Annotated in this window: 50 protein-coding genes and 2 pseudogenes (2 of these 52 running past the window's edge); 36 read left to right on the top strand and 16 right to left on the bottom strand. The window is 71.4% G+C overall.

All coding sequences use genetic code 11. The annotated features are described in order from the left end of the window. Positions 1-66 carry the start of a pyridoxal phosphate-dependent aminotransferase gene (locus ABZ567_RS00785; RefSeq protein WP_360782836.1) on the bottom strand. The gene continues 1,146 nt to the left of window position 1, outside the view, so only the first 66 of its 1,212 coding nucleotides appear in the window; the start codon lies at positions 64-66; its stop codon lies off the left edge, out of view. Between the two features lie 91 nt (positions 67-157). On the opposite strand from ABZ567_RS00785, the gene ABZ567_RS00780 reads away from it, so the two are divergent. Together ABZ567_RS00780 and ABZ567_RS00775 are read left to right on the top strand one after the other, a co-directional pair. Next, positions 158-802, top strand: a complete 645-nt coding sequence (locus ABZ567_RS00780) for a helix-turn-helix domain-containing protein (protein WP_360782833.1) — start codon at positions 158-160, stop codon at positions 800-802. Between the two features lie 338 nt (positions 803-1,140). Then, a complete protein-coding gene (locus ABZ567_RS00775) occupies positions 1,141-1,785 on the top strand; it encodes a uridine kinase (protein ID WP_360782830.1) in 645 nt (214 codons plus the stop codon). 88 nt (positions 1,786-1,873) lie between these two features. On the opposite strand, the gene ABZ567_RS00770 is transcribed toward ABZ567_RS00775, so the two are convergent. Both ABZ567_RS00770 and ABZ567_RS00765 read right to left on the bottom strand, forming a co-directional pair. After that, positions 1,874-2,788 carry a PfkB family carbohydrate kinase gene (locus ABZ567_RS00770; protein WP_360782827.1) on the bottom strand — a complete coding sequence of 305 codons (915 nt, stop codon included), beginning with the start codon at positions 2,786-2,788 and terminating at the stop codon, positions 1,874-1,876. Positions 2,789-3,138: 350 nt separating this feature from the next. Then, positions 3,139-4,035 (bottom strand): annotated as a pseudogene (locus tag ABZ567_RS00765) (pseudouridine-5'-phosphate glycosidase); the annotation flags it as partial. 274 nt (positions 4,036-4,309) lie between these two features. Here ABZ567_RS00765 and ABZ567_RS00760 point away from each other — a divergent pair. Continuing rightward, entirely contained in the window at positions 4,310-4,666 is a 357-nt protein-coding gene (locus ABZ567_RS00760) for a cupin domain-containing protein (protein ID WP_360782824.1), read from the top strand. A 293-nt stretch (positions 4,667-4,959) separates the two neighbouring features. On the opposite strand, the gene ABZ567_RS00755 is transcribed toward ABZ567_RS00760, so the two are convergent. After that, on the bottom strand, positions 4,960-6,180 hold the full coding sequence (locus ABZ567_RS00755) for an MFS transporter (RefSeq protein WP_360784973.1): 1,221 nt from the start codon (positions 6,178-6,180) through the stop codon (positions 4,960-4,962). Between the two features lie 167 nt (positions 6,181-6,347). Beyond that, positions 6,348-6,914: a methylated-DNA--[protein]-cysteine S-methyltransferase gene (locus ABZ567_RS00750; RefSeq protein ID WP_360782821.1), complete on the bottom strand. Its 567-nt coding sequence runs from the start codon at positions 6,912-6,914 to the stop codon at positions 6,348-6,350. 268 nt (positions 6,915-7,182) lie between these two features. Between ABZ567_RS00750 and ABZ567_RS00745 the strand changes: the two genes are divergently transcribed. From ABZ567_RS00745 to ABZ567_RS00725, 5 genes are all read left to right on the top strand, one after another. Next, a complete protein-coding gene (locus ABZ567_RS00745; protein WP_360782818.1) occupies positions 7,183-8,082 on the top strand; it encodes an MHYT domain-containing protein in 900 nt (299 codons plus the stop codon). A gap of 40 nt (positions 8,083-8,122) precedes the next feature. Continuing rightward, positions 8,123-10,264 (top strand): excinuclease ABC subunit UvrB, encoded by a 2,142-nt coding sequence (gene uvrB, locus ABZ567_RS00740; protein ID WP_360782816.1) that lies wholly within the window; start codon positions 8,123-8,125, stop codon positions 10,262-10,264. A gap of 141 nt (positions 10,265-10,405) precedes the next feature. Continuing rightward, positions 10,406-10,984, top strand: coding sequence for a TerD family protein (locus ABZ567_RS00735; RefSeq protein ID WP_360782813.1), 579 nt, complete (start codon positions 10,406-10,408; stop codon positions 10,982-10,984). Positions 10,985-11,100: 116 nt separating this feature from the next. Beyond that, entirely contained in the window at positions 11,101-13,167 is a 2,067-nt protein-coding gene (locus ABZ567_RS00730) for a TerD family protein (protein ID WP_360782810.1), read from the top strand. Between the two features lie 250 nt (positions 13,168-13,417). Beyond that, positions 13,418-14,407: a TerC family protein gene (locus ABZ567_RS00725; protein WP_360784971.1), complete on the top strand. Its 990-nt coding sequence runs from the start codon at positions 13,418-13,420 to the stop codon at positions 14,405-14,407. 85 nt (positions 14,408-14,492) lie between these two features. Here ABZ567_RS00725 and ABZ567_RS00720 read toward each other — a convergent pair whose 3' ends face one another. From ABZ567_RS00720 to ABZ567_RS00710, 3 genes are all read right to left on the bottom strand, one after another. Next, on the bottom strand, positions 14,493-15,782 hold the full coding sequence (locus ABZ567_RS00720) for an MFS transporter (RefSeq protein WP_360784969.1): 1,290 nt from the start codon (positions 15,780-15,782) through the stop codon (positions 14,493-14,495). 150 nt (positions 15,783-15,932) lie between these two features. Then, positions 15,933-16,589 (bottom strand): MBL fold metallo-hydrolase, encoded by a 657-nt coding sequence (locus ABZ567_RS00715; RefSeq protein ID WP_360782808.1) that lies wholly within the window; start codon positions 16,587-16,589, stop codon positions 15,933-15,935. 19 nt (positions 16,590-16,608) lie between these two features. Then, positions 16,609-17,292, bottom strand: coding sequence for a maleylpyruvate isomerase family mycothiol-dependent enzyme (locus ABZ567_RS00710; RefSeq protein ID WP_360782805.1), 684 nt, complete (start codon positions 17,290-17,292; stop codon positions 16,609-16,611). A gap of 168 nt (positions 17,293-17,460) precedes the next feature. Here ABZ567_RS00710 and uvrA point away from each other — a divergent pair, with 168 nt between their 5' ends. From uvrA to ABZ567_RS00635, 15 genes are all read left to right on the top strand, one after another. Continuing rightward, positions 17,461-20,490: an excinuclease ABC subunit UvrA gene (uvrA, locus tag ABZ567_RS00705; RefSeq protein ID WP_360782803.1), complete on the top strand. Its 3,030-nt coding sequence runs from the start codon at positions 17,461-17,463 to the stop codon at positions 20,488-20,490. Between the two features lie 189 nt (positions 20,491-20,679). Beyond that, positions 20,680-21,117 (top strand): Rieske (2Fe-2S) protein, encoded by a 438-nt coding sequence (locus tag ABZ567_RS00700; RefSeq protein WP_360782800.1) that lies wholly within the window; start codon positions 20,680-20,682, stop codon positions 21,115-21,117. Positions 21,118-21,293: 176 nt separating this feature from the next. Then, a complete protein-coding gene (gene uvrC / locus ABZ567_RS00695) occupies positions 21,294-23,297 on the top strand; it encodes an excinuclease ABC subunit UvrC (protein ID WP_360782797.1) in 2,004 nt (667 codons plus the stop codon). Next, positions 23,294-24,271, top strand: a complete 978-nt coding sequence (rapZ, locus tag ABZ567_RS00690; protein WP_360782794.1) for an RNase adapter RapZ — start codon at positions 23,294-23,296, stop codon at positions 24,269-24,271. The genes uvrC and rapZ overlap by 4 nt, the downstream gene beginning before the upstream one ends. Next, entirely contained in the window at positions 24,268-25,293 is a 1,026-nt protein-coding gene (gene yvcK, locus ABZ567_RS00685) for a uridine diphosphate-N-acetylglucosamine-binding protein YvcK (protein ID WP_360782791.1), read from the top strand. Before rapZ ends, yvcK begins: the two co-directional genes overlap by 4 nt. Continuing rightward, positions 25,284-26,273 carry a DNA-binding protein WhiA gene (gene whiA / locus ABZ567_RS00680; protein ID WP_148004599.1) on the top strand — a complete coding sequence of 330 codons (990 nt, stop codon included), beginning with the start codon at positions 25,284-25,286 and terminating at the stop codon, positions 26,271-26,273. The genes yvcK and whiA overlap by 10 nt, the downstream gene beginning before the upstream one ends. 152 nt (positions 26,274-26,425) lie before the next feature. Continuing rightward, positions 26,426-29,377 carry a M14 family zinc carboxypeptidase gene (locus tag ABZ567_RS00675; protein WP_360782787.1) on the top strand — a complete coding sequence of 984 codons (2,952 nt, stop codon included), beginning with the start codon at positions 26,426-26,428 and terminating at the stop codon, positions 29,375-29,377. A gap of 218 nt (positions 29,378-29,595) precedes the next feature. Beyond that, the gene (gene gap / locus ABZ567_RS00670) at positions 29,596-30,606 is read left to right on the top strand and encodes a type I glyceraldehyde-3-phosphate dehydrogenase (protein ID WP_360782784.1); all 1,011 of its coding nucleotides are present in this window, start codon (positions 29,596-29,598) and stop codon (positions 30,604-30,606) included. 105 nt (positions 30,607-30,711) lie between these two features. Beyond that, positions 30,712-31,923 (top strand): phosphoglycerate kinase, encoded by a 1,212-nt coding sequence (locus ABZ567_RS00665; RefSeq protein WP_360782781.1) that lies wholly within the window; start codon positions 30,712-30,714, stop codon positions 31,921-31,923. A 7-nt stretch (positions 31,924-31,930) separates the two neighbouring features. Continuing rightward, positions 31,931-32,707: a triose-phosphate isomerase gene (gene tpiA / locus ABZ567_RS00660; RefSeq protein ID WP_360782778.1), complete on the top strand. Its 777-nt coding sequence runs from the start codon at positions 31,931-31,933 to the stop codon at positions 32,705-32,707. A 97-nt stretch (positions 32,708-32,804) separates the two neighbouring features. Continuing rightward, positions 32,805-33,035, top strand: a complete 231-nt coding sequence (secG, locus tag ABZ567_RS00655; RefSeq protein ID WP_024758014.1) for a preprotein translocase subunit SecG — start codon at positions 32,805-32,807, stop codon at positions 33,033-33,035. Positions 33,036-33,112: 77 nt separating this feature from the next. Beyond that, positions 33,113-33,448 carry an RNA polymerase-binding protein RbpA gene (locus ABZ567_RS00650; RefSeq protein WP_360782776.1) on the top strand — a complete coding sequence of 112 codons (336 nt, stop codon included), beginning with the start codon at positions 33,113-33,115 and terminating at the stop codon, positions 33,446-33,448. Between the two features lie 175 nt (positions 33,449-33,623). Next, positions 33,624-35,276: a glucose-6-phosphate isomerase gene (pgi, locus tag ABZ567_RS00645; RefSeq protein ID WP_360784967.1), complete on the top strand. Its 1,653-nt coding sequence runs from the start codon at positions 33,624-33,626 to the stop codon at positions 35,274-35,276. Positions 35,277-35,280: 4 nt separating this feature from the next. Beyond that, the gene (locus tag ABZ567_RS00640; RefSeq protein ID WP_360782773.1) at positions 35,281-35,781 is read left to right on the top strand and encodes a PH domain-containing protein; all 501 of its coding nucleotides are present in this window, start codon (positions 35,281-35,283) and stop codon (positions 35,779-35,781) included. After that, positions 35,778-37,400: a PH domain-containing protein gene (locus ABZ567_RS00635; protein WP_360782770.1), complete on the top strand. Its 1,623-nt coding sequence runs from the start codon at positions 35,778-35,780 to the stop codon at positions 37,398-37,400. Before ABZ567_RS00640 ends, ABZ567_RS00635 begins: the two co-directional genes overlap by 4 nt. A gap of 39 nt (positions 37,401-37,439) precedes the next feature. On the opposite strand, the gene pgl is transcribed toward ABZ567_RS00635, so the two are convergent. The 5 genes from pgl to tkt are packed head-to-tail and all read right to left on the bottom strand — an operon-like array spanning position 37,440 to position 44,043. After that, entirely contained in the window at positions 37,440-38,222 is a 783-nt protein-coding gene (pgl, locus tag ABZ567_RS00630; protein ID WP_360782767.1) for a 6-phosphogluconolactonase, read from the bottom strand. After that, a complete protein-coding gene (opcA, locus tag ABZ567_RS00625) occupies positions 38,219-39,265 on the bottom strand; it encodes a glucose-6-phosphate dehydrogenase assembly protein OpcA (RefSeq protein WP_360782764.1) in 1,047 nt (348 codons plus the stop codon). Before opcA ends, pgl begins: the two co-directional genes overlap by 4 nt. Beyond that, positions 39,262-40,794 carry a glucose-6-phosphate dehydrogenase gene (gene zwf / locus ABZ567_RS00620; protein ID WP_360782761.1) on the bottom strand — a complete coding sequence of 511 codons (1,533 nt, stop codon included), beginning with the start codon at positions 40,792-40,794 and terminating at the stop codon, positions 39,262-39,264. The genes opcA and zwf overlap by 4 nt, the downstream gene beginning before the upstream one ends. 6 nt (positions 40,795-40,800) lie before the next feature. After that, a complete protein-coding gene (tal, locus tag ABZ567_RS00615; RefSeq protein WP_360782758.1) occupies positions 40,801-41,919 on the bottom strand; it encodes a transaldolase in 1,119 nt (372 codons plus the stop codon). Between the two features lie 36 nt (positions 41,920-41,955). Then, on the bottom strand, positions 41,956-44,043 hold the full coding sequence (gene tkt / locus ABZ567_RS00610) for a transketolase (protein WP_360782755.1): 2,088 nt from the start codon (positions 44,041-44,043) through the stop codon (positions 41,956-41,958). Positions 44,044-44,355: 312 nt separating this feature from the next. On the opposite strand from tkt, the gene ABZ567_RS00605 reads away from it, so the two are divergent. The 3 genes from ABZ567_RS00605 to ABZ567_RS00595 all read left to right on the top strand — a co-directional run bounded on the left by ABZ567_RS00605 (position 44,356) and on the right by ABZ567_RS00595 (position 46,925). Beyond that, positions 44,356-45,303, top strand: coding sequence for a heme o synthase (locus ABZ567_RS00605; RefSeq protein WP_360782752.1), 948 nt, complete (start codon positions 44,356-44,358; stop codon positions 45,301-45,303). A 125-nt stretch (positions 45,304-45,428) separates the two neighbouring features. Next, complete coding sequence (locus tag ABZ567_RS00600) at positions 45,429-45,749, top strand: hypothetical protein (RefSeq protein ID WP_360782750.1); 321 nt, start codon at positions 45,429-45,431, stop codon at positions 45,747-45,749. Between the two features lie 75 nt (positions 45,750-45,824). Beyond that, positions 45,825-46,925: an amidohydrolase family protein gene (locus ABZ567_RS00595; protein ID WP_360782747.1), complete on the top strand. Its 1,101-nt coding sequence runs from the start codon at positions 45,825-45,827 to the stop codon at positions 46,923-46,925. 258 nt (positions 46,926-47,183) lie between these two features. Here the strand turns inward: ABZ567_RS00595 and ABZ567_RS00590 are convergent, their stop codons facing one another. The 3 genes from ABZ567_RS00590 to ABZ567_RS00580 all read right to left on the bottom strand — a co-directional run bounded on the left by ABZ567_RS00590 (position 47,184) and on the right by ABZ567_RS00580 (position 49,918). Further along, entirely contained in the window at positions 47,184-48,152 is a 969-nt protein-coding gene (locus tag ABZ567_RS00590) for a COX15/CtaA family protein (protein WP_360782744.1), read from the bottom strand. Positions 48,153-48,215: 63 nt separating this feature from the next. Next, positions 48,216-48,980 (bottom strand): ABC transporter permease, encoded by a 765-nt coding sequence (locus tag ABZ567_RS00585; protein WP_360782742.1) that lies wholly within the window; start codon positions 48,978-48,980, stop codon positions 48,216-48,218. Next, a complete protein-coding gene (locus ABZ567_RS00580) occupies positions 48,977-49,918 on the bottom strand; it encodes an ABC transporter ATP-binding protein (RefSeq protein WP_360782739.1) in 942 nt (313 codons plus the stop codon). Before ABZ567_RS00580 ends, ABZ567_RS00585 begins: the two co-directional genes overlap by 4 nt. A 180-nt stretch (positions 49,919-50,098) precedes the next feature. Between ABZ567_RS00580 and ABZ567_RS00575 the strand changes: the two genes are divergently transcribed. The 10 genes and pseudogenes from ABZ567_RS00575 to dapD form a co-directional block, all read left to right on the top strand. Next, positions 50,099-50,824 carry a metalloregulator ArsR/SmtB family transcription factor gene (locus ABZ567_RS00575; protein ID WP_360782737.1) on the top strand — a complete coding sequence of 242 codons (726 nt, stop codon included), beginning with the start codon at positions 50,099-50,101 and terminating at the stop codon, positions 50,822-50,824. Further along, positions 50,821-52,236: a Fe-S cluster assembly protein SufB gene (sufB, locus tag ABZ567_RS00570; protein ID WP_360782734.1), complete on the top strand. Its 1,416-nt coding sequence runs from the start codon at positions 50,821-50,823 to the stop codon at positions 52,234-52,236. The genes ABZ567_RS00575 and sufB overlap by 4 nt, the downstream gene beginning before the upstream one ends. A gap of 64 nt (positions 52,237-52,300) precedes the next feature. After that, positions 52,301-53,482, top strand: coding sequence for a Fe-S cluster assembly protein SufD (sufD, locus tag ABZ567_RS00565; RefSeq protein WP_360782731.1), 1,182 nt, complete (start codon positions 52,301-52,303; stop codon positions 53,480-53,482). Next, positions 53,482-53,799, top strand: a complete 318-nt coding sequence (locus ABZ567_RS00560) for a bifunctional 3-phenylpropionate/cinnamic acid dioxygenase ferredoxin subunit (RefSeq protein WP_360782728.1) — start codon at positions 53,482-53,484, stop codon at positions 53,797-53,799. The genes sufD and ABZ567_RS00560 overlap by 1 nt, the downstream gene beginning before the upstream one ends. A gap of 7 nt (positions 53,800-53,806) precedes the next feature. Then, complete coding sequence (gene sufC, locus ABZ567_RS00555; protein WP_030205925.1) at positions 53,807-54,574, top strand: Fe-S cluster assembly ATPase SufC; 768 nt, start codon at positions 53,807-53,809, stop codon at positions 54,572-54,574. Continuing rightward, positions 54,571-55,839, top strand: a complete 1,269-nt coding sequence (locus ABZ567_RS00550) for a cysteine desulfurase (RefSeq protein ID WP_360782725.1) — start codon at positions 54,571-54,573, stop codon at positions 55,837-55,839. The genes sufC and ABZ567_RS00550 overlap by 4 nt, the downstream gene beginning before the upstream one ends. Before the next feature lie 9 nt (positions 55,840-55,848). Beyond that, positions 55,849-56,319, top strand: coding sequence for a Fe-S cluster assembly sulfur transfer protein SufU (gene sufU / locus ABZ567_RS00545; protein WP_360782722.1), 471 nt, complete (start codon positions 55,849-55,851; stop codon positions 56,317-56,319). Then, complete coding sequence (locus tag ABZ567_RS00540; protein WP_360782720.1) at positions 56,316-56,654, top strand: metal-sulfur cluster assembly factor; 339 nt, start codon at positions 56,316-56,318, stop codon at positions 56,652-56,654. Before sufU ends, ABZ567_RS00540 begins: the two co-directional genes overlap by 4 nt. A gap of 140 nt (positions 56,655-56,794) precedes the next feature. After that, positions 56,795-57,287, top strand: a pseudogene (locus ABZ567_RS00535) (TetR family transcriptional regulator); the annotation flags it as partial. Positions 57,288-57,342: 55 nt separating this feature from the next. Continuing rightward, a protein-coding gene (gene dapD, locus ABZ567_RS00530; RefSeq protein WP_360782717.1) for a 2,3,4,5-tetrahydropyridine-2,6-dicarboxylate N-succinyltransferase crosses the window boundary here: on the top strand, positions 57,343-57,671 show its start. 655 nt of this gene lie beyond the right edge of the window; only the first 329 of its 984 coding nucleotides appear in the window; its start codon is at positions 57,343-57,345; its stop codon lies off the right edge, out of view.

Below are 57,671 nucleotides of genomic sequence, written 5' to 3'. Positions count from 1 at the left end.
CTCGATGACCGGGCCCCTGATCTCGTAACAGACCTCGCTCAGCTTGCTCGACTGCCGGAACTCCATGTCCGACCTCCCCAAGTCCCCGGAAACAGTGTTGCTTGGTTTTACCAAGTTCAAGCTTGGAAAGTCCAACAACATGTCTAGACTGCGTCGCATGCCACGTCAGCCACGCCGCCGCAGCTACGACCAGCACTGCGCCGCCGCGCGCGCCCTCGACCTCGTCGGCGACCGCTGGACCCTGCTGGTCGTCCGCGAACTCCTCGCCGGGCCGCGCCGCTACACCGACCTCCACGCCGATCTGCCGGGCGTCAGCACGGACATGCTCGCCGGCCGCCTCAAGGACATGGAGGCCGCCGACCTCGTCACCCGACGCCGACTGCCGCCGCCCGCCTCGGCGTCCGTGTACGAACTCACCCCGCGCGGACGCGAGCTGCAGCCGGTGCTGCGCGCCCTCGCCGCCTGGGGGGCGCCGGACCTGGGCGAGCCGCGGGCCACCGACGCCGTCCGCGCGCACTGGTACGCGATCCCGCTCCTCGGGGTACTCGCCGGGCTGGGTGAGGGCGTCGTGCAGGTGACCCTGGACGAGGGCGAGTTCCACGTACGGGTCGGGGACGACGGGAGCGTCGCGTACGGGGACGGGGTGTACGGGGCCGGTACGGCGACGGAGCCGGACGCGCGGCTCCGGACCGACGCGGCGACCTGCCGGGCCCTCGCGGGCGGAGAGCTGACGCTCACCGAGGCGATCGAGGCGGGCCGCGCGACCTTCGTACGGAGGGCCTCGGCTGCCGGGGTCCGCTGACGGCTGACCGCCGCTGCCGACCGTCGGCTGCCGGGGCTGGTCGCTGACCGCCGGCTGCCGGGCCCGCACGGGTCAGGGGGCCAGGGCGCCTCGCCGCCGGCTGGAAGGAGTCGGACGGCCGGCCGCGCCGGCCGATCGTCGCCGGCACGTGACGACCAGCCCTGGGCACCAGCCCTGGGCCGCCGGGGGCGCCCTTCGACGACCTCCAGTGACGGCGCCTCCCCGCGGCCGACGGTGACATGGGGCCGAGGGTCGAACCGTGACGCCGGTTTCAAGGTCGGGGGCCGTGGCGTATGCCCCAGCGCCCGCACCGTGGCCGCTGCGGGCAGGATGAGGGGGTGAGCGGGACACGATACGAGGCGATCACCTGGGAACGGCTGGCGGAGGCGCTCGCCGGGCACCTCGACACGTCCACCCCCGGCGACGGTGGTGAGTGGCTCAAGGTCGGCGTCGACGGACCGCCCGCCGCCCCCGGGGGCGAACTCGCCGCCCTGCTCGCCGAGGCGCTGCGGGCGCGCGGGCGCGCCGTCCACGTCGTGGGGACGGGCGGCTTCCTGCGGCCCGCGTCCCTCCGGTTCGAGTACGGGAAGCGGGACCCCGACGCGTACTACGACGGGTGGACCGACATCGGGGCCTTGTGGCGGGAGGTGTTCAGCCCGCTGGAGCCGGGCGGCACCGGGCGCGTGTTGCCCGACCTGTGGGACCCGGTACGGGACCGCGCGACCCGCAGCCCGTACGTCACGCTGCCTCCGGGCGGGATCCTGGTCGTGCACGGGCCCTTCCTGCTCGGCCACTGGTTCCCCTTCGACCTCACCGTGCACTTGCGTCTCTCGGCCGCCGCCCTCGCCCGGCGCACCGAGGACACCTGGACCCTGCCCGCCTTCGCCCGGTACGAGTCGGAGGTCGACCCCGGCGCGACCGCCGACGCCGTCGTACGGGCCGACGACCCCCGCCACCCGGCCTGGACGGGCCTCGGGCAGTAGGTCCTCCGGCGGTACGCCCTCCGGCTTTCCGGCCCCGGCGACGGGCGCGCGGCGGTACGTCCGCGGGTGGTACGGCTGCCCGGAGGCGTCAGTCGCCGGGCGGCCGGTCCGGTGGACGGCCGCCGACGACGGTGACCGCCTCCGCGCCCGCGCGGCAGCCTGCCTCGGCGGCCTTGGCCGGATCCGCGCCCGCGAGTCGCGCGGCCAGGAACGCTCCGGTGAACGCGTCACCCGCGCCCGTCGAGTCCACCGGCCGCACCGGGGGCGCCGCCACCCGCGTGGAGACCGCCCCGTCCTCGGCGACCAGCGCGCCCGCCGCCCCGAGGGTGACGACGACCAGCGGGAAGAGACGGCTCAACTCGGCCGCCGCCGCCTCCGGTTCCTCGTGGCCGGTGAGCGTCCGGGCCTCGTCGGCGTTGGGCAGCAGGATCTCGGCGCCCTCCACCGACGCCAGGAACCGGTCCGCCCCCAGCTCCGTGAGGAACCCCGCCGAGGCCGGGTCCACGCTCACCGGCACGCCCGCGTCCCGCGCGTCCCGCAGCGCACGCACGGCTGTCTCCCGGCTCGGCTCGGCGAAGAACAGATAGCCCGACAGATGCAGCCGGGTCACGCCGTCGAGCAGGGCGACGGACCAGTCGCCGGGGGAGAGGCGCAGGGCGGCGCCGCTGTCGGTGAGGAAGGTGCGCTCCGCCGAGGCGTCCACGAGCGCGATCACGGTGGCTGTCGCCGCCTCCGCGTCCGGCACCAGCAGGGGGCGCACGCCCGCGCGGAGCAGCGCCCGCTCGTGCCAGGCCGCCGCGTCCGTCCCCACCCGGCCGAGGAGCCGCACCTCCCCGCGCCCGGAACGCGCGGCCCAGCAGGCCGCGTTGGCTCCCGCACCGCCCGGGAGGGTTCGGATCGTCGCCGCCGTGTCCGTGGCGGGGGCGAGCGGGGTCCGGTGCCGCGCGACGACGTCCGTGACCACGTCCCCGACGACGAGCAGGGCGCCGGGCGCCCTGCTCACCGGCCGACCGAACCGCGCGCGCCTCCGCCGCCGGGCGCGGTCCCCGGGCCGGGCCTCGTCCCGGCGTCACCGGGCTTCGCGCCCACGGCGCCGCACCCGGCTCCCGCGTCGAAGGGAGTCACAGCGCCCGGCCGCGCGCCCGCGTCGCAGGACCCCGCCCCCGCCTCGGCCGCCTTCCCCCCGCCCGGCGTCGCCACAACGTCCCCGGGCCCTGAGCCCACGGCGCCGGGCCTCATCCCGGCATCGGTCGGCGTCCCCGCGCCAGGCCTCGTCCCCACGGACCCCGCCCCCGCCTCGGCCGCCTTCCCCGCGCTGGCTGTCGTCCCCGCGCCCGCCGCCTCCCCCGCTCCGTACGCCCTCGCGATGCTCGCCGCCAGCCGGACATTGCCCCGTACCGCCGCCAGATTGGCCTCCAGGGACGCCCCCTGCGTGTGCACCGTCAGGTACTCCAGCAGGAACGGCGTCACCCCCTGCCCCACGATCCCCTTCTCCTTCGCCGCCGCCAGGCCGCCCGCGAGCACCCGGTCGTGGAGCGCGGGATCCAACTGCCGCGACTCCGGCACGGGATTGGCGACGACGAGTGCCGCCCGGGGCTCGCCCAGCCGGTCCTGCGCCCGTATCACCTCGGCCACCTCCTCCGGGGTCCGCAGCGTCCAGTCGACCGGCTCACCCGAGGAGGAGAGGTAGAAGCCGGGGAAGTGCTCCGTGCCGTACCCGACGACGGTCACCCCCAGGGTCTCCAGGCGCTGGAGCGTCGCGGGCACGTCGAGGATGGACTTGACCCCGGCGCACACGACCGTGATCCCGACCCGGGCGAGCAGCCGCAGGTCGGCGGACTCGTCCTGGGTCTCGGCCCACTCGCGGTGCACGCCGCCGAGGCCGCCGGTCGCGAAGACCCGTATGCCGGCCGCGTCCGCGAGCCGGGCCGTCGCCGAGACCGTCGTCGCCCCGGTCGCGCCGGTCGCCAGGGCCGGGGCCAGATCGCGGTGGCCGAGCTTGCGTACCGCCGGGTCCTCGGCGATCCGGGTCAGGGCCGCCCGGTCCAGGCCGACCCTGGCCGTGCCGTCGACCACGGCGACGGTGGCGGGGACGGCACCCCCGGCCCGTACCAGGGCCTCCAGTTCCAGGGCGACGGCGAGGTTGCGCGGGCGCGGCAGGCCGTGGGCGATGATCGTCGATTCCAGCGCGACGACGGGACGCCCCTCGTGAAGGGCTTCCCTTACCTCTTCGGACACCTGTGTGGACATGTCCCATTCCTGGCGCGGCCGCGGGCCCCGCAAACCTCGTCGGCGAGCACCCGCCACCCACAGGCCGACGCCTTCGGAATCCGTCACGGGGGGCCCGGCGGCGTCGTCCGAGTCGGCCTCCGCACCCGCCGGGCACCGTGCCGAAGGGCCGGTACGGATTTCGTCGTCGTCGCGCGATCCGGGCATCGCGCCTGGTGGGAGGCGAAGCGGAGGGTGTACGTCCACCCGGTCCCGGTCTCGGAGCCGCCTCGGAACCCCGCTACAGTCACCGCCCATGACGACACACGACCAGCCCTCCTTCGCCGTGCACATCCCCGACGAGGAGCTCGAAGCGGAGCCGCTCGACCCCGGCCAGATCGTCTCCGGCACGCCCGAGGTGACGGGCAAGCTGCTGTGGGAGTCCGCCGACGGCAAGCAGCGGCGCGGCATCTGGCAGATCACGCCCGGCGTCGTCACCGACACCGAGGCCGACGAGCTCTTCGTGGTGGTCTCCGGCCGGGCGACCGTGGCCGTCGAGGGCGGGGACACCCTGGAGATCGGTCCGGGTGACGCCTGTGTGCTGCGCGAGGGCGACCGTACGACGTGGACCGTCCACGAGACCCTCCGCAAGGCGTACCACATCAGCCTCTGAGGCCTGACGAAACCTCCCGCAAGGCCGCCCCCGGGTCGTCGAGACCGCCTCTGCAGGCCCCTCGGGAGGCGGCGCTCGACGTCCCGGGGAACCGGGGCGGTTCGGGGTCCGGGAGAAAACCTTCCTATCGGCTGCCCTCCCCCCGGGCAGCGGCTTGGCGCGGCGCCCGCCCCCACGGGCGTGACGCGCTCAGTGACAGCTGCGGTCTGGACGGCCGCCGCCGACGGCACGGCACCCCGCGCCGCCTCGCCCGCGCGGCCTCCTCCCGCGCGGTTCCGCGCTGACCAGGCGGGTCAGGCCTTCCGCGAGCGGCCGCGGACCGCCAGCGCCGCCATCGGCAGCAGCAGGCACGCGGCGATCGCGTTCAGCGGCCCGTACCCCGCCTTCGCGACGATCAGGCCCGCCGCCAGGCCGCCGATGCCGGCGCAGGTGTTCATGATGAAGTCGGAGAGCCCCTGGACCGCCGCCCGCGCGGCCTGCGGCACCGAGTCCGTGAGGAGCGCCGAGCCCGACACCAGACCGGCCGACCACCCCAGGCCGAGGACGAAGAGCCCCAGGGCGGTCCGGCCGTGGTCGGCTCCCGCCGTGCCCGCGACGAGCGCCGCCACGGCGATCAGCCCGACCGCGAGCCCGATCACGGACAGCCGTCCCAGCCGGTCGGACAACCAGCCCATCACGGGCGAGAAGGCGTACATGCCGGCGATGTGCCCACTGATCACCAGTCCCACCAGCTGGATGTCCGCCCCGTGGTGGGTGAGCGCCACCGGAGTCATCGACATGATCGACACCATCGCGGTGTGCGAGGCGGCGACGGTGACCAGGGCGAGACGGGCCCGAGGGGACTCCCGGACGACCCGCATCCCGGCGCGGAGCGAGCGCCCCTCCGCCTCTTCGCCCACGTCGGCGTCGGTCAGCGCGCGGGCGGTGAGGAGCGGATCGGGGCGCAGCAGCGTCGCCACCACGGCCGCCGCGATGACGAAGACACCGGCGGCCCAGACGAACGGCCCGGCGGTGGCCGGTATCCCCAGGCCGGAGACGCTCTCCCCGGCCGGTGCGGCGATGTTCGGTCCGAGCACCGCCCCGATCGTGGTCGCCCACACCACCGTGGAGATGGCCCGAGCCCTGCGGTCCGGTTCGGCCAGGTCGGCGGCGGCGAAGCGGGCCGCCAGGTTCGCCGAGGACCCGGCGCCGAAGCCCACGAGCCCGACGAGGAGCAGGGGGAAGCTGTCGACGGCGGCCCCGAGCACCGCCACCCCGGCCCCGAGCGCTCCGATGAGGTACGCGAGGACGAGCCCGGCTCTCCGGCCCCGCGAGGCCATCAGGGCGGCCAGCGGCATCGCGAGGAGTGCGGGACCGGCCACCGTCGCCGTCGACGCCAGACCGGAGAGGGCCTCGGAACCGCTGACGTCCCTGGCCAGGACGGCGGACAGGGCGACACCGGTGGCGATACCGAGACCCCCGAGGATCTGGGTGGCGATGAGCACGGCCTGGATCCGGCGGCGGACCGAGGGCAGTCCGGCGCCGACGACGGCGAGGCGCTCGGGCGAGGCGGCGGCAACGGCGTCATCGGCGTCAGGGACGTCGGGGGTCTTGGTCACTGACCTGAGTGTGCCAGCGACCTCACCCGAGGGAAACGTCCCAGCCCTCCGCTCGCTCCGCTTCTCGAAACGCCCGACCCCGCTCAGAACAGCGGCGCGGGCAGCACCCCCTCCAGAGCCAGCAGCTGTCGCTTGGTCTCCAGGCCGCCGCCGAAGCCGCCGAGGCCGCCGTCGCTCTCCACCACGCGGTGGCACGGCACCACCAGGGGCAGCGGATTGGAGCCCATCGCCGCCCCGACCGCCTGCCCGGCCCCCGGCTGCCCCACGCGCCGCGCCAGCTCCCCGTACCCGACGACCGTCCCGTACGGCACGGTCGTCGCCAGCGCGCGCAGCACCTGCCGACCGAAGCCGGCCGTCAGACTCCAGTCCAGCGGCAGTCCGACATCGCCGGGCTCGCCCGCGAAGTACCGCTCCAGCCGGCGTATCGCGCTCGCGAGCAGCCCCGAGGCACGCTCCACCGGCTCCGCCCCGAGCTGACCCGACAAGCGGGAGAGCATCCGGTCTCGGCGCACCGCGTCGGCGTGGAACTCCACCCGCACGAGCCCCCGCGCGGTCGCGGCGAGGAAGAGCGGCCCGATGGCGCTCTCGATGACCGTCCACTCCGCCGGGACGGCCCGCCCGCCGCCCGTCGACCCCGCTTCGATGTCCATGCCGCCCACGGTACGACCCACCACTGACAGCCCGGAGGGGAACGGCTCGCCGGACCGGAGGAGAACGTTTTCCCGCCGTTGCCGGACGCGCGCGGCTTCGGCCCGCCGCGGAGGTCACGGCCGGGCGTCGCTCCGATCTCACGACCGGTAATTCCCCGGTCACGTGGTCGGGAGGCCCGCGGCGCGCCATAATCTCGCCCGGTAGTACTACCCAGCGGTACCGACTGTTTTCGGACGACGTGGCACCAGGGGTGGAGGACACACGCTCATGCACGGCACGGTCGACGGATTCAGTTACGGCCTGGTCACGCCGGTGGCCGCTTTTCTCATGGCGTGCCTGGGCGGCGCTCTCGGCCTCCGGTGCACCACGAGATCGCTCCGCCACCGTGACAGCTTCAAGGTGGGCTGGCTCGTTCTCGGCGCCACGTCGATCGGCTCCGGCATCTGGACCATGCACTTCATCGCCATGATGGGCTTCTCCGTCCACCAGGCACCCATCAACTACGACCGCCCGATCACCTTCGCCAGCCTGGGCGTCGCCGTCCTGATGGTCGGTATCGGCATCTTCATCGTGGGCTACCGGGGGGCCACCGCCCTCACCCTGGTCACCGGCGGCACCATCACCGGTCTCGGCGTGGCCACCATGCACTACCTGGGCATGGCCGGAATGCGCCTCCAGGGACGGATCGAGTACGACACGTCCACCGTCGCCCTCTCCGTGGTCATCGCCGTCGTGGCGGCCACCGTGGCCCTCTGGGCGGCCGTCTCCGTACGGGGATTCCTGGCGAGCCTCGGCGCCAGCCTGGTGATGGGCGTCGCCGTCAGCGGGATGCACTACACCGCCATGGCCGCGGTCAGCGTCCGTCTCCACAGCACCGAGCCCGCCACCAACACCGGTGACGCCGCCACCTCGCTCCTGCTGCCGATGCTGCTCGGCCCGGCGGTCTTCCTCATCCTCGCCGCCGTCGTCGTCATGTTCGACCCGCTGCTCGTGATGGGGGACCCGGACTGGCAGGGGCCCGCGGCCCGGACCCCGCACCGCCCCGGCGTGCCGGCCCCCCGCCACGTCCCGTCCTACGGCGAGCCCGCCAACTGGACGTCCCGGCCCGCCGGCCGCGCCGCCCGCAGGACCGCCGCCCGGGGCGGCCACCGCTCCCAGGACTGGTGATCACCGCCCGACTGTCAGTGCCGGGTCGTACGGTGGTTGCATGCGGCCCGTTTCCAAGATCGAACGTTCGGTGGCGCCCTTCGAGGTCGTCAGCTCCTACCAGCCCAGCGGTGACCAGCCCGCGGCCATCGCCGACCTCGAGCGGCGCGTCCGCGCGGGGGAGAAGGACGTCGTGCTCCTCGGTGCCACCGGCACCGGAAAGTCCGCCACCACCGCGTGGATGATCGAGAAGCTCCAGCGCCCCACCCTGGTGATGGCGCCGAACAAGACGCTGGCCGCCCAGCTGGCGAACGAGTTCCGCGAGCTCCTGCCGAACAACGCGGTGGAGTACTTCGTCTCGTACTACGACTACTACCAGCCCGAGGCGTACGTGCCGCAGTCGGACACGTACATCGAGAAGGACTCCTCCATCAACGAGGAGGTGGAGCGCCTCCGCCACTCCGCGACGAATTCCCTGCTCACCCGCAGGGACGTCATCGTGGTCGCCTCCGTCTCCTGCATCTACGGCCTCGGCACGCCCCAGGAGTACGTGGACCGGATGGTCCCGCTGAAGGTCGGCGAGGAGTTCGACCGCGACAAGCTGCTCCGCCGCTTCGTCGACATCCAGTACACGCGGAACGACCTGGCGTTCACCCGCGGCACCTTCCGCGTCCGCGGCGACACCATCGAGATCTTCCCGGTGTACGAGGAGCTGGCCGTCCGCATCGAGATGTTCGGCGACGAGATCGAGGCCCTCTCCACCCTCCACCCCCTCACCGGCGAGGTCATCAGCGAGGACCGCGAGCTGTACGTGTTCCCCGCCAGCCACTACGTCGCGGGCCCTGAGCGCATGGAGCGCGCGGTCAACGACATCGAGCGCGAGCTGGAGGGCCGCCTCGCCGAGCTCGACAAGCAGGGCAAGCACCTGGAGTCGCAGCGGCTGCGCATGCGGACCACGTACGACATCGAGATGATGCGCCAGATCGGCTCCTGCTCAGGCATCGAGAACTACTCGATGCACTTCGACGGCCGCGGGCCCGGCACCGCGCCCAACACCCTCCTCGACTACTTCCCCGAGGACTTCCTGCTCGTCATCGACGAGTCGCACGTCACCGTGCCGCAGATCGGCGCCATGTACGAGGGCGACGCCTCCCGCAAGCGGACCCTGGTCGACCACGGCTTCCGGCTGCCGTCCGCCCTGGACAACCGCCCGCTGAAGTGGGAGGAGTTCCAGGAACGGATCGGCCAGACCGTCTACCTCTCCGCGACTCCGGGGACGTATGAGCTGTCCCGGGGCGACGGCTTCGTCGAGCAGATCATCCGCCCCACCGGCCTCGTCGACCCCGAGGTCGTCGTCAAGCCCACCGAGGGCCAGATCGACGACCTGGTCCACGAGATCCGGTTGCGCACGGAGCGTGACGAGCGGGTCCTCGTCACCACCCTCACCAAGAAGATGGCCGAGGACCTCACCGACTACTTCCTGGAGCTCGGCATCCAGGTCCGCTACCTGCACAGCGACGTCGACACCCTGCGCCGCATCGAGCTGCTCCGCGAGCTGCGGGCCGGCGAGTACGACGTCCTCGTCGGCATCAACCTCCTCCGGGAGGGCCTCGACCTCCCCGAGGTGTCGCTCGTGGCGATCCTCGACGCCGACAAGCAGGGCTTCCTGCGTTCCGGGACCTCCCTGATCCAGACGATCGGCCGCGCCGCCCGAAACGTGTCGGGCCAGGTCCACATGTACGCGGACCGGATCACCCCGGCGATGGAGCAGGCCATCGACGAGACCAACCGACGCCGCGAGAAGCAGATCGCGTACAACACGGAGCGGGGCATCGACCCGCAGCCGCTCCGCAAGAAGATCAACGACATCGTCGCGACCATCGCGCGCGAGGAGATCGACACCGAGGAACTGCTCGGCAGCGGCTACCGCCAGGCGAAGGAGGGCAAGGGCGCCAAGGCCCCCGTCCCCTCGCTCGCCGCCCACGGCGTCAAGGGCAAGGGCAAGGGCAGGGGCAAGGCCGGATCGACGGTGGAGCTCGGCGACCGGCCCGCCACGGAACTGGCCGCGATCATCGAGGAGATGACCGACCGGATGCGCGCCGCCGCCGCCGAGCTGCAGTTCGAGGTGGCCGCCCGGCTCCGTGACGAAGTGGGAGACCTGAAGAAGGAGTTGCGCCAGATGAAGGAAGCGGGACTCGCCTGACCGGACGCGGTCCGGTGTGTTGCAAGACCGACACAAAACCGGACCGCGCCTCCTCGGTGTCAGTGGTGTTGCGTAGGGTGACGGACAACCGCACGCACCGGAACAGCGGGCGCGGGGAACGCTAACGAGAGGGGCATACGCGTGTCGGTCAACATGACCAAGGGGCAGGCCATCAGCCTGGAGAAGAAGGGCGGGGGCAACCTCACCCAGGTGCGGATGGGCCTCGGCTGGCAGGCCGCGCCGCGCCGCGGTCTCTTCGGTTCGCGGACCCGGGAGATCGACCTGGACGCCTCGGCCGTCCTCTTCGCCGACAAGCAGCCGGTCGACGTGGTCTTCTTCCGTCACCTGGTCAGTGACGACGGCTCGGTCAAGCACACCGGTGACAACCTCGTGGGCGGCGCCGGCCAGGGCGGCGACGACGAGGCGGTCCTCGTCGACCTGGAGCGCGTCCCGGTCCACATCGACCAGATCGTCTTCACGGTGAACTCCTTCACCGGCCAGACGTTCCAGGAGGTGCAGAACGCCTTCTGCCGCATCGTCGACGAGACGAACGGGCAGGAGCTCGCGCGCTACACCCTCGACGGCGGCGGCAACTACACCGCCCAGATCATGGCGAAGGTCCACCGGGTCGGCACCGGCTGGCAGATGACCGCCCTGGGCAACCCGGCCAACGGGCGCACCTTCCAGGACCTGATGCCCGCGATCCTGCCGCACCTGTAGACGGCCCGCGCGGCACGCACCACAGCTCCCGGAGGCGACAGGCCACCGGGAGCTGTCCCGCATGAACCACACGATCGCTCCACACCGAGCCCGGTAACGCTGAGGGGACAGAGTCGATGACGGCCGAGCTGGTCCGGGGGCAGAACCACCCTCTGCCCGACACCCGCCTTGAGATCCGGGTGTCGGCCGGTCACCCCGTCCTCGCCGGAGCAACCCTCGGCGACGAGCGGGGCAGGGTCCCGGGCAGGGAGTGGATCGCCCACCCCGGCTCGCCCTCCCTCCCCGGCGTCGACGTCCCCCGCGAGGCCGCCGCCGACCACCGGCTGACCGTCGACCTGGAGGCGGTCCCCGGCGCCGTCCACCGCGTCTCGGTGCTCCTGGCACTGCCGGCGGCGCGCACCGAGGGAGCCGCTCGGTTCGGAGCGGTCGCCGCGCCCTTCGTCGCCGTCGCCGGCGCAGACGGCGCCGAGATCGCCAGCTACACGATCACCGGCCTCGACAGCGAGTCCGCCGTCGTCGCCCTGGAGCTGTACCGGCGGCAGGGCGCCTGGAAGGTCCGTGCCATGGGCCAGGGGTACGAGGGCGGTCTGGCCGCCCTCCTCGGCGACCAGGGCCTGGAACGGGCCGCCGATCTGGCGGCGGCGATCCTGGAGACGGTCGCGCCGGCTCCGGCTCCCCCGCACCGCGCCCCCGAGGCGGAGCGCGTACGCCACACGGCGCCGGTGCCGGCCACGAACCCGGCCCCGACCACCCCGGTGACACCGCCCGCCACGGTGCCGGACCCGGGCGCGACCGCACCCACGACGAACACGGGCGCGACCGCACCGGCGACCCACACGGCCGCGCCCACGCCCGCGACACACACCGCCGCACCGACGACGGGCGTCGGCCCGACCGTACCCACGACGGGCACCGACGCGACCGCATCCGTCACCGACCCGGCCGCGCCCAGACCCACGCACCCGACGGGCACCCACACCGGCGGTCCCATCGACTACGCCCACCCCCGCCGCCGGACCGCCCCCACGACCGGGCCCCGGCAGGCCCCGCCCGTGCCGGTCGCCGGGGACGCGTCGGGCTGGTCCATGGACGAGCGGCTGTACAACCAGGTGTGGGGCATGTTCGAGGACCTGGCCCGTACGGCCGCCGCCTACCGCAGCGCCTGCGACTTCGCGGAGTCCCGGCTCGACCGGGAGCTGGACCAGACGCTTTCCGACTACCGCGCTCGCGCCGACCGCGCCAACGACGCGGCCCGCGCGGCCGCCCGCGCCCGGCACGACGAGCTGGTGGAGCGGGCCCAGGCGGTCCTGGACCGGGACCTCGCGCAGCTCGTGGCGGAGTCCGAGGTCGTCGAACCGGCGTTGCCCGCCGCGTACGCCCGCTGGGACAGCCCGGTCTGGCAGGCCTACCACGTCCCGGCCGAGGAGCCGATGGCCGTCCGGCTCGGCGACCTCCACCTCCCCGAGCGGACGGATCTGCGGATCCCCATGCTCGTCCGGCTCCCCCTGGAGCGCGGACTCTGGGTGGACAGCGGCCGGGGGCACTCGGAGGCGGCCGGTCTCCTCGACGAGACCGAGCTGCGGCGGTTCGCCCTGGACAGCGCGGTCGCGCACGCGGCCCGGCTGCTCGCGGCGCACCCGGCAGGGGCGTTCGCCCTCCATGTCGTCGACCCGGGGGGCGCGGGCGCCGTCTCGCTCGCGCCGCTGGTCGAGTCGGGGGTCCTCGCGGCCCCGCCGGCCCGGGGCGCGGCCGGCGTCTCCGCGGTCCTGGAGCAGCTCACCGAGCGGGTCGACCTGCTGCAGATGGCGGTGCGGGCCGGGGCGGCCGACGCCCTGCCGCCCGGTCTGGACGCGGCGCGGCAGCTTCTGCTCGTGCACGACTTCCCGCACGGTTTCGACGACCGGGCGGTCACCCGGCTGCGGTATCTCGCCGACGAGGGACCGTCGGTCGGCGTCCATCTGCTGATGGTCGCGGACCGGGAGGACGCGGCGGCGTACGGGCCCCTGCTCGACCCGCTGTGGCGTTCGCTGTTGCGGCTCACCCCCGTTCCGGACGACCACCTCGCCGATCCCTGGGTCGGCCACGCCTGGTCGTACGAGCCGCCGCTCGTTCCGCCGGGCAGCGGGGTGCTGCGTCAGGTGCTCGCGCAGGTGGCCGATGCTCGCCACGGAAAGCGGCTCTGACCTGCTCTTTTGGGTCCTCTTTACCCTGCCCTTTACCTTCTCTTGGGTATTCGGGTAGTCTTCTTGGTGCGGAGGGGAGTACTCCCCAAGCGCGGCGTACCCGTCAGTACGGACGGATCCACGGTGATCCGATCCCGGGGCGTCGGCCCGGCGGCGATCGTCCGTCGCTCGGGTGGAAGAGACCTCCGGCAGCGACGACGCTGATCAGTAGCCGTACGACGCCGGAGGCGCAGTGGACGTTTCAATGACCATGTGGGTCCTGACCATTCTCGGTCTGGGTGCCCTGATCGGAGCCGACTTCTTCATCGGGCGCAAGCCCCATGACGTGTCGGTCAAGGAAGCCGGAATCTGGACGATCGTCTGGATCGTCCTGGCCGCCCTCTTCGGAATCGGCCTGCTGATCTGGGGCAACAGCCAGGCGTCCGGCGAGTTCTTCGCGGGCTACATCACCGAGAAGTCGCTCAGCGTCGACAACCTCTTCGTCTTCGTCCTGATCATGGCGAAGTTCTCGGTCCCCTCGCACCTCCAGCAGCGCGTGCTGCTCGTGGGCGTGCTGATCGCCCTGGTGCTCCGTGCGATCTTCATCGCCGCGGGCGCGGCGATCATCGCCAGCTTCTCCTGGGTCTTCTACATCTTCGGCGCGTTCCTGATCTACACCGCCTGGAAGCTCATCCAGGAGGCGCGCTCCGACGACGAGGAGGACGAGTTCGAGGAGAACCGTCTCCTCAAGACCGTCGAGAAGAAGTTCGGCGTGGCCGACCGGTACCACGGCACCAAGCTGTTCATCCGGAACAACGGCAAGCGGATCATGACCCCGCTGATGGTCGTCATGCTCGCCATCGGCACCACGGACATCCTGTTCGCCCTCGACTCCATCCCGGCGATCTTCGGCCTCACCCAGGACCCGTACATCGTCTTCACCGCCAACGCCTTCGCCCTCATGGGTCTGCGGCAGCTGTACTTCCTGATCGGCGGCCTGCTCAAGAAGCTGGTCCACCTCAGCTACGGCCTGTCGGTGATCCTCGGCTTCATCGGCGTCAAGCTCGTGCTGCACGCCCTGCACGAGTCCGGGGTGCACGTCCCGGAGATCTCCATCCCGTTCTCGCTCGCGGTCATCTGCGGTGTCCTGGTCATCACCACGATCACCAGCCTCATCGCCTCCAAGAAGCAGGCGGAGCGGGAAGCCGCCGAGAGCGCGGCGGACGCCGACGGGGCCGAGAAGGACAGCATCGGCGCCTGACGCGGCACACACGGCGACGGCCGGCCGGAGGAAGCCCTCCGGCCGGCCGTCGCCGTGTCCCCGGCCCCGCACGGGCCGCACGGGTCTACACGGGATCCAGATCGGCCACCGGTTCCGGGACGGCCCGCGCCGGCAGCGTCTCCGGGAGGAGAGCGAAGCAACCCAGGCTGACGAGCGCCACCACGGTCAGATACGCGGCCACGCTCCAGGGCGGTCCTGAACCGCCGTCGGAGAGGGCGGTGGCGACGAGCGGGGTGAGCGCGCCGCCGAGTACCCCGGCGAGGTTGTAGCCGACGGCCGCGCCGGTGCAGCGGACGCGGGGCTCGTACAGCTCCGGGAGGTACGCGGCGACCACCGCGAACATGGTGATGAAGGCCAGCAGCGCGCCCAGGAAACCGAGGAACATCAGGAACGGCCGTCCCGTGTGCAACAGCGCCACCAACGGGAACATCCAGAGCGCGGAGGCCGCGCACCCCGCGAGACAGAGCGGCCGACGGCCCCAGCGGTCGGCCAGGAGCGCCACGAAGGGGGTCGCCGCCCCCTTGATCGCCACCGCCGCCATCACGCAGGTCAGCATCACCGTGCTGCTCACCCCGAGGTGCTCGGTGCCGTAGGCCAGGGCCCAGGTGGAGACCGTGTAGAAGGTGGCGTATCCGACCGCGAGGGCGCCGGCCGTCAGCAGGACGAGCCGCCAGTGGTCGCGGGCGACCTCGGCCAACGGGGCGCCGGAGCGCTTCCCGGCCGCGGCCAGCTCCTCGAACTGCGGGGTCTCCGCCAGGGAGGAGCGCAGCAGCAGCCCGGCCGCCGCCAGCAGACCCGCGGCCCAGAACGGCACCCGCCAGCCCCAGGACCGGAACTCCGCGTCGCTGAGGCCCGCGGACAGCGCCAGCATCACCCCGTTCGCCAGGAGGAAGCCGATCGCCGGGCCGATCTGGGGGAAGCTCGACCAGAGCGCCCGCCGGTGCGCCGGGGCGTGCTCCGCGGTGAGCAGCACCGCCCCGCCCCACTCGCCGCCGAGCCCCAGGCCCTGGAGGAAGCGCAGGACGAGCAGCAGCACGGGGGCGGCGATACCGAGCGTGGCGTACGTGGGGACACAGCCGACCGCGACCGTGGCGCAGCCGGTCAGGAGCAGCGAGACCATGAGGACCGGACGCCGGCCGTACCGGTCGCCGACATGGCCGAAGAGGATCGAGCCGAGCGGACGGGCCACGAAGCCGACGGCGAAGGTGCCGAAGGCGGCGAGGGTCCCGGCGAGCGGGGAGAAGGTCGGGAAGAAGAGCGGACCCAGGACGAGGGCGGCGGCGGTCCCGTACACGAAGAAGTCGTAGAACTCGATGGCGGTGCCGACGAGCGAGGCCGCGGCGACCCGCCCCATCGACGGGGCGGCGGGGGTGGCCGGGGGTACGGGAGGCGACGGAGAGTGACTGAGGCGCATGTGGCGCCAACTACCCGGCCGGCCTCCCGGTTACGGGGGCGTGCGGGAGCGCGCCGCTGCCAGGCCGCGCGCTCTCGGTACCGCCGACGGTCACCAGCCGCGCTCGCGCCATGCCGCCAGGGACGGGCGCTCGTCACCGAGCGTGGTGTCCTTGCCGTGGCCCGGGTAGATCCAGGACTCGTCGGGGAGCGCCGCGAACAGCTTGGTCTCCACGTCGTGGAGGAGGCTCGCGAAGGCCTCCGGGTCCTTCCTGGTGTTGCCCACGCCGCCGGGGAACAGGCAGTCGCCGGTGAAGACGTGCGGGTGGCCGTGCGGGTCGTCGTAGACGAGGGCGATCGAGCCCGGGGTGTGGCCGACCAGGCGGCGCGCGGTCAGTTCCACCCGTCCCACCCGGATCGTGTCGCCGTCCTCGAGGGGCACGTCGGTCGCGACCGGGATGCCCTCCACGTCGTACGCCCCCGCGTAGGTCACGGCGCCGGTCGCGGCGACCACCTCGGCGAGTGCCTGCCAGTGGTCGCCGTGCCGGTGGGTGGTGACGACGGCTCTGACACCGTCGTCACCGATCAGCGTGAGCAGCGTGTCGGCGTCATTGGCCGCGTCGATGAGGAGCTGCTCGCCGGTGGCCCGGCAGCGCAGCAGATACGCGTTGTTGTCCATCGGGCCGACCGCGACCTTCGAGATCATCAGGTCCGTCAGCTCGTGCACGTCCGCCGGTCCGCCGACCTTCACCACTCCGCTGTACGTCATGCGTTCAGCTTAGGGGTGTTCAGAGCGCCGGGAGCGTCGGCAGCGGGCCGCCCTCCGTCGTGAGCGCGGAGCCGTCGCGGCGGCCGGCGAGCCAGCCGAGGAGGTCGGGGGCCGGGCCCGTGACGGTGACGCCGCCGGTCGGGCCGCCGGTCGTCCACGTCCCGCCGTCGTCGGACCTGAGGACCGTCGCGGGCACGCTCTCCAGGCCGGTGAAGCGGTCGGCGAGGAACGCGATCTCGCGGGTGATGAACTCCTCGGGCAGGTCTTCGAGCTCGTAGCCGACGCCCAGGTCGACGTGGTGCAGGTCCACCTCCACCCAGCGGCGGAACGGGATCCGGGAGGCGCTGTCGGTGACGCCGTTGCGGAGCTCGACCGTCCGGCTCCAGTCGGCGGGCTCGGCGCCCACGACGTCGAAGCGGGCGGCGGTCTCGCGCAGGTCGGCGAGGTGCACGGCCGGTGGCCGGCCGGAGTCGCGCTCGATGTCGGCGTCCCTGGTCGCGGCGTCGGGATACATGGGACGGCCCTGGAGGACGTTCACCAGGGCGTCGGCGTTACGGGCGACGTGGGCGAGCACATGTCCCCGGGTCCAGCCGGGCAGGCGTGACGGCGCGGCCGTCGCCGCGTTGTCCAGGGAGGCGGCCGCGTCCAGCAGTCTTTCGGTCGCTGCGCGGAGGTGAGCAAGGTCGCGTTCGTGATCGATCATGGCGCCGACCCTAGTGCCGACCGGGGTCTCGCCACCCGTTCGGGTGAAGCGGTCTCCACGAGGCCGGAAATCGAATGTGCGTGCTATACGCTCGGAGGAAGCATCCGGCATCCTTGGTTGTTGGGTGTTTCAGGCACATCCGCTCTCTGAAGAAAGGTGCGGACCGGCGTGGCCGACCGTCTCATCGTCCGTGGCGCTCGTGAGCACAACCTCAAGAACGTCTCGCTCGACCTCCCGCGTGACTCCCTGATCGTCTTCACCGGGCTCTCGGGATCGGGCAAGTCCTCCCTCGCGTTCGACACGATCTTCGCCGAGGGGCAGCGCCGCTACGTCGAGTCGCTCTCCTCCTACGCCCGGCAGTTCCTCGGTCAGATGGACAAGCCGGACGTCGACTTCATCGAAGGTCTGTCGCCCGCCGTCTCCATCGACCAGAAGTCGACCTCGCGCAACCCGCGCTCGACGGTCGGCACCATCACGGAGGTCTACGACTACCTCCGGCTGCTCTTCGCCCGCATCGGCAAGCCGCACTGTCCCGAGTGCCGCCGGCCCATCTCCCGCCAGTCGCCGCAGGCCATCGTGGACCGGGTCCTGGAGCTGCCCGAGGGCAGCCGCTTCCAGGTGCTCTCCCCGCTCGTGCGGGAGCGGAAGGGCGAGTTCGTCGACCTCTTCGCCGACCTCCAGACCAAGGGCTACAGCCGCGCCCGGGTCGACGGCGTGACCGTGCAGCTGAGCGAACCGCCGACGCTGAAGAAGCAGGAGAAGCACACGATCGAGGTGGTCGTCGACCGCCTGACGGTGAAGGACGGCGCCAAGCGCCGCCTCACCGACTCGGTCGAGACCGCGCTCGGACTCTCCGGCGGCATGGTCGTGCTCGACTTCGTCGACCTCGCGGAGGACGACCCCGAGCGCGAGCGGATGTACTCGGAGCACCTCTACTGCCCGTACGACGACCTGTCCTTCGAGGAGCTGGAGCCGCGTTCCTTCTCCTTCAACTCGCCCTTCGGCGCCTGCCCCGACTGCACCGGCATCGGCACCCGCATGGAGGTCGACCCCGAGCTGATCGTCCCCGACGAGGACAAGTCCCTCGACGAGGGCGCCATCCACCCCTGGTCGCACGGACACACCAAGGAGTACTTCGGCCGGCTCATCGGCGGTCTCGCCCAGGCGCTCGGCTTCCGCACGGACATCCCGTACGCGGGGCTGCCGCAGCGTGCCAAGAAGGCCCTGATGCACGGCCACAAGACCCAGGTCGAGGTCCGCTACCGCAACCGGTACGGGCGGGAGCGGGCGTACACCACCCCGGCCTTCGAGGGCGCCGTCTCCTTCGTCAAGCGGCGTCACACCGAGGCCGAGAGCGACTCCAGCCGGGAGCGCTTCGAGGGCTACATGCGCGAGGTGCCCTGCCCCACCTGCGAGGGCACCCGCCTCAAGCCGATCGTCCTCGCGGTCACGGTGATGGAGAAGTCCATCGCCGAGGTCTCCGGGATGTCGATCAGCGACTGCGCCGAGTTCCTCGGCCGGCTGACGCTCAGCGCGCGCGACAAGAAGATCGCCGAGCGGGTCCTCAAGGAGGTCAACGAGCGGCTGCGCTTCCTCGTCGACGTCGGCCTCGACTACCTCTCGCTCAACCGGGCCGCGGGCACCCTCTCCGGCGGCGAGGCCCAGCGCATCCGGCTCGCCACCCAGATCGGCTCGGGTCTGGTCGGCGTGCTGTACGTGCTCGACGAGCCGTCCATCGGCCTCCACCAGCGCGACAACCACCGGCTCATCGAGACCCTCGTCCGGCTCCGGGACATGGGCAACACGCTCATCGTCGTCGAGCACGACGAGGACACCATCAAGGTCGCGGACTGGGTCGTCGACATCGGCCCCGGCGCCGGTGAGCACGGCGGCAAGGTCGTCCACTCCGGCACCTTGAAGGAGCTCCTCGCCAACGAGGAGTCGATGACCGGGCAGTACCTGTCAGGGCGTCGTGCGATCCCCACCCCGGAGATCCGCCGCCCGGTGGACCCCGGGCGCCGGCTCACCGTGCACGGGGCCCGCGAGAACAACCTGCGGGACATCGACGTCTCCTTCCCGCTCGGTGTCCTCACCGCCGTCACCGGCGTCTCCGGCTCCGGCAAGTCGACCCTGGTCAACGACATCCTCTACACCCACCTGGCGCGCGAGCTGAACGGCGCCAAGTCGGTGCCCGGACGGCACACGCGCGTGGACGGCGACGACCTCGTCGACAAGGTCGTGCACGTCGACCAGTCCCCGATCGGCCGCACCCCGCGGTCGAACCCGGCGACGTACACCGGCGTCTTCGACCACGTCCGCAAGCTCTTCGCCGAGACGATGGAGGCCAAGGTCCGGGGCTACCTCCCCGGCCGGTTCTCCTTCAACGTCAAGGGCGGCCGCTGCGAGAACTGCTCCGGCGACGGCACGATCAAGATCGAGATGAACTTCCTCCCGGACGTCTACGTCCCGTGCGAGGTCTGCCACGGCGACCGGTACAACCGGGAGACCCTGGAGGTCCACTACAAGGGCAAGTCCATCGCCGAAGTCCTGAACATGCCGATCGAGGAGGCCCTCGACTTCTTCGAGGCCGTCCCGACCATCTCGCGCCATCTGCGCACGCTCAACGAGGTCGGCCTCGGGTACGTCCGGCTCGGACAGTCCGCGCCGACGCTCTCCGGCGGTGAGGCACAGCGCGTGAAGCTCGCCTCCGAGCTCCAGAAGCGCTCGACGGGCCGCACGGTCTACGTCCTGGACGAGCCGACCACCGGTCTGCACTTCGAGGACATCGCGAAGCTGATCAAGGTGCTGTCCGGACTGGTCGACAAGGGCAACTCGGTGATCGTCATCGAGCACAACCTCGATGTCATCAAGACCGCGGACTGGCTCATCGACATGGGCCCCGAGGGCGGCAACGGCGGCGGTCTGGTCGTCGCCGAGGGCACCCCCGAGGAGGTCGCCTCGGTGTCCACCAGCCACACCGGCAAGTTCCTCCGCGAGATCCTCGGCGCGGACCGGGTCAGCGACGCCGGAAGGACCGTCCCCGCCGCCCGCGGGGCGAAGAAGGCGGCGGCGAAGAAGGCCCCCGCCAAGAAGGCCACCACCGCCAGGGCCGCCGCGCCGGCGAAGAAGACGGCCGCCAAGGCGACCGCGACGAAGGCCGCCGCCAAGAAGGCGACGACCCGGGCCCGCAAGGCCTGACGTCAGAGGCAGGGCCCTCGCCCAGGGGGCCCTGCCGCACGCCCGCCCACGCCGCCGAGAAGGCGACGACCCGGGCCCACGAGCCCTGCCGCACCCCCGACCACGGCCAGGGCCCGGACGACCGCGTCCGCGGACCCGCCGGTATCGTCGGTTCGGTCACGCCTTGCCCCGATCCACCGTGGAGCGTCCATGTCCGGCCAGTCCAGCCGCCGCACCGTCCTGAAAGGCGCCGCCCTCGCCGGTGCCGCCGGGCTGGGGGTCGCCGCCTGCTCCACCGAGTCCAAGCTCGGCCACGCCGAGGTCCCGACCCCGACCGCCCCGGTCGCCCTCGGCGCCCCGGACGAGGTCCCCGTCGGCGGCGCCAGGCTCTACCGCGAGCAGCGGCTCCTGGTGAGCTGCCCGGCCGAGGGCCGGTACAGGGCGTTCAGCGCCCAGTGCACCCACGCCGGCTGCGTCCTCGACAAGATCGAGGACAACGAGGGCAACTGCCCCTGCCACGGCAGCCGGTTCGACGTCACGACCGGCAAGGCCCTCAAGGGCCCGGCCACCGTGCCGCTCCCCGAGGTCCCGATCCGCGTCGAGAACGGCAAGCTGGTCGCGGGCCCCGAGACCGCACCCCAGACCTAGACGGGGCCCGGGCCCCGAGACCGCGCCCCAGACCCAGGCGGGGCCCGGGCCCCGAGACCGCGCCCCAGACCCAGGCGGTGCCCTGGCCCCCCGGGCCCCCAGAGCTCCCACGCACGGGGTTCCGCCAACGAGCGGGCCCGGCCGGAGTGTCGGTGCCCGCCAGTAGGGTGGAGACCATGGCAGACCCCTCCAGCTACCGCCCCAAGCCGGGTCAGATCCCCGACTCCCCGGGGGTCTACAAGTTCCGCGACGAGCACCGCCGGGTGATCTACGTGGGAAAGGCGAAGTCCCTGCGCCAGCGGCTCGCCAACTACTTCCAGCCGCTCACGAGCCTGCACCCGCGCACGGCCACCATGGTGACCACCGCCGCATCCGTGGAGTGGACCGTCGTCTCGACCGAGGTCGAGGCGCTCCAGCTGGAGTACTCCTGGATCAAGGAGTACGACCCCCGGTTCAACGTGAAGTACCGGGACGACAAGAGCTACCCGTACCTCGCGGTGACGATGAACGAGGAGTTCCCGCGCGTCCAGGTCATGCGCGGCCACAAGAAGAAGGGCGTGCGCTACTTCGGGCCGTACGCGCACGCGTGGGCGATCCGCGAGACCGTCGACCTGATGCTGCGGGTCTTCCCGGTGCGGACGTGCTCCGCCGGGGTGTTCCGGAACGCGACCTCGGCCGGCCGCCCCTGCCTCCTCGGCTACATCGGCAAGTGCTCGGCGCCCTGCGTCGGCCGGGTCACCCCCCGGGAGCACCGCGAACTCGCCGAGGAGTTCAGCGACTTCATGGCCGGCCGTACCGGTACGTACATCCGCCGCCTCGAGAAGCAGATGATGCTGGCGGCCGAGGACATGGAGTACGAGAAGGCCGGGCGGCTCCGCGACGACATAGGGGCCCTGCGCCGGGCCATGGAGAAGAGCGCGGTCGTGCTCGCCGACGCCACCGACGCCGACCTGATCGCCCTCGCCGAGGACGAGCTGGAGGCCGCCGTGCAGATCTTCCACGTGCGCGGGGGACGCGTCCGCGGCCAGCGCGGCTGGGTCACCGACAAGGTCGAGGCCGTCGACACCGCCGGACTCGTCGAGCACGCCATCCAGCAGCTGTACGGCGAGGAGAGCGGCGACGCGGTCCCCAAGGAGGTCCTGGTCCCCGCGCTCCCGGACGACGCGGAGGCCGTCACCGCCTGGCTCTCCGGCCGCCGCGGGTCCAACGTCTCGCTGCGCGTCCCGCAGCGCGGCGACAAGAAGGACCTGATGGAGACCGTCGCGCGCAACGCCCAGCAGGCGCTCGTGCTGCACAAGACGAAGCGGGCCAGTGATCTGACCACCCGCTCCCGGGCCCTGGAGGAGATCGCCGAGGCCCTGGACCTGGACTCGGCGCCGCTGCGGATCGAGTGCTTCGACATCTCCCACCTCCAGGGCGAGGACGTGGTCGCCTCGATGGTGGTGTTCGAGGACGGGCTGCCCCGGAAGAGCGAGTACCGCCGCTTCCAGATCAAGGGCTTCGAGGGCCAGGACGACGTCCGGTCCATGCACGAGGTGATCGGCCGCCGGTTCCGCCGTTATCTGGCCGAGAAGGAGAAGACCGGGGAATGGGATCTGTCCGCCGACGGCGGGGGACAGGATCCCGAGGGGATCGTCGACGGCCCGGAGGAGAGCGGCGGGCCCAAGCGCTTCGCGTACCCGCCGCAGCTCGTCGTGGTCGACGGCGGCCAGCCCCAGGTCGCCGCGGCCCGGCGCGCCCTCGACGAGCTCGGCATCGACGACATCGCGGTCTGCGGGCTCGCCAAGCGCCTGGAGGAGGTGTGGCTGCCCGGCGACGACGACCCGGTGGTGCTGCCCCGCTCCAGCGAGGGCCTGTACCTGCTCCAGCGGGTGCGTGACACGGCTCACGACTTCGCCATCCGCTACCAGCGGTCCAAGCGGACGAAACGTATCCGGACCAGCCCTCTCGATGTGGTCCCGGGCCTCGGCGACACCCGGAAACGCGCGTTGATCAAGCATTTCGGCTCGGTGAAACGGCTGCGACAGGCGACAATCGAGCAGATCTGCGAGGTACCCGGCATGGGCCGAAAGACCGCGGAGGCGGTCGTCGTGGCCCTCGCCCAGGCGGCTCCGGCCGCACCCGCCGTGAACACGGCGACAGGAGAGATCATGGAAGACGACGGGGGCGGCACGGCATGACCGCGCACGAGCAGGACCGGAACGAAGAGCAAGACGAGCACGACCGAGAAGACGGAGCAGGACACGTGAGTACGGGCACGAAGGAGACCCCCGGCGACAACGGCGCCGAGGCGGCCATCCCCGAACTGGTGATCATCTCCGGCATGTCCGGAGCCGGCCGGTCCACCGCGGCGAAGTGTCTGGAGGACCTCGGCTGGTTCGTCGTGGACAATCTGCCGCCCGCGCTGATCCCCACCATGGTGGAGCTCGGCGCCCGCTCCCAGGGCAACGTCGCCAGGATCGCCGTCGTCGTCGACGTCCGCGGCCGGCAGTTCTTCGACAACCTCAGGGAGTCCCTCGCCGACCTCGACGCCAAGCAGGTCACCCGCCGGATCGTCTTCCTGGAGTCGTCCGACGACGCCCTGGTCCGGCGCTTCGAGTCGGTCCGCAGGCCGCACCCGCTCCAGGGCGACGGCCGGATCACCGACGGCATCGCCGCGGAGCGTGACCTGCTGCGCGAACTGCGCGGCGACGCCGACCTGGTCATCGACACCTCCAGCCTCAACGTCCACGAACTGCGCGCCAAGATGGACGCCCAGTTCGCCGGGGACGAGGAGCCCGAGCTGCGGGCCACCGTGATGTCCTTCGGGTTCAAGTACGGCCTGCCGGTCGACGCCGACCTCGTCGTCGACATGCGCTTCCTGCCGAACCCGCACTGGGTCCCCGAGCTGCGCCCCTTCACCGGCCTCAACGAGGAGGTGTCGAACTACGTCTACAACCAGCCCGGCGCCAAGGAGTTCCTCGACCGCTACACCGAGCTGCTCCAGCTGATCGCCGCGGGCTACCGGCGCGAGGGCAAGCGGTACGTGACCGTCGCCGTGGGCTGCACCGGCGGCAAGCACCGTTCCGTCGCCACCGCCGAGCGGCTCGCCGCCCGCATCGCCGCCGAAGGGGTCGAGACCGTCGTCGTGCACCGGGACATGGGGCGCGAGTGAAGCCGTACCGCCGGCGTGCCTCCACCCTCGTGGCGCGGCGCACGCTCCGCAGACGGGGGACCCAGCCCAAGGTGGTCGCCCTGGGCGGGGGCATGGGCCTCTCGGCCTCCCTCGCCGCGCTCCGCCGGATCACCGGCGATCTCACCGCCGTCGTCACCGTCGCCGACGACGGCGGCTCCAGCGGCCGGCTCCGGGAGGAGCTGGGCGTGCTCCCCCCGGGAGACCTCCGCAAGGCGCTCGCCGCGCTCTGCGGCGACGACGACTGGGGCCAGACCTGGGCCCGGGTGATCCAGCACCGCTTCCAGTCCAAGGGCGAGATGCACGGCCACGCCGTGGGCAACCTGCTGATCGTCGCCCTCTGGGAGCAGCTCGGTGACCCCGTGCAGGCCCTCGACCTGGTGGGCCGGCTGCTCGGCGCCCACGGCCGGGTGCTGCCGATGTCCGCCGTGCCCCTGGAGCTCCAGGCGCTGGTCAAGGGCCACGACCCGGAGCGGCCGGACGACGTGGACACCGTGCGCGGTCAGGCGACCGTGGCGCTCACCCCCGGCGAGGTGCAGTCCGTCCACCTCGTGCCGAACGACCCGCCCGCGGTGCCGGAGGCGGTCGCGGCGGTCCTGGACGCGGACTGGGTGGTCCTCGGACCCGGCTCCTGGTTCTCCTCGGTGATCCCGCACCTCCTGGTGCCCGAGCTGCTCGACGCCCTGGTCGAGACGAAGGCCCGGAAGGTGCTCTCGCTGAACCTCGCGCCGCAACCCGGAGAAACCGAGGGCTTCTCACCGCAGCGTCATTTGGAGGTTTTGGGACGACACGCCCCTAAACTCGCCCTGGACGTGGTGCTGGCCGACGAGGCCGCCGTGCCCGATCGCGAGTCCCTCTCCGATGCCGCCAAGCGGCTCGGTGCCGCGGTCGAGCTGGCGCCGGTGGCCGGGTCCGACGGCTCCGCGAAGCATGACCCGGAGCTGTTGGCCGCCGCGTACGACCGTATTTTTCGGATGCATGGAAGGATCGGCCCATGGCGATGACGGCAGCGGTGAAGGACGAGATCTCCCGGCTTCCCGTCACCCGGACCTGCTGCAGGAAGGCAGAGGTCTCGTCGATCCTGCGGTTCGCGGGCGGGCTGCACCTGGTGAGCGGCCGCATCGTGATCGAGGCGGAGCTCGACACCGCGATGGCGGCCCGCCGCCTCAAGCGGGACATCCTGGAGATCTTCGGGCACAGCTCGGAGCTCATCGTGATGGCCCCCGGCGGTCTGCGCCGCGGCTCGCGGTTCGTGGTGCGGGTGGTGGCCGGAGGCGACCAGCTGGCCCGGCAGACGGGTCTCGTGGACGGACGGGGCCGCCCCATCCGGGGTCTTCCCCCGCAGGTGGTCTCCGGGGCGACCTGTGACGCGGAGGCGGCCTGGCGGGGCGCCTTCCTCGCGCACGGATCGCTGACCGAGCCCGGCCGCTCCTCCTCCCTCGAGGTGACCTGCCCGGGTCCGGAGGCCGCGCTCGCCCTGGTCGGCGCGGCGCGCCGGCTCTCCATCGCGGCGAAGGCCCGCGAGGTACGGGGTGTGGACCGGGTCGTCGTCCGCGACGGCGACGCGATCGGCGCCCTCCTCACCCGCCTCGGCGCGCACGAGTCGGTGCTCGCCTGGGAGGAGCGGCGGATGCGGCGCGAGGTCCGCGCCACCGCCAACCGCCTGGCCAACTTCGACGACGCCAACCTGCGCCGCTCGGCCCGCGCCGCGGTCGCCGCCGGGGCCCGGGTGCAGCGCGCCCTGGAGATCCTCGGCGAGGAGGTGCCCGAGCACCTCGCGGCGGCCGGCCGGCTCCGCATGGAGCACAAGCAGGCCTCCCTGGAGGAGCTGGGCGCGCTCGCCGACCCGCCGCTGACCAAGGACGCGGTGGCCGGCCGGATCCGCCGGCTGCTCGCGATGGCCGACAAGCGGGCGCAGGACCTGGGGATCCCCGGGACCGAGTCCAACCTGAGCGAGGAGCTCGACGACAGCCTCGTCGGCTGATCCGTACGCAAGCGTGAACTCCGGGCTGCCGGTGCCTTTCTGAGGCGCCGGCAGCTTTCGCGTACGCCCGCGAGGCACCCTTGACAGGCCCATGGGCGCCCATGAGCCTGGCGTCTGTTCACCTTCGTGGCAGACGACAACAAGGGGGGCTCATGAGACGCAGAGCGAGATCGATCCTCGCCGCGGCTTCACTGCTGATCGCGGGAGTGGCGGCGGCACCCGTCGCCGGAGCGCAGCAGAACGACCGGGACGGCGGGGACGCCCTCTCCGTATGGCGGGCCGAGGTCACCAAGGAGCAGGTCCCGCTGCTCCTGGAGGCCGGCGCCGACGCCCACGAGATGACCGAGCAGGTGCCCGACAAGGGCTCCGCGACGGTCGAGCTGTTCCTCACCGGCCGACAGGCCGGGCAGCTGCGCGGCCAGGGCGTCGAGCTCGCGGAGCACCACCTCTCCGCCCAGGCCGAGAAGCGGGTGGCCGCCGCGGGGGACGGCGTCTTCCGCCCGTACGGGGGGCCGAACGGCCTCAAGCAGGAGATCCTCGACACCGCCCGGGCCAACCCCGGGATCACCAAGGTCGTCTCCCTCGGCAAGACCCTCAGGGGGCAGGACATCCTCGCCCTCAAGGTCAGCAAGGGCGCCAAGCGCGTCAAGGACGGCTCGAAGCCCGCGACGCTGTACATGTCCAACCAGCACGCGCGCGAGTGGATCACGCCGGAGATGACCCGGCGACTGCTCCACCACTACCTCGACGGGTACGGCAAGGACGAGCGGATCACCCGGATCGTCGACTCCACCGAGCTGTGGTTCGTGCTCTCCGCCAACCCGGACGGCTACGACCACACGCACGCCGACCCCGCCAACCGGCAGTGGCGCAAGAACCTCCGCGACAACGACGGCGACGGCAGGATCGCCCCGGGCGACGGCGTCGACCTCAACCGCAACTTCGCCTACAAGTGGGGCTACGACAACGAGGGTTCGTCGCCCGACCCGGCCGACGAGACCTTCCGCGGCAAGGGCCCCATGTCGGAGCCCGAGACCAAGGCCATCGACGCCTTCCAGAAGCGGATCGGCTTCGCGTACGGCATCAACTACCACTCGGCCGCCCAGCTGATCCTCTACGGGGTCGGCTGGCAGGTCGCCACCGACACCCCCGACGACGTGGCCCTCAAGGCCCTCGCCGGCACCCCGCAGAAGCCCGCCGTGCCCGGCTACCGGCCGCAGGTCTCCTCCGAGCTGTACATCACCAACGGCGAGGCGGACGGACACGCCGCCAACGTCAACGGGACGCAGATGTTCACCCCGGAGATGTCGACCTGCGCCACCGCCTCCCGGGTCGACCCGAACGACGCCTGGAACCCGGCCGACTGCGCCTCCGTCTTCACCTTCCCCGACGACGAGAAGCTGATCCAGGCCGAGTTCGCCAAGAACATCCCCTTCGCCCTCGCCGTCGCCGAGACCGCCGCCCACCCGGACCGGCCCGTCTCTCCCGTCGGCGTCGACGCCCCCGACTTCACCCCCAAGACCTTCACCACCTCCTACGCCCGCGGCGAGGAGCAGGAGGTCTCCGTCACCGCCCGCAAGTCCCTGCGCGGCAAGACCCTGAAGTACCGGATCAACGGCGGCCGCACCCACAGCGAAGGACTCGACGCCTGGAAGGGCGGCGAGACCTTCGGCGGCGAGGACAACCTCTACTTCGACGAGTACCGCGCCGAGATCGAGGACGCCGAGCCCGGCGACTCCGTCGAGGTCTGGTTCACCGCCCGCACCCGCGAGGGCCGGATGACCACCTCCGCCCCCTTCACGTACGAGGTGGCCGAGCGCCCCCGCGGTGACGTGCTCGTCCTCGCCGACGAGGGCGGCACCGCCGCCGCCCGGCACACCGCCGCCTATGTGAAGGCGCTCGCCGACAACGGTCGCAAGGCCGCCGTCTGGGACGTCGCCACCCAGGGCACCCCGGACGCCCTCGGCGTCCTCTCCCACTTCCGTACCGTCGTCTGGTACACCGGTGCCGAGCGGCCCTCCGGGTCCACCCAGCTCGCCGTCCGCGCCTACCTCAACGAGGGCGGCAAGCTGATCAACGCCGGTGAGAAGTCCGGCGGACTCACCCGGGTCGGCCTGGCCGAGACCAACGACTTCGCCCAGTACTACCTCGGCGCCTACCACCGCGCCGGCCTGGGGAACCCGCCCGCCTTCGCCGGCACCGGTGCCTTCGCGGGCGTCGGCGCGACGCTCGGCGCCGCCGCCGACAACCCCCTCGACAACGCGGGCGCGTACACCGTCACCTCCGACACGCTGAAGCCGAAGGAGTTCCCGCAGTTCGCGAGCAGCGCCTCCGCCGGTGACTACCCGGGCGTCCGCACCCCCTTCGAGCCCGCGGAGGGCGCGACCTTCGCGGCCGTCAAGCACGCCGACGACACCTGGGCCCGGCTCAGCAGGACCGTCGACCTCACCGGCGTCGCCGCCGGAGCCGCGCCGCGCCTGGACTTCCAGGTCAGCTTCGACACCGAGCCCGGCTACGACAACCTCGTCGTCGAGGCCCACACCGTCGGCCAGGACGACTGGACCACCCTGCCGGACACCAGGGGCGGCACGTCCACCGAGCCCCCCGCCGACTGCGGCGAGGGCTACTACGTCCGGGGCCACCCCTTCCTCGCCCACTACCTCACCGTCGGCGAGGACGGCTGCTCGGCCACCGGCACCACCGGCTCCTGGAACGCCTTCACCGGCCCCTCCAACGGCTGGCGGCAGGCCTCCGTCGACCTGAGCGCCTGGGCGGGCAAGCAGGTCGAACTGTCCATCTCCTACGTCTCCGACCCGGGCACCGGCGAGACGGGTGCCTTCGTCGACGACACCCGCCTCGTCGTCGGCGCCACCACCGAGGCGGAGGGCTTCGAGACCGCCTTCGGGGCGTGGACCGTCCCCGGCGCCCCGGCCGGCAGCCCCGGCAACGGCGCCGACTGGACGCGCTCCGCGGCGCTCTTCCACTCCCAGGCCGCGGTCACCACGCGTGACACCGTCCTCCTCGGCTACGGCCTGGAGCACGTGACCGGCGCGTCCGAACGGGCGCGACTCGTCGGCCGCGCCCTCGGGACGCTCCGCCGCTGACGGAGAGTAGTGGGGACAAAGGTCCCATGACGGCCCGTACCCGCTGGTAGGTACGGGCCGTCAGCCGTTTTCCCTCACTTTCCGGGCATGTGCGGATGCGGCCGATGTCACTCCCGGGCGCCTGTGGGGGTAGGGTCGTAAGCGGTCGGGGACATCCCAAAAAACAAAAATCTCGCCGGCGTCGAGCACTCCGGCGTACCTAACGAGGAGATCGGTTCGTGACGATCCGCGTAGGCATCAACGGCTTTGGCCGCATCGGCCGGAACTACTTCCGCGCGCTCCTTGAGCAGGGTGCGGACATCGAGATCGTGGCTGTCAACGACCTGGGTGACACCGCCACCACGGCCCACCTGCTCAAGTACGACACCATTCTGGGCCGCCTCAAGGCCGAGGTCACCCATACCGCCGACACCATCACGGTCGACGGCCACACCATCAAGGTGCTCTCCGAGCGCAACCCGGCCGACATCCCCTGGGGTGAGCTGGGCGTCGACATCGTCATCGAGTCGACCGGCATCTTCACCAAGAAGGCCGACGCCGAGAAGCACATCGCCGGTGGCGCCAAGAAGGTCCTCATCTCGGCTCCGGCCTCCGGTGAGGACATCACCATCGTCATGGGCGTCAACCAGGACAAGTACGAGCCGGCGCAGCACCACGTCATCTCGAACGCGTCCTGCACCACCAACTGCGTCGCGCCGATGGCGAAGGTTCTCGACGAGAACTTCGGCATCGTCAAGGGCCTGATGACCACGGTCCACGCCTACACCAACGACCAGCGCATCCTGGACTTCCCGCACAAGGACCTGCGCCGCGCCCGCGCCGCCGCGGAGAACATCATCCCGACCACGACGGGCGCCGCCAAGGCCACCGCCCTGGTCCTCCCGCAGCTCAAGGGCAAGCTGGACGGCATCGCCATGCGCGTCCCGGTCCCGACCGGTTCCGCCACCGACCTGGTCGTCACCCTCGACCGCGAGGTCACCAAGGACGAGGTCAACGCCGCGTTCAAGAAGGCCTCCGAGGACGGCGACCTCAAGGGCGTCCTGGTCTACACCGAGGACCCGATCGTCTCCTCCGACATCGTCAGCGACCCGGCGTCCTGCACCTTCGACGCCTCCCTGACCATGGTCCAGGACGGCAGCACGGTCAAGATCCTCGGCTGGTACGACAACGAGTGGGGCTACTCCAACCGTCTCGTCGACCTCACGGTCTTCGTCGGCGGCCAGCTCTAAGCTTCAGGGCGGGCTTTCGATGAGAGCAGGGCTCGGGCAGCGCAACGCCGCGCTGTGCGAGCCCTGTTCGTGTGCTCCACCGCGTACCAAGGAGTCAGTTAACAGATGAAGACGATCGACGAGCTTCTCCACGAGGGCGTCGAAGGCAAGCGCGTGTTCGTCCGCGCCGACCTCAACGTGCCGCTCGACGGCACCACCATCACCGACGACGGCCGCATCCGCGCCGTCGTCCCCACGGTCAAGGCACTCGCCGACGCGGGTGCCCGCGTCGTGGTCGCCTCGCACCTGGGCCGCCCCAAGGGCGCCCCGGACCCGGCGTTCTCGCTCGCCCCGGCCGCCGCTCGCCTCGGTGAACTCCTCGGCGCCGAGGTGGCCTTCGCGACGGACACGGTCGGCGACTCCGCCACCGCCACCGTCGCCGGCCTCGTCGACGGCCGGGTGGCCGTCATCGAGAACCTCCGCTTCAACGCGGGCGAGACCTCCAAGGACGACGCCGAGCGCGGCGCCTTCGCGGACCGGCTGGCCGCCCTCGCCGACCTGTACGTCGGTGACGGCTTCGGCGCCGTGCACCGCAAGCACGCCTCGGTCTTCGACCTCCCGGCGCGCCTGCCGCACGCCGCCGGCTACCTCATCGCCACCGAGGTCGGCGTCCTGAGGAAGCTGACGGACGACGTCCAGCGGCCCTACGTGGTCGCGCTCGGCGGCGCCAAGGTCTCCGACAAGCTCGGTGTGATCGACCACCTCCTGGACAAGGCCGACCGCATCCTCATCGGCGGCGGCATGGCGTACACCTTCCTCAAGGCCCAGGGCCACGAGGTCGGCATCTCGCTGCTCCAGGAGGACCAGGTCCCCGCGGTCCAGGACTACCTGAAGCGCGCCGAGGAGCGCGGCGTGGAGTTCGTCCTCCCCGTCGACGTCCTCGTCTCCCCCGAGTTCCCCGACCTGAAGACCAAGGCTCCGGCCCACCCCACCACGGTCGCCGCGGACGCCATCCCGGCGGACGAGGAGGGCCTGGACATCGGTCCGGAGACCCGTAAGCTCTACGCCTCGAAGGTCGCCGACGCCGGCACCGTCTTCTGGAACGGTCCGATGGGCGTCTTCGAGCACCCCGACTACGCCGAGGGCACCAGGGCCGTCGCCCAGGCGCTCGTCGACTCTCCGGCCTTCACGGTGGTCGGTGGTGGCGACTCCGCCGCCGCCGTCCGCATCCTGGGCTTCGACGAGAAGGCATTCGGCCACATTTCGACCGGCGGCGGCGCCTCCCTCGAGTACCTCGAGGGCAAGACGCTTCCCGGCCTCGCCGCACTGGAGGACTGACCCCCACATGAGCACTCGCACCCCGCTGATGGCGGGCAACTGGAAGATGAACCTCAACCACCTCGAGGCCATCGCCCACGTCCAGAAGCTCGCCTTCGCCCTGACCGAGAAGGACTACGACGCCTGTGAGGTCGCGGTCCTGGTCCCCTTCACCGACCTGCGGTCGGTACAGACCCTGATCGACGGTGACAAGCTCAAGATCAAGTACGGCGCCCAGGACATCTCGGCGCACGACTCCGGTGCCTACACCGGCGAGATCTCGGGCCTGATGCTGTCCAAGCTGAAGTGCGCCTACGTGGCCGTCGGCCACTCCGAGCGCCGCCAGTACCACGCCGAGGACGACGAGGTCTGCAACGCCAAGGTGAAGGCCGCCTTCAAGCACGGCGTGACCCCGATCCTCTGCGTCGGCGAGGGCCTGGACATCCGCAAGGCCGGCCAGCAGGTCGAGTACACCCTCGCCCAGCTCGACGGCGGCCTGAAGGACGTCCCGGCCGAGCAGGCCGAGTCCATCGTGATCGCGTACGAGCCGGTGTGGGCCATCGGCACCGGCGAGGTCGCCACCCCCGAGGACGCCCAGGAGGTCTGCGGGGCCATCCGCGGCCGCCTCGCGGAGCTGTACTCGCAGGAGCTGGCCGACAAGGTCCGCATCCAGTACGGCGGCTCGGTCAAGGCCGGCAACGTCGCCGCGATCATGGCGCAGCCGGACGTCGACGGCGCCCTCGTGGGCGGCGCGGCGCTCGACGCCGAGGAGTTCGTCAAGATCGCGCGCTTCCGCGACCAGTGAGTATGCGGTAGCGCAGTTACGTCGTACCCTTGCGGGGGTCGGGCAGGTGCCCGGCCCCCGTCCGTATAAGTCCGAGGAAGTTGGTCCAGCCGTGGTTATGGGGTTCTCGATCGCCCTGCTCGTCTTCAGCGGCCTCTTGATGCTGCTCGTGCTGATGCACAAGGGGAAGGGCGGCGGTCTCTCCGACATGTTCGGTGGCGGCATGCAGTCCTCCGTCGGTGGCTCCTCGGTCGCCGAGCGCAACCTGGACCGCATCACCGTCGTGGTGGGTCTGCTCTGGTTCGCCTGCATTGTGGTACTTGGCCTGCTGATGAAGTTGGACGGGTAACTCCAATCACTGGACGCGCGTTGGGCCTTACGTAGACTGGGGCATCTTCGAGCACCATCACGCAGGGAGTTACGACCGTGGCAAGTGGCAACGCGATCCGGGGAAGCCGGGTCGGAGCGGGGCCGATGGGTGAGGCCGAGCGCGGCGAGTCGGCGCCGCGCGCCCGCATCTCCTTCTGGTGCTCGAACGGGCACGAGACCCAGCCGAGCTTCGCCAGCGACGCGCAGGTCCCGGAGACCTGGGACTGCCCGCGCTGCGGCTTCCCGGCAGGTCAGGACCGGGACAATCCGCCGGACCCGCCGCGCACGGAGCCGTACAAGACCCACCTCGCCTATGTGCGTGAGCGACGCAGCGACGCGGACGGCGAGGCGATCCTCGCCGAGGCGCTCGCCAAACTGCGCGGCGAGATCTGAACGTGGTGTGACGATGTGACGAACGGGCCTCGGCCGCGAATCCAATTCGCGACCGAGGCCCGTTCGCGTTCTCGTCACCGCCGCTCGACGTCGCCTCACCGGCCCCTCTGATCAATTAGGTTGGAGACGCAGCGGGGCAGACAAGCAGTACGAGAAGAAGTGGGCGATGTCCGAGATGAACAACGAAGGCCGCACCAGGCTCAACCGGCTGCCCGAGTGGGCGGCCCTCGGCAAGCACCGTGAACAGCTGGGCGAGACCCATCTGCGTGACCTGTTCGCCGCCGACCCCGAGCGGGGCGCCGGCTACACCCTGCGGGTCGGCGACCTCCACCTGGACTATTCCAAGCACCTCGTCACCGACGAGACGCTGACGCTGCTGCGTGAACTGGCCGCCGCCACCGGCGTGGCCGAACTGCGCGACGCCATGTTCCGCGGCGAGAAGATCAACACCACGGAGGACCGGGCGGTCCTCCACACCGCGCTGCGGGCCCCCCGCGAGGCCGTCGTCGAGGTCGACGGGGAGAACGTCGTCCCCGGCGTCCACGCCGTCCTCGACCGGATGGCCGTCTTCGCCGACACCGTCCGCGCGGGCGGATGGACCGGCCACACCGGCAAGCCGATCAAGAGCATCGTCAACATCGGCATCGGCGGCTCCGACCTGGGCCCCGCCATGGCCTACGAGGTCCTGCGCTCCTACACCCAGCGGGACCTGACGTTCCGTTTCGTCTCCAACGTGGACGGCGCCGACCTCCACGAGGCCGTCCGCGACCTCGACCCCGCCGAGACCCTGTTCATCGTCGCCTCCAAGACCTTCACCACCATCGAGACGATCACCAACGCCACCTCGGCCCGCGACTGGCTCCTCACCGGACTCCGGGCCGGCCAGGAAGCCGTCGCCAAGCACTTCGTGGCCCTCTCGACCAACGCCGAGAAGGTCGAGGAGTTCGGCATCGACACCACGAACATGTTCGAGTTCTGGGACTGGGTCGGCGGCCGCTACTCCTACGACTCCGCCATCGGCCTGTCCCTGATGATCGCCGTCGGGCCGGAGCGCTTCCGCGAGATGCTCGACGGCTTCCACCTCGTCGACGAGCACTTCCGCACCGCCCCGGCCGAGGAGAACGCGCCGCTGCTCCTCGGCCTCCTCGGCGTCTGGTACGGCGCGTTCTTCGACGCCCAGTCGCACGCCGTCCTGCCGTACTCCCACTACCTGTCCAAGTTCACCGCCTACCTCCAGCAGCTCGACATGGAGTCCAACGGCAAGTCGGTGGACCGCGAGGGCAACCCGGTCGACTGGCAGACCGGACCCGTGGTCTGGGGCACCCCGGGCACCAACGGACAGCACGCGTACTACCAGTTGATCCACCAGGGCACCAAGGTCATCCCGGCCGACTTCATCGGCTTCGCCCGGCCCGTCGCCGACCTCCTGCCCGGCCTCGTCGCCCAGCACGACCTGCTCATGGCCAACTTCTTCGCCCAGACCCAGGCGCTCGCCTTCGGCAAGACACCCGAGGAGGTACGGGCCGAGGGCGTCCCCGAGGAGCTCGTCCCGCACAAGACCTTCCAGGGCAACCACCCCACCACCACGATCCTCGCCGAGAAGCTCACCCCTTCCGTCCTCGGCCAGCTGGTCGCGCTCTACGAGCACAAGGTCTTCGTCCAGGGCGCCGTCTGGAACATCGACTCCTTCGACCAGTGGGGCGTCGAACTCGGCAAGGTCCTCGCCAAGCGGATCGAACCGGTCCTTGACGACGGAGAGGGCACCGAGCAGCTCGACAGCTCGACCGCCGCCCTCGTGACCGCCTACCGCTCGCTGCGCGGACGCTAGAGCCATGACGGGGGAGAACGCGGTGCGGCTGCGGCCGCCCAGGAACGCCGTGGCCGAGCGGGCCGTCACCTGGTGGCGGAGCGGGCTCGCGCTGACCACCGCCGTACCGGTGGTGGTCCTCGCCGTCCTCGGCGCCCTCGTCGGGCCCGCCAGGACCTGGCTGCTCGTCGCGGCCGGGGGCATGGCGGCCCTGGGCATCGCCTGCACCGCGTTCCTCCCCGTCTGGTGGTACCGGGTGCACCGCTGGGAGGTCACCGAGGACGCCGTCTACGTCCGCACGGGGGCCTTCTGGCAGGAGTGGCGGATCGCGCCGATGTCCCGGATCCAGACCGTGGACACCTCGCGCGGCCCGCTGGAGCGGTACTTCCGGCTCGCCACCGTCACGGTGACCACCGCCTCCTCCAAGGGCGCGATCCGGATCGAGGGCCTCGACCACGAGCTGGCCGCCGGGCTCGCCGAGCGGCTCACCGTCATCACCCGGGCCACCCCCGGGGACGCCACATGAGCGAGGCGCCGGAGGGCCCGGGGCCCGAATGGCTGCTGCTCCACCCCCGTACCGTCCTCGTCCGGGTCGTCCTCTTCGCCGGCGTGCTCGCCGGAGCCGCGCTGCCCACCGGGTTCGCCCTCGCCGGATCACGTCCGCTGTGGCAGGCCTTCGCCTGGGTCGCCGCCGGCGTGACCCTCGCCCTCGCCGCCGACGTCGCCGCCGAGACGGTCCGCTACCGCCGCACCCGCTACCGCGTCGGCCCCGAGCGACGCGAGACGGGGGTACCCCCGGCCGAAGGCTGGGGGAGGAGCGAGACGGGGGTACCCCCGGCCGAAGGGTGGGGGAGGGTCGAACTCCACACCGGACTCCTCGTCGCGCAGCGCCGCTCGCTCGCCCGCGAGCGGATCCGCAGCGTCGACCTCACCGCCAACCCCCTCCAGCGGGTCTTCGGCCTCGTCAAGGTCCGCATCGGCACCGGCGAGCACACCTCCGGCGGCGAGACGACCCTCGAACTCGACCTGGTCGCCCGGGCCGAGGGCGAGCGACTCCGCCACGAACTCCTCAGCCGCGCCGCCACCGTCCCCGAGGGCCAGGGCCACGACGACGCCCTGGCCGTCCTCGACCCGCGCTGGATCCGCTACGCCCCCGTCTCCTTCCTCGCCCCCGCGCTCGGCGGCGCGGCGGCCGGCGCCGTCATGCAGGTCAGCGAGTGGTTCGGCGCCCAGGGCGAGGTCATCGACTGGATAGGGGACCGCTTCCAGGACGTCTCCGTCCCCTGGACGATCACGGCACTGGTCCTCCTCGCCACGCTCGTCGGCGCCGTCGGCGCCCTCGGCCTCTGGCTCGAGATGTGGTGGAACTACCGCCTGGAGCGCGCGCCGGGCGGCACCCTGCGGGTCTCCCGCGGTCTCCTCACCGCCCGCTCGGTCTCCCTGGCGGAGCGCAGGCTGCGCGGCATCGAACTCGTCCAGCCGCTCGGCGTCCGGATGTGCGGGGCCGCCCGCCTCGACGCCGTCGCCACCGGTCTCGCCCAGGACGACGGCGACCGGCACGGCGACCTCAAGAACCTGCTGCCCGCGGTGGAGCGGGCCGTCGCCGACCGGGTGGCCGCGCAGGTCCTGCGCGAGCCGGAGTCGCCCACCGGGGCGTCCCTCGCCGCCCACCCGAGGGCGGCCCGCACCCGGCGGCTGCGCTGGGCACTGTGGGGCGCTCTCCTGCCCGTCGCGGTCCTCGCCCTCCTCGGGCTCCTCATCACCCCGGTGCTGCTGTACGTGGCGGCCGGCTGCGCGGTCGTCCTCGTCCCGGTCGCCGTGCTGTTCGCCCTGGACGCCTACCGGGGCCTCGGGCACGGCGTCAGCGGCGCCTATCTGGTGACCCGTTCGGGAACGGTCCGGCGGGCCACGGTCGCCCTCCAGCGGTCCGGGGTCATCGGCTGGACCGTCAAGCAGTCGTACTTCCAGCGGCGCGCCGGCGTCCTGACGCTGACCGCCACGACGGCGGCGGGGGCGGGCGCGTACGACATCCTCGACGCGGGCGAGAGCCAGGGTCTGGTCTTCGCCGCCGAGGCCGTACCGGAGCTCCTCGGGCCGTTTCTCGAGCCCGCGCACATGCCGGAGGCCCGGGTCACCAGAAGGTGAACCGGGCCTCCGTGAGCGGGGGTCAGACGTGAGCGGGGATCAGGCCGAAGCGGGCCGGTACAGATCCCGCGGCAGCTCCGAGGCCGCCGCCGTGTCGAGCAGCCACAGCGTCCGCGAGCGGCCGTAGGCACCCGCGGCCGGGGCCTGGACCTCGCCGGCGCCCGACAGCGCGATCGCCGCCGCCTTCGCCTTGTCCTCACCGGCCGCGAGCAGCCAGACCTCCTGCGCCGCCCGGATGGCCGGAAGGGTCAGCGAGATCCGCAGCGGCGGCGGCTTGGGCGCGCCGTGCACCCCGACCACCGTCCGCTCGGTCTCGCGGACCGCCGGCAGCTCCGGGAAGAGCGAGGCCACATGGGTGTCGGGGCCGACACCCAGCATCAGCACGTCGAAGCTCGGTACCCCGCCGTGATCGCCCGGACCCGCGGCGGCGGCCAGCTCCTGCGCGTACGCGGCCGCGGCGGCGTCGACATCGCTGCCGTACGGGCCGTCCGAGGCCGGCATGGCGTGCACCCGCGCCGGGTCGAGCGGGACCCCGTCGAGCAGTGCCTCCCGGGCCTGGGTGACGTTCCGCTCGGGGTCCCCCTCGGGCAGGAAACGCTCGTCGCCCCACCACAGGTCGAGCCGCGACCAGTCGATCGCGTCCCTGGCGGGCGCGGAACCCAGCGCCGCGAGCAGCCCGTTGCCGTTGCGGCCGCCGGTCAGTACCACCGAGGCAGAGCCCCGGGCGGTCTGGGCGTCCACGATCCGGGTGATCAGCCGGGCCGCGGCCGCCTGCGCCATCAGCTCCTTGTCACGGTGGACGACCAGCTGAGGGGTGCTCACTTGGCCGCCGCCTTCTTGGCCGGTGCCTTCTTCGGGGCGGGCTTCGCCACGGGCTCGGGCTCGGGCTCGGCCGGGGCGGCCGCGACGGCCTCCGGCTCCGGAGCGGCGCCGGTCGCACCCTCGTCGAGCCGCTCAAGACCGAACTTGAGCGCCGTCGCGTAGGTGTCGTCCGGGTCGAGACGGCGCAGCTCCTCGGCGATCAGCTCGGCCGTCTCGCGGCGCTTGAGCGCCACGGCACGGTCCGGCTGGCCCTGGATGGAGAGCGTCGCGAGCGACCCGTCCGGCCGGTCGAGCACGATCGGACCGGAGCTGGTCTCCATCCGTACGGAGGTGAGACCGGGGCCCGCCGACCTGCTGCGCCGCACCGGCACCTTCAGTCGCTCCGCCAGCCACATCGCGAGCAGTTCGACGCTCGGGTTGAACTCCTCGCCCTCCACCTCGGCGAAGGTCACCTCGCACACGACCTGGTCGAGCGCGGCGGCGAGCATCGAGCGCCACGGGGTGATCCGGGTCCACGAGAGGTCCGTGTCACCCGGGGTGTAGGCGTCGGCGCGCGCGGCCAGCTCGCGGATGGGCTGTTCGGCGGCGTACGTGTCGGTCACCCGGCGCTGGGCGAGGGCGCCCAGCGGGTCGTTCGCCGGGTCGGTCGGCGCGTTCACCGGCCACCAGACGACGACGGGGGCGTCCGGGAGGAGCAGCGGGAGCACCACCGACTGGGCGTGGTCGCCGACCTCGCCGTACAGCCTGAGCACCACCGTCTCGCCGGTGCTCGCGTCGGCGCCGAGGCGGACCTCGGCGTCGAGCCGTGCCTTGGAGCGGTCCCGCGCCGAGCGCGAGACCCGCTTGATGACGACGAGGGTCCGCGAGGGGTGCTCGCGGGATGCCTCGTTCGCCGCCTTCAGCGCGTCGTAGGCGTTCTCCTCGTCGGTGACGATGACAAGGGTGAGCACCATGCCGACGGCCGGCGTACCGATCGCCCGCCGCCCGAGCACCAGCGCCTTGTTGATCTTGGAGGACGTGGTGTCCGTCAGGTCGGTCTTCATGGCCGGCGCCAGCTCCGTCCGTCTCGTGCGAGCATCTCGTCCGCCTCGACCGGACCCCAGGTCCCGGACTGGTACTGCGCGGGCTTGCCGTGCTTGTCCCAGAACTGCTCGATCGGGTCGAGGATCTTCCAGGACAGCTCGACCTCCTCGACGCGCGGGAAGAGGTTCGAGTCGCCGAGCAGGACGTCGAGGATGAGCCGCTCGTACGCCTCGGGGCTGGACTCCGTGAAGGACTCGCCGTACGCGAAGTCCATCGACACGTCCCGGATCTCCATCTGGGTGCCGGGCACCTTGGAGCCGAACCGCACCGTCACACCTTCGTCCGGCTGGACCCGGATGACGATGGCGTTGCGGCCGAGTTCCTCGGTCGCGGTGTGGTCGAAGGGGGAGTGCGGGGCTCGCTGGAAGACGACCGCGATCTCGGTGACGCGGCGGCCGAGGCGCTTGCCGGTCCGCAGGTAGAAGGGGACGCCCGCCCAGCGGCGGTTGTCGATCTCCAGCTTCACGGCCGCGTAGGTGTCGGTCTTCGACCGGGGGTCGATGCCGTCTTCCTGGAGGTAGCCCACGGCCTTGGCGCCGCCCTGCCACCCGGCCGCGTACTGGGCGCGGACCGTGGTCTTCCCCAGGTCCGTGGGCAGCTTGACCGCGCCGAGGACCTTGGTCTTCTCGGCGGCCAGCGCGTCGGCGTCGAAGGAGGCCGGCTCCTCCATCGCGGTCAGCGCGAGCAGCTGGAGCAGGTGGTTCTGGATCACGTCACGGGCGGCGCCGATGCCGTCGTAGTAGCCGGCACGGCCGCCGATGCCGATGTCCTCGGCCATGGTGATCTGCACGTGGTCGACGTACGACCGGTTCCAGATCGGCTCGAAGAGGGTGTTGGCGAAGCGGAGCGCCAGGATGTTCTGGACGGTCTCCTTGCCGAGGTAGTGGTCGATCCGGAAGACCTCGTGCGGCGGGAAGACCTCGTGGACGACCTCGTTGAGCTCCTTGGCGGAGACCAGGTCGTGCCCGAAGGGCTTCTCGATGACCGCGCGGCGCCAGGAGCCGTTCTTCTGGTCGGCGAGCCCGTGCTTCTTGAGCTGCTGGACGACCTTGGGGAAGAACTTCGGCGGGACCGACAGGTAGAAGGCGAAGTTGCCGCCGGTGCCCTGCGCCTTGTCCAGCTCCTCGATGGTGGACTTGAGCTGCTCGAAGGCCTCGTCGTCGTCGAAGTCGCCCTGGACGAAACGCATCCCCTGGATCAGCTGCTGCCACACCTCCTCGCGGAACGGGGTGCGCGCGTGCTGCTCGACGGCGTCGTGGACCTCCTGCGCGAAGTCCTCGTCCTGCCACTCCCGGCGGGCGAAGCCGATGAGCGAGAAGCCCGGCGGCAGCAGGCCGCGGTTGGCCAGGTCGTAGACGGCAGGCATCAGCTTCTTACGGGACAAATCGCCCGTGACGCCGAAGATCACCAGGCCCGACGGCCCCGCGATGCGCGGGAGCCGTCGGTCTGCGGCGTCACGGAGCGGGTTGGCTCCGTGGACTGCGCTCACAGTTGCTTACGCCTCCGAAGGTGCGAGGCGCTTGAGCTCCGCCTCGGTGGACTCGAGCAGGTCGTTCCAGGACGCCTCGAACTTCTCGACGCCCTCGTCCTCCAGGAGCTGGACGACCTCGTCGTAGCCGATGCCCAGCTTCTCGACGGCCGCGAGCTCGGCGCGCGACTGCTCGTACGTGCCGCGCACGGTGTCACCGGTGACCTCGCCGTGGTCGGCAGTGGCCTCCAGGGTGGCCTCCGGCATGGTGTTGACCGTGCCGGGGGCGACCAGGTCCACCACGTACAGGGTGTCCTTGTACGCCGGGTCCTTGACGCCGGTCGAGGCCCACAGCGGACGCTGCTTGTTGGCGTGCGCCTTGTCGAGGGCGGCCCAGCGCTCGGACGAGAAGACCTCCTCGTACGCCTCGTACGCCAGACGCGCGTTGGCCAGGGCGGCCTTGCCCTTGAGGGCCTTCGCCTCGTCCGTGCCGATGCCGTCGAGGCGCTTGTCGATCTCCGAGTCCACGCGGGACACGAAGAAGGACGCCACGGAGTGGATCTTGGAGAGGTCGAGGCCGCGCTCGCGGGCCTTCTCCAGACCCGCGAGGTAGGCGTCCATGACCGCGCGGTAGCGCTCGAGCGAGAAGATCAGCGTCACGTTGACGCTGATGCCGAGGCCGATGACCTCGGTGATCGCCGGCAGACCCGCCTGGGTGGCCGGGATCTTGATGAGCGTGTTGGGACGGTCCACCAGCCAGGCCAGCTGCTTGGCCTCCGCCACCGTGGCGGTCGTCTCGTGGGCGAGACGCGGGTCGACCTCGATGGAGACCCGGCCGTCCTGGCCGTCGGTCGCGTCGAAGACCGGCCGCAGGATGTCGGCGGCGTCACGGACGTCCGCCGTCGTGATCATGCGGATGGCCTCGTCGACGGTCACCTTGCGGGCGGCGAGGTCGGCCAGTTGCTGGTCGTAGCCGTGCCCCTCGGAGATCGCCTTCTGGAAGATCGACGGGTTGGTGGTCACACCGACCACATGGCTCTGGTCGAGGAGCTCGGCCAGGTTGCCGGAGGTGATCCGCTGACGCGAGAGGTCGTCCAGCCAGATCGCGACGCCTTCGTCGGAGAGGCGCTTGAGAGCGTCTGTCATGAGAATTGCATCTCCATTAAGTCGTACGTATGGGCGTCAGCGCGCGGCGGCGGCGATCGATTCCCGGGCGGCGGCGGCGATGGCCTCCGGCGTGAACCCGAACTCGCGGAACAGGACCTTCGCGTCCGCCGAGGCACCGAAGTGCTCCAGCGAGACGATCCGGCCGGCGTCCCCGACGTACCGGTGCCAGGTCAGACCGATGCCGGCCTCCACAGCGACGCGGGCCTTGACCGACGGCGGCAGGACGGAGTCCTTGTACGCCTGGTCCTGCTCCTCGAACCACTCCACCGACGGCATCGAGACCACACGGGTCGGGACACCGGCGGCCTGGAGCTGCTCCCGCGCCTCGACGGCAAGGTGCACCTCGGAGCCGGTCGCGATCAGCACGACCTCCGGCTCGCCGCCCTCGGCGTCGAAGAGCACGTAGCCGCCCTTGACGGTGTCCTCGTTCGGCGCGTACGTCGGCACGCCCTGGCGGGTGAGCGCCAGACCGTGCGGGGCGCCCTTGCCGAAGACCTTGGTGTGGCGCTCCATGATCTCGCGCCACGCGATCGCCGTCTCGTTGGCGTCGGCGGGACGGACCACGTTCAGACCGGGGATCGCGCGCAGCGAGGCGAGGTGCTCCACCGGCTGGTGCGTCGGGCCGTCCTCGCCCAGACCGATCGAGTCGTGGGTCCAGACGTACGTCACGGGCAGGTGCATCAGCGCGGACAGACGCACGGCGTTGCGCATGTAGTCGGAGAACACCAGGAAGGTGCCGCCGTAGACGCGCGTGTTGCCGTGCAGCGCGATGCCGTTCATCTCCGCGGCCATGGAGTGCTCGCGGATGCCGAAGTGGATCGTGCGGCCGTACTTGTCGGCCTCCGGCAGCGGGTTGCCCTCGGGCAGGAACGACGAGGTCTTGTCGATCGTCGTGTTGTTGGAGCCGGCGAGGTCGGCCGAGCCGCCCCACAGCTCCGGGATGACCGCGCCGAGCGCCTTGAGGACCTGGCCGGAGGCGGCGCGGGTGGCGACACCCTTGCCCGGCTCGAAGACGGGGAGCTTCTCGGCCCAGCCGGCCGGCAGCTCGTTCGCCTGGATCCGGTCGAACTCGGCGGCGCGCTCCGGGTTGGCCGTACGCCACTCGGCGAGCGACTTCTCCCACGCGGCGCGGGCCTCACGGCCGCGGTCGCCGAGCGAGCGGGTGTGCGCGATGACCTCGTCGGAGACCTCGAAGGTCTGCTCCGGGTCGAAGCCCAGGACGCGCTTGGTGGCCGCGATCTCCTCGTCGCCGAGCGCCGAGCCGTGCGCGGCCTCGGTGTTCTGCGCGTTCGGCGCGGGCCAGGCGATGATCGAGCGCATCGCGATGAACGACGGACGCTCGGTCTCGGCCTCGGCGGCCCTGATCGCCGCGTACAGCGCGGCCGGGTCCAGGTCGCCGTTGGCCTGCGGCTCGACGCGCTGGACGTGCCAGCCGTACGCCTCGTACCGCTTCATCGTGTCCTCGGACACGGCCGTCTCGGTGTCACCCTCGATGGAGATGTGGTTGTCGTCCCACAGCAGGATCAGGTTGCCGAGCTTCTGGTGACCCGCGAGCGAGGACGCCTCCGCGGAGATGCCCTCCTGGAGGCAGCCGTCACCGGCGATCGCGTAGATGTGGTGGTCGAACGGGGAGGCGCCGGTGGCGGCCTCCGGGTCGAACAGACCGCGCTCGTAGCGCGCGGCCATCGCCATGCCCACGGCGTTGGCGACACCCTGGCCCAGCGGGCCCGTGGTCGTCTCGACGGCGGCGGTGTGGCCGTACTCCGGGTGCCCGGGGGTCTTCGAGCCCCAGGTGCGGAAGGCCTTCAGGTCGTCCAGCTCGAGCCCGAAGCCACCCAGGTACAGCTGGGTGTAGAGGGTCAGGGACGAGTGGCCCGCGGAGAGGACGAACCGGTCCCGCCCGACCCACTCGGGGTCGGCCGGGTCGTGCCGCATCACCTTCTGGAAGAGGGTGTACGCGGCGGGCGCCAGGCTCATCGCCGTACCAGGATGGCCGTTGCCGACCTTCTGTACGGCGTCCGCGGCCAGGATGCGGGCGGTGTCGACGGCCCGCTGGTCCAACTCGGTCCACTCGAGGTCTGTGGTGGTCGGCTTAGTGCTCACCCTGGGTCAGGGCTCCTCTCCACATGTCTGAAGCCGGTGACTGAGGGTGTACCGGCGGTGTCGAGCCTACCCCCGCCGGACGTCCCTCTTTTCGTGTGCGTGCCCCTCAGATGAGCGGACAGAGCAAGACTGCCGCCGCCCGTGGCACTTCGCCTCCCGGGGCGTGTCCACGCCTTGGGACACACCCCCTCAACACGACCCCACCCCCGCGAAGATCGGTGTCTGGGCAACGTCTACAGTGGCGTGGTACGCGCAAGCTTCACCCCGCCTTCATCCGGTGAGCTTGCTGGGATTTCTCTGTCAGGGGTGTGCGTGACGGCCGTCGAGTCCCGACCCGCAGGGGTCGTCTTGACTCCCAGCCCGGGGGGCCATCGGCCGTTCGGGGCCCGCGTCAAGGCATACGTGGCGCTGACCAAGCCGCGGATCATCGAACTGCTGCTCATCACGACCGTCCCGGTGATGTTCCTCGCCGAGCAGGGCGTGCCCGACCTGTGGCTGGCCCTCGCCACCTGCTTCGGCGGATACCTCTCAGCGGGCGGCGCAAACGCCCTGAACATGTACATCGACCGCGACATCGACGCGCTGATGGACCGCACCTCCCAGCGTCCGCTGGTCACCGGCGTCCTGACGCCGCGCGAGGGCCTGGTCTTCGGCCTCACCCTCGCCGTGGTCTCCACGCTCTGGTTCGGCCTGCTCGTCAACTGGCTCTCCGCGGCGCTCTCGCTCGGCGCGCTCCTCTTCTACGTCGTGGTCTACACGATGATCCTGAAGCGCAGGACCGCGCAGAACATCGTCTGGGGCGGCATCGCCGGCTGTCTGCCGGTGCTGATCGGCTGGTCCGCCGTGACGAACTCGATGTCCTGGGCCGCGGTCATCCTCTTCCTCGTCATCTTCTTCTGGACGCCGCCGCACTACTGGCCGCTGTCGATGAAGGTGAAGGAGGACTACGCACGCGCGGGCGTGCCCATGCTCCCCGTCCTCGCCTCCAACAGGGTCGTCGCCAAGCAGATCGTCCTCTACAGCTGGGTGATGGTCGCCGTCTCGCTGCTGCTCACGCCGCTGGGCTACACGGGCTGGTTCTACCTGGCCGTGGCGGTGCTCACCGGCGGCTGGTGGCTGTGGGAGGCGCACGCGCTCCTGGCCCGCGCGAAGGCCGGCGCGACGGGCGCGAAGCTCAAGGAGATGCGCCTGTTCCACTGGTCCATCACCTATGTCTCGCTGCTCTTCGTGGCGGTCGCGGTGGACCCCTTCCTCCGCTAGGAATTCTCGGGCACGGTGGGCGTCCGCGCTCAGATGATCTGCTCGGCCCGACGGCCGGGTCACGTGGGATAGGCCACGTGGCCCGGCCGTCGTCAGTCGATCTACGCGTCGGTAGCATCGCTGTCATGGCAGAAACGAAGCACGAAGAGCGCAAGGCGGCCAAGCTCGCCAAGGAGATCCGGGCCTTCGCCAAGGAGCACGGCGGCTCCGAGGGGCACCTCGCGCACATCGGCCAGGCGGGCACCCGGATCGTCCTCGTGGGCACGGACGGCGGCTGGGGCGACCTCGTCGCGCCGACGTACGCGATCGCGCAGCAGGCCGCCGAGAAGGCGGGTCTCACCCTTCACGAGGAGTTCGACGGCGAGATCGCCGCCAAGGTCGTCACCGGACCGTACGAGTGGACCCGGATGGCCGGTATCCAGATCGGCGGCCCCTCCAACGGCTGAGGCGACAACCTCGCGCGGGGCTCACCCGTTAGGACGTGTGGAGACGCGACACGTCCACACAGGGAGCCCCCCGAGATGATCGACACGCCGAGCCTGGTGGACCAGTACTGCCACGGGGTGCTCCGTACGGAACTCGGCCTCGGCGCCTTCGAGGCCCACCTCGGCGCCCAGCTCGGCGGGGGCACCACCCTGCCCGCCGCGGGCACCACCTTCTTCGACACCCAGACCGGCTTCGCCGTGCGCCGCTGGTGTCCGCCGCTCCTCGGTCTCGAACCGCACTGCGCGCCCGCCCGCTACCTCGCCCGCCGCCGCGAGCTCGGCGTCGCCGAGGCGGGCCGGCGCCTCCTCCGCTCCTCCGGGATCTCCACGTACCTGGTCGACACCGGACTCCCCGACGATCTGACGGCACCCGCCGAGATCGCCGCGACGAGCGCGGCCGAGGCCCACGAGATCGTCCGGCTCGAACCCCTCGCCGAACAGGTCGCCGACACCTCGGGCACCGTCGAGGCCTTCCTCGCCAACCTCGCCGAGGCCGTCCACGGGGCCGCCGTCCACGCCGTGGCCTTCGCCTCCGTGGCGGGGGTGCGCCAGGGGCTCGCGTACGCGCCCGAACCGCCGGGACCCGGGGAGGTGCGCGGGGCGGCGGGACGCTGGCTCGCCGGACGCGCGGTCGGAGGCCGGCTCACCGACCCCGTGCTGCTGCGCCATCTGCTCTGGATCGCGGTCACCGCCGGACGCCCCCTCCAGCTGCACACGGGGGGCCGGGACCCGGCCCCGGTCGCCGGTTTCGCCGCCGCCACCACGGGCCTCGGCACCGACCTGGTGCTGCTCCACTCCTACCCGTACCACCGCGCAGCCGCACGGCTTACCGGCGCGCACGCGCATGTGTACGCCGACCTGGGTCCCGTCCTCGCGCACACGGGGGCACGGGCGGCGGCCGTCCTCGCGGAGGTCCTGGAGCGCGCGCCCTTCGGCAAGCTGCTGTTCTCCAGCGGCGCTCACGGGCTGCCGGAGCTGCACGTGGTCGCCGCGAGCGTCTTCCGCGGCGCCGTCACGCGGGTGCTCGGTGAGTGGGTCACGGACGGCGCCTGGTCCCGTACGGACGCGCAGCGGGTCGCCGCGATGATCGCGGGGGGCAACGCGCGCCGGGTCTACCGGCTCGCGGGGAGCCGGTAGACCCGGGAGGTGCGGTGGGCGCGGGGCCGCGCCGGTAGGGGAGGCCGGGACCGGGATGTCCGGCGCCGCTTCCGGTACGGGAGGAGGACCGGGAGGTCCGGGGCGCGGGTACGGCAGTGCGGGACCAGGAGGACCGGGGGCACGCGTGTGACCGGAGGGTCACCGGAGGTCCGGTGCCGAGCCGGTACGGCAGGGCGGGAGCCGGAGGGTCGCCGTTCTCGGGCCGTCGTCGTCCCAGGCCGTCCCGGTGCCGCCGTCTCAGGCCGTCGCCGGCACCGGTTCGGTCCGGGCCGGGATGTCGGCGGTGGGCAGGGGGCGCTCGCGCAGGCTCAGGGCGAGCCGCAGCACCGCGATCCACATCAGCGAGGAGCCGAGCATATGGGCGGCGACCAGGATCTCGGGGACCCCGGTGAAGTACTGGACGTAGCCGATGCCGCCCTGCGCGAGCAGCACGACCAGCAGGTCACGGGCGCGGGCCCGGGTGTCGACCGGGGCGTCGACCACGCGCAGGACCAGCCACATCGCGAGTGCGAGGGCGCAGACGACCCAGGCGGCGATCGCGTGGACGTGCGCGGCGTTCGTCCAGTCCCACGGCATGCGCGGGACGTCGCTGCTGTCGCCGGCGTGCTTGCCGGAGCCGGTCACGGCCGTGCCGAGCGCGATCAGCAGGGCGGAGACGATCGTGATGGCCCAGGACAGCTTCCGCACCGGCCGCGGCACGCGCGGGCGAGGGGCGGTGTCGCCCTCGCCGGTCCGGTGCCAGGTGATGACGGCGACGGTGAGCAGGGCGTTCGCGGCGAGGAAGTGGCCGGCCACGGTCCACGGGTTGAGGCCCATCCACACCGTGATGCCGCCGAGGACGGCGTTGCTCATCACGATCCAGAACTGGGCCCAGCCGAGCCGGGTGAGAGCGCGCCGCCGCGGCTTGGTCGAGCGCGCCGCGATGATGGCCCAGCCGACGGCCGCCGACAGGACGTACGTGAGCAGCCGGTTGCCGAACTCGATGGCGCCGTGGAGGCCCTGCTCGGGCGTGGCGAAGAGGCTGTCGTCGGTGCACTTGGGCCAGGTGTCGCAGCCGAGACCGGAACCGGTCAGCCGGACCGCGCCACCCGTGACGATGATGAGGACGCTCATCACGACGGCGGAGAGCGCGGCGCGCCGGAGCGTCCTGGGGGACGGGGTCCAGCGCCGGGCGATGAAGGCGAGGGGGGTCAGCACGCGCACCATCGTAGGGCGGTGCTTGTGCGCGCTTTCACGAGGGGGCGTATATGGCGGAACGGAACCTTACGGTTACTCCCAGCGGAAGAACCGCGCCGCCGCACCGAGCCCCAGGACCGCCCAGACGGCCAGGATCAGCGCGTCGCCCCAGGGCATCGACGCGCCGCCCTGGAGGACGTCCCGCAGGCCGTCGGAGAGGGCGGAGATCGGCAGCAGCGCGAGCACGTCGCCCGCGGCGCCGAACTTCTCCAGCGGGACGATGACCCCGCCGCCCACCAGGAGCAGCAGGAAGACCAGGTTCGCGGCGGCGAGCGTGGCCTCGGCCCTCAGGGTGCCGGCCATGAGCAGGCCGAGCCCCGAGAAGGCGGCGGTGCCGAGCACGAGCAGCAGCAGGACCGACAGGGGGTCGCCCTGCGGTGACCAGCCGAGAGCCAGTGCGATCACCGTCAGGAGCGCGATCTGGAGCACCTCGGTGACGAGCACGGACAGCGTCTTCGCGGTCATCAGCGCCCAGCGGGGGAGCGGTGAGGCGCCGAGGCGCTTGAGCACCCCGTACCGCCGCTCGAAACCGGTGGCGATGGCCTGGCCGGTGAAGGCGGTGGACATCACGGCGAGCGCGAGGACACCGGGGGCGAGGAAGTCGACGGCCCGGCCCGCACCCGTGTCGACGACGTCGACGGTCGAGAACAGCGTCAGGAGCAGCGAGGGGATGATCACGGTGAGGAGCAGCTGCTCGCCGTTGCGCAGCAGCATCCGGGTCTCCAGGGCCGTCTGCGCCGCGATCATGCGGCCGACGGGGGCGGCGCCGGGCTTGGGGGAGTAGGTGCCTGCACTCACGACCGGAGCTCCTTGCCCGTCAGTTCCAGGAAGACGTCTTCGAGGGTGTGGCGCTCGACGGAGATGCCGTCGGGCATGACGCCGTGCTGGGCGCACCAGCCGGTGACGGTGGCGAGCAGCTGCGGGTCGACGACGCCGGTGATCCGGTACGTGCCCGGGAGCGGCTCCGCGGCGGTCGTGCCGTCCGGCAGGGCCTTGAGCAGGGAGCCCAGGTCGAGTCCGGGGCGGCCGGTGAAGCGCAGCGTGTTCTCGGCCCCGCCCCGGCACAGCTCCTCGGGGCTTCCGTGGGCGGCGACCCGGCCGGCGTCGACGATGGCGACGTCGTCCGCGAGTTCCTCGGCCTCCTGCATGAAGTGGGTGGTGAGGACCACGGTCACGCCGTCGGCGCGCAGCTCGCGCACCAGGTCCCAGGTGGCGCGGCGGGCCTGCGGGTCGAGACCGGCGGTCGGCTCGTCGAGGAAGACGAGTTCGGGGCGGCCGACGACGGCGAGGGCGAGCGCGAGGCGCTGCTGCTGGCCGCCGGAGAGTCGCCGGTAGGTCGTGCGGCCGCAGGAGCCGAGGCCGAGGCGCTCGATCAGCGCGTCCACGTCCAGGGGGTGGGCGTGCAGTTTCGCCATGTGGCGGAGCATCTCGTCGGCCCTGGCACCGGAGTAGACACCGCCGGACTGGAGCATGACGCCGATCCGGGGGCGCAGGGCAGCCGCGTCGGCGACGGGGTCGAGGCCCAGGACGCGGACGGTGCCGCCGTCGGGCCTGCGGTAGCCCTCGCAGCTCTCGATGGTGGTGGTCTTGCCGGCCCCGTTGGGTCCGAGGACGGCGGTGACGGTGCCCGCGCGCACGTCGAGGTCGAGGCCGTCGACCGCTGTCTTGCTGCCGTACCGCTTGACCAGGCCGCGGACCTGGACGACGGACTCACTCGTGGGGGACTTGCCGCGCATGTCCGGAAGTCTAGAGAGGGTGCGGGGGATCTCCGGGCGCGGGGCCCCCGAGGCGGCGTCATTCGTCCTACGAATGATCATCGCCGCAGGTCAGGTAAGCCTTACCTGAGTGATGCACGGCACCGCCCACGCCGTGGACGTCGCTTGTCACTCCCCGATTAATTACGCAACAATGGCGTTGTGAAAAACGTTGGCGCGGCTCCCATGGAGGAACTCGCGACCCGTGAGCGTTCGACGCGCAACCGGGTCGCGCGATCGATCCTGGACCACGGGCCGTCGACCGTCGCCGATCTGGCCGGGCGGCTCCGGCTCACCCCGGCCGCCGTCCGCCGGCACCTCGACTCCCTCGTCGCCGACAAGGTCGTCGAAGCCCGGGAGAAGCGGGTCTACGGGACCCGGGCCCGCGGTCGCCCCGCGAAGCTCTTCGCGCTCACCGACTGCGGCCGGGACGCCTTCGACCAGTCGTACGACTCCCTCGCCGTCGAGGCGCTCCGCTGGATCGAGCGCAACGCCGGCGGGGAGGCGGCCGTCGCCGCCTTCGCCCGCGACCGGATCGAGGCACAGGGGGACGCCTACCGCGAGGCCGTCGAGGCGGCCGAGCCCGCACGACGGACCGAGGCGCTCGCCAAGGCCCTGACGGCGGACGGGTACGCTGCCACTGCGCGGAACGCGCCGGTCGGCGAGCAGCTCTGCCAGCACCACTGCCCGGTCGCCCACGTCGCCGAGCAGTACCCCCAGCTGTGCGAGGCGGAGACGGAGTTCTTCTCCCGCCTCTTGGGAACGCACGTCCAGCGTCTCGCCACCATCGCGCATGGTGACGGCGTCTGCACCACGTTCATCCCGCACAGCGCTCCACAGACCACCCCATCAGCATCCGTCAGTACGGCCGGGAGGAACCCCGCATGACCACCGAGATCAGCCACCCCGAGCTTGAGGGCCTGGGTCGGTACGAGTACGGCTGGGCCGACTCCGACGCGGCCGGTGCCACCGCCAAGCGTGGCCTCAACGAGGACGTCGTCCGCGACATCTCCTCGAAGAAGAACGAGCCCGAGTGGATGCTGAAGCTGCGTCTCAAGGGTCTGCGTCTCTTCGGCAAGAAGCCCATGCCGACCTGGGGCTCCGACCTCTCGGGCATCGACTTCGACAACATCAAGTACTTCGTGCGCTCCACCGAGAAGCAGGCCGCTTCCTGGGAGGAACTGCCCGAGGACATCAAGAACACGTACGACAAGCTCGGCATCCCCGAGGCGGAGAAGCAGCGCCTCGTCGCCGGTGTCGCCGCCCAGTACGAGTCCGAGGTCGTCTACCACCAGATCCGTGAGGACCTGGAGGAGCAGGGTGTCATCTTCGTCGACACCGACACCGCGCTGAAGCAGCACGAGGAGCTCTTCCGCGAGTACTTCGGCACGGTCATCCCGGTCGGCGACAACAAGTTCGCCTCGCTGAACACGGCCGTGTGGTCTGGCGGCTCCTTCATCTACGTGCCGAAGGGCGTGCACGTCGAGATCCCGCTCCAGGCCTACTTCCGTATCAACACGGAGAACATGGGCCAGTTCGAGCGGACGCTGATCATCGTCGACGAGGACGCCTACGTCCACTACGTCGAGGGCTGCACCGCCCCGATCTACTCCTCGGACTCGCTGCACAGCGCCGTCGTCGAGATCATCGTCAAGAAGGGCGGCCGCTGCCGCTACACGACCATCCAGAACTGGTCGAACAACGTCTACAACCTGGTGACCAAGCGCGCCGTCGCCTACGAGGGCGCCACCATGGAGTGGGTCGACGGCAACATCGGCTCCAAGGTCACCATGAAGTACCCGGCCGTCTACCTGATGGGCGAGCACGCCAGGGGCGAGACCCTGTCCATCGCCTTCGCCGGCGAGGGCCAGCACCAGGACGCCGGCGCCAAGATGGTCCACATGGCGCCGAACACCTCCTCCAACATCGTCTCCAAGTCGGTGGCGCGAGGCGGCGGCCGCACGTCCTACCGCGGTCTCATCGAGATCGGCGAGGGCGCCCCGGGCTCCAAGTCCAACGTGCTCTGCGACGCGCTGCTCGTCGACACGATCTCCCGCTCCGACACGTACCCCTACGTGGACGTGCGCGAGGACGACGTCTCCATGGGCCACGAGGCCACCGTCTCCAAGGTCTCCGAGGACCAGCTCTTCTACCTGATGAGCCGCGGCCTCACCGAGTTCGAGGCGATGGCGATGATCGTCCGCGGCTTCGTCGAGCCCATCGCCAAGGAACTCCCGATGGAGTACGCCCTGGAGCTCAACCGGCTGATCGAGCTGCAGATGGAAGGCGCGGTCGGCTGAGGCCCGCCCCCACCGAACGCAGTGACTGATTTCTTTTACGCAGGAAGAGAGCAACACGACAGCCATGGCTGAGGCTCAGAACATCCCGGTGGGCTCCACGACCGCCGGCTCGATCGCGGTGGCCGCTGACTCCACCGTCGCCACGCGCATGAGCGCGCCCCCGTCCTTCGACGTCGCGGACTTCCCCGTCCCGCACGGCCGTGAGGAGGAGTGGCGGTTCACCCCCCTCGAGCGCCTGCGCGGCCTCCACGACGGCACCGCCGTCGTCTCGGGCGAGGGCGTCAAGGTCGAGGTCGAGGCCCCCGAGGGCGTCACCGTGGAGACCGTCGGCCGTGACGACGCGCGCCTCGGCAAGGCCGGCACGCCCGTCGACCGCGTCGCCGCCCAGGCGTACTCCTCCTTCGAGAAGGCCTCGGTCGTCACCGTCGCCAAGGAGGTCGTCCTCACCGAGCCGATCCGCATCGCCGTGCACGGCCAGGGCGGAGTCGCCTTCGGCCACCAGGTGATCGAGCTCGGCGCCTTCGCCGAGGCCGTCGTGGTCATCGACCACACCGGTGACGCGGTGCTCGCCGCCAACGTCGACTACGTCCTCGGCGACGGCGCCAAGCTGACCGTCGTCTCCGTCCAGGACTGGGACGAGAAGGCCGTCCACGTCGCCCAGCACAACGCCCTGGTCGGCCGCGACGCCTCCTTCAAGTCGGTCATCGTGACCTTCGGCGGCGACGTCGTCCGCCTCCACCCGCGCGTGGCCTACGCGGCCCCCGGCGGCGAGGCCGAGCTCTTCGGCCTGTACTTCACCGACGCCGGGCAGCACCAGGAGCACCGCCTCCTGGTCGACCACAACACCCCGCACTGCAAGTCCAACGTGGCGTACAAGGGCGCGCTGCAGGGCCAGGGCGCGCACGCCGTCTGGATCGGTGACGTGCTCATCCAGGCCGCCGCCGAGGGCACCGACACGTACGAGCTCAACCGGAACCTGGTCCTCACCGACGGCGCCCGGGTCGACTCCGTACCGAACCTGGAGATCGAGACCGGCGAGATCGCCGGCGCCGGTCACGCCTCGGCCACCGGCCGCTTCGACGACGAGCAGCTCTTCTACCTGATGTCCCGCGGCATCCCGGAGATCGAGGCCCGCCGCCTCGTCGTCCGCGGCTTCTTCGCGGAGCTGGTCCAGCAGATCGGTCTGCCGGACGTCCAGGAGCGCCTCCTCGCCAAGATCGAGGCCGAGCTGGAGGCCTCCGTCTGATGGCCTTCGTCCGAGTCTGCGCGCTGAGCGAGCTGGAGGCCGACACCCCGAAGCGGGTCGAGGTCGACGGCACGCCGGTGTCGGTCGTGCACACCGAGGGCGAGGTGTACGCGATCAACGACATCTGCTCGCACGCGAACGTCTCCCTCTCGGAGGGCGAGGTCGAGGACTGCTCCATCGAGTGCTGGCTGCACGGGTCGAGCTTCGACCTGCGCACCGGCAAGCCCTCCGGCCTTCCCGCGACGCGCCCCGTCCCCGTATACCCCGTAAAGATCGAAGGGGACGATGTGCTCGTCTCCGTCACCCAGGAGTCCTGAGTCACCCATGGCAACGCTTGAAATCCGCGACCTGCACGTCTCCGTCGTAGCCGAGAACGGCACGAAGGAGATCCTCAAGGGCGTCGACCTGACCGTGAAGCAGGGCGAGACCCACGCCATCATGGGCCCCAACGGCTCAGGCAAGTCGACCCTCGCGTACTCGATCGCCGGACACCCCAAGTACACGATCACCAGTGGCACCGTCACGCTCGACGGCGAGGACGTCCTGGAGATGTCGGTCGACGAGCGCGCCCGCGCCGGCATGTTCCTGGCCATGCAGTACCCGGTCGAGGTCCCCGGTGTCTCGGTCTCCAACTTCCTGCGCACGTCGGCGACGGCGATCCGCGGCGAGGCCCCCAAGCTGCGCACCTGGGTGAAGGAGGTCAAGTCCGCGATGGAGCAGCTCCAGATGGACCCGGCCTTCGCCGAGCGCAACGTCAACGAGGGCTTCTCCGGCGGTGAGAAGAAGCGCCACGAGATCCTCCAGATGGAGCTCCTCAAGCCGAAGATCGCGATCCTCGACGAGACCGACTCCGGCCTGGACGTCGACGCGCTGCGTCAGGTCTCCGACGGTGTCAACCGCGTCCGCGAGACCGGTGAGGTCGGCACGCTGCTGATCACGCACTACACGCGGATCCTCCGCTACATCAAGCCCGACTTCGTGCACGTCTTCTCCGGCGGCCGCATCGTCGAGTCCGGCGGCGCCGAGCTCGCCGACAAGCTGGAGAACGAGGGCTACGAGGCCTACAGCACGAAGGGTGGCGCATCCGCGTGACATCTGCCCATCAGGGGCTCTCCGGCCTCCTCGACACCGAGGCGATCCGCAAGGACTTCCCGCTCCTGGATCGCGTGGTCCACGACAACAAGAAGATCGTGTACCTCGACTCCGCGGCGACCTCGCAGAAGCCGCGGCAGGTCCTCGACGCGCTCAACACGTACTACGAGCGTCACAACGCCAACGTCCACCGCGGCGTCTATACGGTCGCCGAGGAGGCGACGGCGCTGTACGAAGGCGCCCGTGACAAGGTCGCGGCCTTCATCAACGCGCCGAGCCGCGACGAGGTGATCTTCACCAAGAACGCCTCGGAGTCGCTCAACCTCGTGGCCAACATGCTGGGCTGGGCCGACGAGCCCTACCGCGTGGACCACGAGACCGAGATCGCCATCACGGAGATGGAGCACCACTCCAACATCGTGCCGTGGCAGCTGCTCTCGCAGCGCACGGGCGCGAAGCTGAAGTGGTTCGGCCTCACCGACGACGGCCGTCTCGACCTCTCGAACATCGAAGAGGTCATCACCGAGAAGACCAAGATCGTCTCGTTCACGCTGGTGTCGAACCTGCTGGGCACGATCAACCCGGTCGAGACGATCATCCGCCGCGCCCAGGAGGTCGGTGCGCTCGTCTGCATCGACGCCTCGCAGGCGGCCCCGCACATGGTCCTGGACGTGCAGGCGCTCCAGGCCGACTTCGTGGCCTTCACGGGCCACAAGATGTGCGGCCCGACCGGCATCGGCGTGCTGTGGGGACGGCAGGAGCTCCTGGAGGACCTGCCGCCGTTCCTGGGCGGCGGCGAGATGATCGAGACCGTCTCGATGCACTCCTCGACGTACGCGCCGGCCCCGCACAAGTTCGAGGCGGGTACGCCCCCGATCGCCCAGGCCGTCGGCCTCGGCGCGGCCGTGGACTACCTGTCGGCGATCGGCATGGAGAACATCGCGCGCCACGAGCACGCGATCACCGAGTACGCCGTCCGGCGCCTCCAGGAGGTCCCGGACCTGCGGATCATCGGCCCCACCACGGCCGAGGACCGCGGCGCGGCGATCTCCTTCACGCTCGGCGACATCCACCCGCACGACGTGGGCCAGGTCCTCGACGAGGAGGGCATCGCGGTCCGGGTCGGCCACCACTGCGCGCGGCCGGTCTGCCTGCGGTACGGAATTCCCGCGACCACGCGAGCGTCGTTCTATCTGTACTCCACCCCGGGTGAGGTCGACGCCTTGGTCGCGGGCCTGGAGCACGTACGGAACTTCTTCGGGTAGGGGATTCTCGTGAAGCTGGATTCGATGTACCAGGACGTCATCCTGGACCACTACAAGCACCCCCACGGGCGCGGTCTTCGGGACGGCGACGCCGAGGTGCACCACGTCAACCCGACGTGCGGCGACGAGATCACGCTCCGCGTGAAGTACGACGGTTCGCGGATCGAGGACGTGTCGTACGAGGGTCAGGGCTGTTCCATCAGCCAGGCCTCGGCGTCCGTCCTCAACGAGCTGCTCGTCGGCAAGGAGCTGGCCGAGGCGCAGAGGATCCAGGGCACCTTCCTGGAGCTGATGCAGTCCAAGGGCCGGCTCGAGCCGGACGACGCGATGGAGGAGATCCTGGAGGACGCGGTCGCGTTCGCCGGAGTCTCCAAGTACCCGGCCCGTGTGAAGTGCGCGCTGCTCAGCTGGATGGCGTGGAAGGACGCGACCGCCCAGGCGCTGGGAGACTCCGACAAGTCTGTGAGGAAGTCGGCATGACCGAGAACGCCGAGGCCACGATGAAGCCGGCCTCCGAGGAAGAAGTCCGCGAGGCGCTGTACGACGTCGTCGACCCCGAGCTGGGCATCGACGTCGTCAACCTGGGCCTGATCTACGGCATCCACATCGACGACGCGAACATCGCGACGCTGGACATGACCCTGACGTCGGCGGCCTGCCCGCTGACCGATGTGATCGAGGACCAGGCGAAGTCCGCGACGGACGGCATCGTCAACGAACTGAAGATCAACTGGGTCTGGATGCCCCCGTGGGGCCCGGACAAGATCACGGACGACGGCCGCGAGCAGCTCCGCGCGCTCGGCTTCAACGTCTGATCCACGGTCACGTGGAGACGGCCGTGCCCTTCGGGGCACGGCCGTTTCGCGTCTCCCGGCGCTACAGGAGTCCGGCCGGCCCCGGGCCCAGGTTCCCCCCTCGCGCAGGCGCTGGTCGACGTGGAGGAGGGCGGTGACGCCACCGCACCACGGCCGCCGAGGCGGACGTGCCGCCCGGCTCGACCACGTACCGCTTCGCCTCCCTCGACGAACTCCTCGTCGCCGCGCTCCACAAGGCCGGCGAGGGCTTCGGGCGGCTGCTGCGCGAGAGCCCCGCCCTCGCCGCGCGGGACACCGACCTCGCGGACGCGCTCGCCCGCCTCACGGGGGAGTGGCCGGACGGCGGACGCGCCCCGCGTGCTGGAGTACGAGCTGTACCTCACCGCTCTGCGACGCCCCGCGCTCCGGCCGGTCGCCGCCGAGTGGACCGAGTCCGTCGTCGCCGCCCTGACCCGCCGCACCGACCCCGCCACCGCCCGCGCCCTGGTCGCCCTCATGGACGGCGTCTGCCTCCAGGTCCTGCTCACCGGCGGCGCCTACGACGAGGAGAACACGCGCGTGATGCTGACGCGGATCCTGAACGAACCACCGAACTCCCCGGTCCGTGGCCTGTCGGAACCGCCGACGCGCTGACCGGGACCTGAGACCGGTTGGCCCGCGCGGGGCCCCGCCGGTTAGGTTTTCCGTCATGACCACTGCTCCTCGCACCACCGGCGCCGTCGCCGCCGGCCTCGCCACCCTTGCCGGCGACGGCACCGTTCTCGACACCTGGTTCCCCGCCCCCGAGCTGACCGACGCGCCCGGCCCCGCCGGTACCGAGCGGCTCACCCCCGACGAGGCCGTCAACGCCCTCGGCGAAGGCGCCGCCAAGGCCCTCGGCGTCGACGCCCGCCGCGGCGTCGAGGTGGTCGCCGTCCGCACCGTCATCGGTTCGCTCGACGAGAAGCCGCTCGACGCCCACGACGCCTACCTGCGGCTGCACCTGCTCAGCCACCGCCTCGTCAAGCCGCACGGCCA

Origin of the sequence: Streptomyces sp. NPDC016459 (assembly GCF_040632845.1) — a bacterium.
Classification (GTDB): Bacteria; Actinomycetota; Actinomycetes; order Streptomycetales; family Streptomycetaceae; genus Streptomyces.
This window is presented reverse-complemented; position numbering and strand designations above follow the sequence as displayed.

Bases quoted from the DNA above. Each gene is read 5' to 3' on its own strand.
- ABZ567_RS00715 (WP_360782808.1), bottom strand. From the start codon at position 16,589: ATGACGTACAGCGGAGTGGTGAAGGTCGGCGGACCGGCGGACGTGCAC.
- ABZ567_RS00635 (WP_360782770.1), top strand. From the start codon at position 35,778: ATGAGCGAGGCGCCGGAGGGCCCGGGGCCCGAATGGCTGCTGCTCCAC.
- secG (WP_024758014.1), top strand. From the start codon at position 32,805: ATGGGGTTCTCGATCGCCCTGCTCGTCTTCAGCGGCCTCTTGATGCTG.
- ABZ567_RS00540 (WP_360782720.1), top strand. From the start codon at position 56,316: ATGACCGAGAACGCCGAGGCCACGATGAAGCCGGCCTCCGAGGAAGAA.
- ABZ567_RS00730 (WP_360782810.1), top strand. From the start codon at position 11,101: ATGACGGCCGAGCTGGTCCGGGGGCAGAACCACCCTCTGCCCGACACC.
- sufC (WP_030205925.1), top strand. From the start codon at position 53,807: ATGGCAACGCTTGAAATCCGCGACCTGCACGTCTCCGTCGTAGCCGAG.
- pgi (WP_360784967.1), top strand. From the start codon at position 33,624: ATGAACAACGAAGGCCGCACCAGGCTCAACCGGCTGCCCGAGTGGGCG.
- tpiA (WP_360782778.1), top strand. From the start codon at position 31,931: ATGAGCACTCGCACCCCGCTGATGGCGGGCAACTGGAAGATGAACCTC.
- ABZ567_RS00780 (WP_360782833.1), top strand. From the start codon at position 158: ATGCCACGTCAGCCACGCCGCCGCAGCTACGACCAGCACTGCGCCGCC.
- ABZ567_RS00725 (WP_360784971.1), top strand. From the start codon at position 13,418: ATGTGGGTCCTGACCATTCTCGGTCTGGGTGCCCTGATCGGAGCCGAC.
- ABZ567_RS00665 (WP_360782781.1), top strand. From the start codon at position 30,712: ATGAAGACGATCGACGAGCTTCTCCACGAGGGCGTCGAAGGCAAGCGC.
- sufD (WP_360782731.1), top strand. From the start codon at position 52,301: ATGGCTGAGGCTCAGAACATCCCGGTGGGCTCCACGACCGCCGGCTCG.
- ABZ567_RS00580 (WP_360782739.1), bottom strand. From the start codon at position 49,918: ATGCGCGGCAAGTCCCCCACGAGTGAGTCCGTCGTCCAGGTCCGCGGC.
- ABZ567_RS00720 (WP_360784969.1), bottom strand. From the start codon at position 15,782: ATGGGGCGGGTCGCCGCGGCCTCGCTCGTCGGCACCGCCATCGAGTTC.
- ABZ567_RS00640 (WP_360782773.1), top strand. From the start codon at position 35,281: ATGACGGGGGAGAACGCGGTGCGGCTGCGGCCGCCCAGGAACGCCGTG.
- ABZ567_RS00760 (WP_360782824.1), top strand. From the start codon at position 4,310: ATGACGACACACGACCAGCCCTCCTTCGCCGTGCACATCCCCGACGAG.
- opcA (WP_360782764.1), bottom strand. From the start codon at position 39,265: ATGAAGACCGACCTGACGGACACCACGTCCTCCAAGATCAACAAGGCG.
- ABZ567_RS00595 (WP_360782747.1), top strand. From the start codon at position 45,825: ATGATCGACACGCCGAGCCTGGTGGACCAGTACTGCCACGGGGTGCTC.
- ABZ567_RS00675 (WP_360782787.1), top strand. From the start codon at position 26,426: ATGAGACGCAGAGCGAGATCGATCCTCGCCGCGGCTTCACTGCTGATC.
- uvrC (WP_360782797.1), top strand. From the start codon at position 21,294: ATGGCAGACCCCTCCAGCTACCGCCCCAAGCCGGGTCAGATCCCCGAC.
- ABZ567_RS00560 (WP_360782728.1), top strand. From the start codon at position 53,482: ATGGCCTTCGTCCGAGTCTGCGCGCTGAGCGAGCTGGAGGCCGACACC.
- uvrB (WP_360782816.1), top strand. From the start codon at position 8,123: ATGCGGCCCGTTTCCAAGATCGAACGTTCGGTGGCGCCCTTCGAGGTC.
- whiA (WP_148004599.1), top strand. From the start codon at position 25,284: ATGGCGATGACGGCAGCGGTGAAGGACGAGATCTCCCGGCTTCCCGTC.
- ABZ567_RS00590 (WP_360782744.1), bottom strand. From the start codon at position 48,152: ATGGTGCGCGTGCTGACCCCCCTCGCCTTCATCGCCCGGCGCTGGACC.
- ABZ567_RS00750 (WP_360782821.1), bottom strand. From the start codon at position 6,914: ATGGACATCGAAGCGGGGTCGACGGGCGGCGGGCGGGCCGTCCCGGCG.
- ABZ567_RS00600 (WP_360782750.1), top strand. From the start codon at position 45,429: ATGGCAGAAACGAAGCACGAAGAGCGCAAGGCGGCCAAGCTCGCCAAG.
- ABZ567_RS00745 (WP_360782818.1), top strand. From the start codon at position 7,183: ATGCACGGCACGGTCGACGGATTCAGTTACGGCCTGGTCACGCCGGTG.
- sufB (WP_360782734.1), top strand. From the start codon at position 50,821: ATGACCACCGAGATCAGCCACCCCGAGCTTGAGGGCCTGGGTCGGTAC.
- rapZ (WP_360782794.1), top strand. From the start codon at position 23,294: ATGACCGCGCACGAGCAGGACCGGAACGAAGAGCAAGACGAGCACGAC.
- tal (WP_360782758.1), bottom strand. From the start codon at position 41,919: ATGACAGACGCTCTCAAGCGCCTCTCCGACGAAGGCGTCGCGATCTGG.
- ABZ567_RS00700 (WP_360782800.1), top strand. From the start codon at position 20,680: ATGTCCGGCCAGTCCAGCCGCCGCACCGTCCTGAAAGGCGCCGCCCTC.
- ABZ567_RS00710 (WP_360782805.1), bottom strand. From the start codon at position 17,292: ATGATCGATCACGAACGCGACCTTGCTCACCTCCGCGCAGCGACCGAA.